Genomic DNA, 50,002 nt, shown 5'->3' on the forward strand with positions numbered 1-50,002 from the left:
CGTCTGGCTTTGAAAAAAGAATGGAGTCAGTCGTTATTTAATCTGGCTCTTTCGGCCAGTTGTTTTTTTTCTCTGATTTTTTTAAACCAAATGGCCGCCTCCGCCATCTATTTTCGCGGCTTCTCCCGAGCACAGACAACCGCCAAAAGGCTTTTCTCACCGTTTAAATTCCGCGGACACAGTTGGGAAAGCCTGTTGAATTTTTTATCGCGCCCGGCAAAAGCTTTTGCCGTAAAGGAAATTCGTTCGTTCTTTCGAGATTCCACGCAATGGCCGCAATTGTTTTTAATCTGCGCATTGATTGTTGTTTATCTGTATAATTTCTCCGTTCTGCCTTTGGATCGATCACCCATGAAAACGGTCTACCTGCAAAATGTCTTTTCTTTTTTAAATGTGGGACTGGCCGCTTTTGTGCTTTCGGCCATCGCCGCCCGTTTTGTTTTTCCGGCGGTCAGCATGGAAGGGGAAGCTTTCTGGATTATTCAGTCCGCGCCCGTTTCCATAAAAACGTTCCTCTGGATCAAATTCTTTCTTTACTACATCCCGCTGCTTATTCTGTCGGAAATCCTGATTGTCGTTTCCAACATCCTCCTGGGGGTTACGCCATTTATGATGTTTTTATCCGTCCTGACGATATTTTGTCTCGTACCCGCCATCGTCGCACTTGCCGTGGGACTGGGCGCCCGCTATCCGGACTTCAAATCGGAAAATCCGGCCCTGTCGGCAACCAGTTTCGGCGGGGTCCTTTTTATGCTGATCAGTTTTGGTTTGATTGCTCTGGTCATTATTCTGGAGGCGGGACCGGTTTATCGAATCTTTATGTCGAGAATGCACGGCCACGGCTTTTCTCTTCTGCAAATTATCTGGTTTATCCTTTCCTTCACTTTAGTACTGTTTCTTTGCGTTTTTGCAGTCTTTTACCCCATGAAACTGGGTGAAAAGAATCTGCTGAAAAGATGATTGCCGGCCAGCCTGATGAAAATCTTTCATCACCGTAATCAGGAAGGCCCGGAAATCGTCAGAAGTTGAAAATTATCTTGATTTTAGTCGCCGGATAGGCTAAACATCCCCGCATTCTGAATGACCCGTTTCATCAGATCTTTTGAGGATCTTGTTGAGATATTGAAAGGAGTTTTCATGGCAAAGTACGAATCCAAAGCTCTCAGAAATCTGGCCGTCATCGGCCACGGCGGCACAGGTAAAACCTCCCTTTGTGAATCACTCTTATTTGTTTCCGGTAAAAATGAACGGCTGGGCCGCGTAGACGATGGCTCGTCCACCATGGACTATGAACCGGAAGAACAGAAAAAGCATGTTTCCATTTCCTCTGCTGCCAATTTTGTCGAATGGGATAAGCATAAAATCAATATCGTGGATACCCCGGGCGACTCCAATTTCACCTTTGACATTAAATGTTCATTAAGCATCGTGGATAATGCAGTCGTCGTGATCGATTCCGTCGGCGGCGTGGAATTCCAGACACAAAAAGTCTGGGAGATGGCCGATGAATATTCTCTTCCTCGCATCATTTTCATCAATCGCATGGATCGTGAACGTGCGGATTTCAATAAAGTGCTGGATAGCATCAAAACAAAGCTCAAAAAGAAAACAACCCCCGTCTGCCTGCCCATCGGATCGGAAGATAAATTTCAGGGCATTGTCGATCTCCTGACCATGAAAGCTTATACTTTTACCGATAATAAAGGCATCGGCAAGGCGTCTGATATTCCGGCGGATCTGATGGATGAAGCCAACCTGATGCGCAGTTCCATGGTTGAAGACATCGCGGAAGCCGATGAAGAATTGATGAACAAGTATCTGGAAGCCGGTGAGCTTTCCACTGAAGAAATCAAATCCGGTCTGAGAAAAGGCGTCATTTCGGGAAGCATTATCCCCGTCATTTGCGGTTCGGCCGCCAAAGGCATCGGCATCACGATGCTGATGGATCTGGCAGTCGGTTCTTTCGCGTCACCCGTTGACCGTGGCCCCGTCAAAGGAACAAAACCGGGCACGAACAGCGCGGAAGAAAGAAAACCGTCGGAAGATGAAGCTTTCTCGGCCATCGTCTTCAAGACCATTGCCGATCCCTACGCGGGCCGGCTGACCTTGTTCAGGGTTTATTCCGGCAAACTTAATTCCGATACAGCCGTGTATAACTCTTCGAGAAAAATTACGGAAAAATTCGGCCATATCTTCTTTCTGGAAGGCAAAAATCAGAAACAGGCGGAAGTGCTTATTCCCGGGGATATCGCGGGCGTCGCCAAATTGAAGGAAACGGTCACCGGCGATACACTGTGCAACGAAAAATCCCCGATCGTCTTTGCCAAAGTTGCTGTTCCTCCGCCGATCATGTCTTTTGCGGTTGAACCGAAATCCAGAGGCGATGAAGACAAGATCGCCTCTTCCATTCACCGCCTGACGGAAGAAGATCCGACCATTGTCTTCTCCCGCAACGTTCAAACCAAAGAAATGATTCTCTCCGGCATGGGTCAGGTGCATATCGAAGTCAACGTAGAAAAAATGAAAAGAAAATTCGGTGTCGAAGTCAATCTGAACACACCGAAAGTTCCTTACTTTGAAACCATCAAAGGAAAAACCAACGTTCAGGGACGATACAAGAAGCAGTCCGGCGGACGCGGCCAGTTCGGTGATTGTACGATCGATATCGAACCCATGCCGCGCGGCGGAGGTTATGAATTCCTGGATAAAATCGTCGGCGGCGTTATTCCCGGGCAATACCGCCCGGCCGTAGACAAGGGCATCCAGGAAGCAGCGGCTAAAGGCGTTATCGCAGGCTATCCGGTGGTGGATTTCAGGATATCCCTTGTTTTCGGCTCCTATCATACCGTCGATTCTTCAGAAATGGCCTTTAAAATTGCCGGATCGATGGCTTTCCAGAAGGGTATTATGGAATGTCAGCCGATTCTTCTGGAACCCATTGTAAACATCGCGATTGAAGTTCCGGATGAATACATGGGCGATGTCATCGGCGATCTCAACAGCCGCCGGGGACGCGTTCTGGGCATGGATACCAACGGCACCAATCAGGTCATCAAAGGTCAGGTGCCCCTGGCGGAAATTTTGAAGTATGCCCCCGATCTGCGTTCCATGACCAGCGGCCGCGGCAACTTCACTTACACCGATTCGCATTATGAAGAAGTCCCCTCTTATATCGCGGACAAAATTATTGCTGAATCGAAAAAAGAAGCGGAAGAATAATCACAGAATGTTTAACGCCGGAATCATCACGGTGAGCGATAAAGGCTCACAGGGCAAACGGCAGGATCTAAGCGGCCCCGCAATCGCAGAAATGCTTGCGGGCGCCGCTATTCAGATTAAGAAAACCCTCATTATCCCCGACGAAGTCGATCAAATATCCAAAGCCATTATCCAATTTGCGGACATGGAACAACTGGATCTGATTTTAACCACTGGCGGGACAGGCGTCAGCCCGCGTGATTTAACGCCGGATGCCACCCTGCAAGTCATCGATAAAGAAGTGCCCGGCATGGCCGAAGCTATGCGGATCGCCAGCATGAAAATAACCCCGCATGCCATGATTTCACGGGCCGTAGCCGGCATTCGCGGCCGGTGTCTGATCATCAATCTCCCCGGCAGCCCCAAAGGCGCCAAGGAAAATCTCGCCTCGGTCTTACCGGCGCTCAAACACGCCATCGAAAAAATTAAAGGCGACGACCGCGACTGTGCCGCATCTTCATAACGTTTAATGATTCCTTTTTAACCACTGATTGTTATGTGATGTTTTTCCAGAAATCCGAGGGCATTACGCTGATGGGTGCCCGGCCAGTAAATCTTCCGGCATTTTGGACATTGATTAAAATGGCCGCAATTTTCAAAAACAAATTGCGGCACCCGATCACGAATGTTTTCCTTTTCTACAGGAATAACCGGTTCATTACATCCCAGACACCGGGTGTGCATTTTTTCTTTGCTGATTTCTAAAGACAGCTTGCTTACCACAAAAAAGAGTTGGCCACCGACACCGGTTTCCGGCAGGAGGAGTAATTGCCCGGTAAACTGCCGCTCCATCATGTCCCTTCTTCTGGTCAGGAGAATACGCGCCTGGCTTTGGGCCTGGCGCATCATCGGTCTGCCCGCTTCGTTTCCATAAATTGCCGCATCATAACCCAAAAGCCTGAGCCATCTGGCAAGCCCGGTAAGTGATGCATCAACAATAAATTTTGGATCGCCGCTCATACGGAAGGATTGGACGTTTTCGTACGGTCTTCGATGATGGGAGGTGCTTCGTGTTCTCTCAATTCCTTGCGCAAATCACGAATCGTCTTGTTTTGCTTGGCAATGGTTCGATTGAGCCGAAATCTTTCCACGACGCCTAAAAGACCGGTGATAATGACACCTGCCAGCAGGGCGACAAAAATAAGCATATATGCCGGCACGACAATGTCCTTGACGTAGTAGTATCGAATGGTTACCTGTGCGGAATTAAACTGTGAAAAAGTCACAATAAAGAAAGCAAAGAGAATGGTGAGAATTAAATAAAAAACTTTCATGGCGTTAGAACCTCCTGAGCATATTTTTTAAAGAGAGGCGCAAGGTTTGCGGCGGTTGTCGCCAGATCCTCCGGGATAACACGGACATTAGCGACGACACTTACAAAATTGGTGTCACCTTCCCAGCGCGGGATGATATGAAGATGGACATGCTCGGCAATACCCGCACCCGCCGCTTTCCCTAAATTCATGCCGGTATTAAAACCCTGCGGATTCATGGCTTCCCTCAGCACCTTAACGGATATATCCAACAAGGTGAACATTTCCATGCGTTCCGCAGAGGTCAACTCAGTAATGTCACCCAGATGCCGCTGGGGAATGATCATCAAATGACCGTTGACATAGGGATACCGGTTGAGCATCACAAAACAGGTCTCCCCTTCAAATACGATGTAGTCATTACACCTTGTTGAACATTTACAAAATACGCAACCATCCTGCTTTTCACACACGAGATACTCCATTCGCCACGGCGCAAACAATGTTTCCATATCACCGACACCTGACATTACTTATTTGCATTATTCGATCGGTATGATCCTGCCTGCTATATCCGTGCCTATTTCCAGGATACCGATGCTTCTGGATTTTGCAAACCGCTTATCAACCGCTGAACCCGGATTAAAAAAGTAAACGCCGTCGATTTTTCTGTTCACCGGATAATGCGTATGGCCGAACACAATGCAATCGAGTTTGCCCAGCCTATCTTGCAGTTTTCTTTCGATTCCTTCGGGCGATCCCCAGCCGTGAATCAGGCCGATTTTGAATCCGTTGATATCCATTAACAATTGCTCGGGCAGTTCCTGTCTCACCCGCGGGCCGTCCATATTGCCGCAAACCGCCCGGACCTCTTTAGTGCCGAAAAGATCCAGAACACATAAATCAACCAAATCTCCGGCATGAAATATCAAGTCAACATCAGAAAAATTTTCGTCAATAATTTTCTTTAAGTTCTGATCAAAACCGGAAATGTGTGTATCGGACAACACACCTATTTTGACTTTGTTTTCAAGCATCATCTTTCATGGTTTATTAGCGGTAAGATAAAAAAAATACAAGCGTTATTTACTGCAATTCCGCTGTTGCGGGACGAGCGTTAATCCGCCGCAGCTTGTCGCGAGGTGGTTAATTAAAAAGCTTTTAATTTGACTTTAGCGGCAAGCCAAGCTAAAATTAAACATATGAATAAACTGGAAGATTCTTTAAATAAAATCGCGGAAAATATCCTGTATCTGGATGAAGCGTCCTTGTCGTCGCTTTGGGAAAAATACAAGGCAAAGATGGAAAATTTTTCCTTTTCTCCCGAATGGGAAAAATCCGTGGTGATCTTTTCCATCATCAACGCCATTCGTGTGAAAAACGCCATATTCAATGAGCAACTGTTGAATAAGAAAACAGCCGAAGAACCGCCTCCTGCAAAAAGAAAATCGGAAAAACCAAATCTGCGACTGGTTAAATGATGGACAAAGACACCGCGGAAAAGCGAATCCCCGAATTACGAAAAATCATCGAATATCATAATCGGCGCTACTATCAGCAGGATGCTCCGGAAATATCCGACATCGAATACGACCACCTGATGCGGGAACTTCAGGAACTGGAAGCCCTCTATCCTGATGATGAACTGGCTGCATCTCCGACACAGCGGGTGGGCGCCGCCCCTCTCGCCAGGTTTGCCCCCTTCAGTCATCCGCAGGCCATGTTCAGTCTGGCCAACGCCTTTTCCACAGAGGAAATTCTGGATTTTGATTTGCGCATCCGGCGCCTGGCAAAAAAGGATTCGATGGATTATGTTGCCGAACCCAAACTTGACGGCCTGGCTGTCAACTTAATCTACGAAAGCGGCCTTTTCCTGCGCGGCGCAACACGCGGCGACGGCACAACCGGCGAAGACGTCACGCAGAATCTTAAAACGATTGCGGCGCTGCCTTTGAAAATGAAAAAAAGAGCCGGGCATCCTCACCCGGAATTCATCGAAATCCGCGGTGAAGTTTATATGGCAAGGCAGCCGTTTGAGAAACTCAACCGCCGCAGGGAGCAGGAAGGCGAAGACCCGTTTGCCAATCCACGCAACGCCGCCGCGGGATCGCTGCGGCAACTGGATCCGAAAATAACCGCCCGTCGTCCTTTAAGCATCTTTCTCTATGGTATCGGATCCGTCCGAGGTCTGAATTTTTCCAGCCACTGGGAAATACTGCAGACCCTTGATGAATGGGGGTTTCCCGTCAACCCGCTCATTCAACAGGCACCGGATATCTCTTCCTGTCTATCTTATTTCGAACGTATCGGGTCGCTACGCGCAGGCCTTCCCTATGACATCGACGGCGTTGTGCTGAAAGTCAATGATTTGCACACGCAGGAAATTCTGGGCAACGTGTCCCGTTCTCCGCGCTGGGCGCTGGCCTGTAAATTCCCGGCCGAACAGGCCGAGACAGTAATCAAAGACATCATCGTCCAGGTAGGCCGCATGGGAACGCTGACACCCGTGGCGGTAATGGAGCCGGTCAATGTCGGCGGCGTCATCGTCAGCCGCGCCACGCTGCATAATGAAGATGAAATTCTAAAAAAAGATATTCGCATCGGTGACACGGTTGTGATTCAAAGGGCTGGAGACGTCATTCCCGAAGTTGTTAAAGTTATTTCATCAAAAAGAACCGGCCGGGAAAAAGAATTCCGCATGCCACGCCATTGCCCGGAATGCGGATCAGAAACCGTTCGCATTGAAGGCGAGGTCGCCCACCGTTGCATCAATCTGGCCTGCCCCGCGCAAATCAAGGAACACATCCGTCATTTCGCCTCACGCGGCGCAATGGACATTGAAGGACTGGGCGAAAAAGTTTCCGCGCAGCTTTTTGACGCCAGGCTTATTCAAGATCCCGCCGACCTTTATTTTTTGAAGAAAGAACAGCTGCTGGCTCTTAACCGGCAGGCGGAAAAATCCGTCCAGAAACTGCTGGAAGCTATTGAACGATCCAAGACGCCTCCCCTGGACAGATTTATTTTTGCTCTGGGCATTCGCCATGTGGGAGAACGGACTGCCAGACTGCTTGCCTTGCATTTCGGCAGCCTGGATAGTCTAATGAATGCGGGCATTGAAGATTTAACCGATCTCAATGAAATCGGTCCGGAAATCGCTCAAAGCATTGTCGAATTCTTTGCTGAAGATCGAAACAGAAAAGTTATAGAAAAATTTCACCGGGCAGGTATGGCACCTCAAAAGAAAGAAGTGTTGACCAAAGCGCCTCTGGAAGGAAAGTTTTTCGTCTTTACCGGCTCGCTCGAAAGCATGGGCAGAAATGAAGCCAAGGCGATTGTGGAATCACTGGGCGGCATTGCCCAGGCGTCTGTAACCGGCAAAACATCGTATGTGGTTGCAGGAGGTGAACCGGGATCAAAGCTGGACAAAGCCCGGTCTCAGGGTATTGCCGTCATCACTGAAGACGAATTTCTGAAGCTCATCGGCAGGTAAACTTTCATGAAAAGCGTGCATGTCACAATCAGCGGCAGAGTCCAGGGTGTTTTCTTCCGTGCGGAAACTGAGCGCACGGCAGAAAGCCTTAACCTGACCGGCTGGGTACGCAACAGGTCCGACGGAAGCGTGGAAGCTGTGTTTGAAGGAGAGGACAAGGCTGTCTATCAAATGGTGGTCTGGTGCCACTCCGGCCCCCGATTCGCCCGTGTGGATGATGTCATCATCGAAGATGAACCCTACACCGGGAAATTTCAAAACTTCAGAGTCAGGTATTGATCCATGCCCGGCACCTTAATCGCGGACGTTATTGCGCTATTCATTCCCTCCGGCAGCTTAGTATTTAGGGGCCAGATTCAATCTGCTAAGCGATATCGAAAGTTGCCGGTGCTTATTCCACGCCCAGCTTTTCGATGCGGTACTTCAGGGAATCACTGGTAACCCCCAGCATCTCGGCGGCTCTTGTTTTGACCCCTTTTGTTTTTCGCAGTGCTTTTTCTATTATTCTTTTTTCAATTTTTTCCAGCTCGGCATTCAGATCAATACCCGTGTCGGGGATATTCAAATCAATATTTTTCTCAGTGCCATCGGCCTCGACGGACAGCACCAGATTCTCGGGTAAAATTATATTCGACGTTTCCATCGCCACGCCGCGTTCAATGATATTTTCCAGCTCGCGAATATTACCGGGGAAAGCGTATCCCATCAGCAATTCCATGGCATATGAGGAAATCATCCGCACTTCTTTGTCAAACTCGCGGGCATATTTTTCAATGAAATGTTTGGTTAAAAGGGGAATATCATCTCTTCTATCCCGAAGCGGCGGCATCTGGATGGGAATAACATTCAAACGAAAATAGAGATCTTCACGAAATTCGCCTTTTCTGACCTTTTCCTTCAGGTTCTGATTGGTGGCGGAGATAATACGCACATCCACTTTGATATCGTCTCCTCCTCCGATGCGCCGAAAAGTCTTTTCCTGCACGACTCTCAGGAGTTTAACCTGCAGCACCGGCGGCAGTTCGCCAATTTCATCCAGGAATACCGTACCCCCTTTAGCTAATTCGAACAGACCCGCCCGATCCGCATAAGCACCGGTAAAGGACCCCTTCATGTAACCAAACAGCTCACTTTCCAGCAGATTCTCCGGAATGCCGCCGCTGTTAATGGCCATAAACGGCATCCTGGAACGGGAAGAATTGGCGTGTATGGCGCGGGCGACCAGTTCCTTGCCGGTACCGCTTTCTCCCAGAATCAGAATGTTCGCCGGTGTGTCGGCCACCTTTTTAATCGTCGCGAACACCCTGGCCATTTCCCTGCTGGTTCCGATCATACCGCAAAAAGACGTCTCGATTGTTTCGCTTTTCGGAACTTGATTATCACTGACCAGACCGTTCTTTAATAAGGCCTGACGAACGATCTGCTTCAATTCTTCAATGCTGCCGCCTTTTTCCACATAATCGTAAGCGCCTTCCTTCATCGCATTGACGGCTGTTTCACCGGAAGCATAAGCGGTAATCAATATGACAACGGTTTCCGGCCGGTGATCCTTGATGGTTTTCAAAAATTCAATACCGTCGATTTTGGGCATTTTCAAATCCGTGATGACCAAATCATACGCCGTTTTGCGACACAGATTAATTGCCCTCACGGGACTGTCGGCGGAAGTGACGTCATATCCCTCTTTGGTCAACATGATTTCCATAAATTCCCGCATGCCTTGATCGTCGTCGAGAACCAGAATCTTCGCCATGGTGCTACTCCTTTTTATCAATGTTCATACTTTATTCACAGGGCAGCCACACCGTAACGGACGTGCCCAGGTTAATCTGACTTTCAATTTTTACCTTCCCGCCATAACCGTCGACAATACGGCTGACGATGGCCAACCCTAATCCCGTACCCTTTTCCTTGTTGGTAAAAAAAGGTTCAAAGACATTTTTTAAATCTTTTTCTTCAATCCCGCATCCATCATCCGTTACTTTAATTGCCGTGTAGTCTTTTCTATCTTCCAGGTTTACGGTTTTAATTTCAAGAAATAAATTGCCTGCTCCTTCCATGGCCTGCACGGCATTAAGAATCAGATTTTGAATGATTTGCCGGATTTGTTCTTTATTGGCGAAAGCTTTTTTCCGACCGGAAAATTTTTTGACTACTTTTATGCCTTCCGCCCATTCGTCAGACATTTTTAAATTTTCCAAAACTTCCTCGGCAACGTCATCAACACTTATGGTTTCTCTGGATTCGGGAACCGGGCGGGCCAGCAGAAGAAAATCCCGTACGAAGTTATCCAGCCGGTCTTTGCCCCGCATGATGATCTGCATCAACCGTCTATCCGTTTCTTCCATGTTTGCCGCCTGCCCCAGCAATTGGATGGAACCGGTAATCGATGCCAGGGGATTTCTCATTTCGTGCGCAAGACCGGCAGCCATTTCACCAATCAAAGCCAGCCTTTTACTTTTTTCAAGATTTTCCTCCATACGCTTGATTTCGGTTAAGTCCTGAAAGATCAAAATACGGCCTATCTGCACATCGTGTCTGTCTTTCAGCGGAGAAATTGAGCAACCGAGATGAACCTGCGTCCCTTCCCTGCCGGTTAAGGTTATTTCTCTTCTGCCTTTGATCCATTCATCATCATTCACGTCAAACAGAGACGCGAAGACCGGAAAAACATCTTTGATTTGACGGTTTTCTATTGACCTGAAGTGAAGGCCTGTAATCGTCTCGGCCGCCCGGTTGAACGTCTTAATCCGGCCCTGTAATGTTGTCGTCATAATGCCGGTATCCACCGATTCAATGATGCTGCGGAAAAGAAGATCCAACTGGTCAAAAGCCGACTCTCTTTCTTTCAATAAAGACCTGGTTTTCTTTTCCTGTTCAACGACAAAGCTGGCCAGAAAGGCTACAATGTAAAACGATAAAATATGAACGATGATTCTGACAAATACGTCGCTTGCTTCAACAGAATAGTCACGGCCGGTGGAAGAGAGGGTGGGAATGATCTCGAAATATTCAAGATCCAGCACAAGTCCATACGCAATGCCGCAAGCCGAGGCAAATATTAAAGCGCCCCTGCGCCCCAGGAAAATCGCGGAATAGATAATGACCAGCGTATAAAGCAGCGAATAGTTGCTGCCGATGCTGCCGGTTAGGTAGACCAGAAAAGAAATCAGGCAAATATCGACTGCCAATTGAACATAAATATTAATCTGAAAAAACTTTTCTTTTCTTAAAAGCAGTGTATAAACTATCGACAGGCAATACATCACAATAATAACAGCATAAATTAAATAGAGAAGCGACGATGAAACCGGGATAGCCGGTCTGATCGTGCCGAGAAAAAAAGTAACCAGTAAAAATATGGAGAGGACCATCACTCTGCTGAAAATCAGCAGTTTGAGTCTCTGCCAGGTTCTTTCGTCTTGCTCTATATTGTGAGACATGGCCTGTTTCCGAATAATTTTGAATTTGATCCTTATTGAGAGTTTATAATATTTTATGGTTTTTAGCTAATCTTTTGAGCTTTTTAATCAACCGGCTCGCGGCAGGCTGGTGATTAAAAGATGAATGGCTTTTTATGCAGAGACCTCTATTGTATCCCCTCATTGCTCTGATGACCGGTATGATCATCGGCGATTCCATCATTTTACCTTTTTTTCTTTTCCCGGGTGGAGCGCTGGTGGTCCTGCTTGTTTTACTGGTCTGTGTCAGAAATCAATGGAACCGATCCGCTTTTTTCCTGATCCTTATTCTGATGCTGATCATCGGTTTATTTAACGCTCAAAGACAACAATACCTGACCCAAAATGATCAGCATATTATCTACCAGACAAGCCAGGGGATATTGACGGTGGAGGGCATCGTCCTGGCAAACGATCAGATTTCCCCGTCAAACAATGCTCTGGTAGTGCGTTGCCGGAGAATCATAAAAAATAATTCCTATCTCCCTGTGACGGGGAATATTCGTCTGGTCATCCCTTCGGACCTCAGTTTTCAATACGGTGACTTTATCCGTTTTCATTCTAAAATTAAGAAAATCCAGAGTTTTCACAATCCGGGCGGGTTCGATTATGAACGTTATCTCAACCGGCAGGGTATTTATGCCGCAGGTTTTATCGCCAATGGCGCCGGCATTGTTCTGATCCGGCCCAATTCGGCAAGCGGTATCAAGCTGAAGCTGGAAACTTTTCGTTTATATTTAAAACAACTAATTTATGCCAATGCTCCGTCTCCGCAAAGAGAAATCATTGAAGCCATGACCATCGGCAATCAAAAAGCTATTCCCATGGACGTACGCGACAATTTCGCCAAAACCGGCACGTCTCACATTCTGTCCATTTCCGGGCTGCATATCGGCATGGTAGCGGCAGGCGGTTTTTTCCTGATATTTTTTCTGCTGAAATCTTCAGAATATATGATGCTCAAATTCAATATCATCAAAATGGCAACAGCCGCTGCTTTCATCCCGGTTATCGTTTACGCCCTGGTCGCCGGAATGGGAACAACCGTCCTTCGTTCAACGCTCATGACTCTGGCTTTTCTGCTGGCGTTGATCATTGGCAAACAAAGAGACCTTTACAATATTCTGTTCGGCGCGGCGTTGATCATTCTGATTCTTGCACCGGAGTCCCTTTTCGAAATTTCTTTTCAACTTTCCTTCAGCGCGGTTTTTGCCATTTTGTATATCGTTCCAAAATTCAGCAAGACAACATTTGATTTTTTGTCATCAACGCCGCATTTATTGCAAACGTTTATTCACCGTACTTATATTTTTATCCTGGTGTCCGCCGCCGCCACATTAGGCACCCTGCCCATTATTGTTTTTTATTTTAACCGCGTCTCCGCCGTGACATTAATCGCCAATCTCATTGCGGTCCCCCTGCTGGGTATGCTGGCGTTGATCCCGGCAATGGCTTTTATTCTGACGGCAATATTCTCACCCGCCATTGCAGGTTTTTGCATCAAAGCAGCATCTTTTTTTACACACTTCTCCGTCGAGATCATCAATCGGCTGGCTTCCTTATCCTGGTCGACTTTCAGCTTCACGAAACCAAACATTGCTGAAATAATTATTTTCTATGTTTTTATTTTTCTTATAATCGAGGTCATAACACCCGAAGATAAGATAAATAAAAAAGGATTCCCGGCGCGTCATCCCTTATTGATCAGGACGGCTCTCCTGATTTCGGTGGCTCTGCTTTTTACGGATGCCGTTTATCTGCTGGCGAAAGATAAATATTCCACCCATTTAAAAATAACGGCCGTTGACGTCGGCCAGGGCTCATCCACTCTTGTCCAGTTTCCCCGCGGGATCAATATGCTCATTGACGGCGGCGGATTTTCTGACAGTTCCTTTGATATGGGCAAGTCAGTTATCGCACCATTTCTTTACGCCGGACGAATCGGGAAAATTGATATTGTCGTGTCGACACATCCTCACCCTGACCATCTTCAGGGATTGATTCATATCGCTGAAAACTTTGCCGTCAAAGAAATATGGCACACCGGTGTCCACGCTGATGATGACCTTTACCTGCTATGGAAAAAAACAATTCTGGAGAAAAAAATAAGAATAAAGCAGCTTTCGGCACAATCACCGTCTGAAAATATTTCTGGTGTTCATATTCAATTTCTATGGCCTTTCCACAAACAATTTTTTAATGATTCGGAAGTATCCTACGATGACATGAATGACGCTTCATTGGTTGCAAAAATAACCTATGGGGATAGAAGCTTTCTTTTGACCGGTGACATTTCCGGGCGCGTGGAAGCAAACCTGATCGCTTCCGGGCAGAATTTAAAAAGCGATCTTTTGTTTGTGCCGCATCACGGCTCCAGACATTCCAGCTCCATGCAATTTATCAGCGCCGTTTGTCCTCACTATGCCATTGTCAGTTCAGGTAAAAACAATGTCTTTCGCCATCCGCATCCTACCGTACTCAACCGCTACCTGTCCGGTCATGTCACGGTGTACCGTACGGATCAGCAAGGCGCGATTTTCGTGCAAACCGATGGAAAATCGCTCGATATCACACCCTGGCTGAAGTAGTGCACCGGCATTCCATCAGACCTATCATTAGTCGTTGTAAATTCTTCATTTTTAAGTTATGGGGACCATATTAAAAAAAAGAATCTAATAATACTAAATTGGGGGAAGGTATATGGCCATTCAACAAACGTTAATCATTATTAAACCTGATGGGCTTGTAAAGTCACTGACGGGAAATGTTATATCCCGGTTAGCAGAGGCGAAATTGACCATCATGGGCGCAAAGGTGGTGCGTGTCAGCCGTCAACTGGCCGAAAAACATTATGAACATCTCAAGGATAAGCCTTTTTTTGAAGAATTGATCCAGTATATCGTGGGTGACGTGCACAATACTCACAGAGTTCTCGCACTGGTCTATCAGGGGGATGACGCCATTTTCAAAATTCGGGATATTGTCGGCGATACGGATCCGGAGAAAGCCAACCCCGTATCCATAAGAGGTGCCTACGGCCGAATCACGACATCGGGAGTATTTGAAAATGTTGTCCATGCATCTTCCAGCCCGGAAGATGCCGAAAAAGAGATTAAGCTCTGGTTTGAACCGGAAGAAATTGTCGAAGACATGTATCCTATAAAAGAAGTGACATTCGATCATGTTAAAAAGACGGTCTGGGCTTAATTTCAAGAGTTAATCCGGAGTGGCCTGCAAAGGCCACTCTCTTTTTTGTCTGGAATGAGTCATTTGTCGCACCTGAAGTTATTCTATCTTCCAGAACTCACCTTTCAATGCCCGTCAGAAAACTGATAAATGATACATGCCTGTCAATATGCATAATCCGGTTAGACGCCGTTAAGAAATAATCTTTTTATCCAGTTATTATTGAACAGCGGCTTGGTCTGAAAATTTACCCTGTATCGGCAATGCGGATATCATCCTGACATTTATAATATTTGATTGCGAACGTACAGGCGATATGCTAGAAAATACCGCTTTATATTAGGATATAACTATGGAAAAAATTACAGCGATCAAGGGCATTAAAGATATTCTCCCCAAGGATTCACCCATCTGGCATCAGGTTGAATTAACGGCCCGCAAAGTTTTTGAATGCTTCGGCTTTTGCGAAATTCGTGTGCCGATTATGGAAAAAACATCGTTATTCCAGCGCAGTATCGGCGAGACCACCGATATTGTCGAAAAGGAAATGTACACTTTCCGCGACCGGGACGACGAACTTTTGACCCTGCGCCCGGAAGCCACGGCGTCCGTCATCCGCGCTTACATTGAACATAACCTCCTGGGGTCCGATCCAATTACCAAGCTGTATACCATGGGTCCGATGTTTCGCCGCGAACGCCCGCAAAAAGGCCGTTTCCGGCAGTTTCATCAGATTGACGTGGAATTATTTGGAGATGATCAACCGGCATCCGATGCGGAAGTTATTTTCATGCTGATGCATTTTCTGCAGACAGCTGGTGTCGAAAAGTTATCGCTGGAAATTAACTCACTGGGCTGCAAGGCCTGTCGGCCGGTCTTTTCCCAGTCTGTGGTTGATTTTCTGAAAGGATCGGAGAATGATCTCTGCCCTGATTGTCAGAGGCGTATTTATACAAACCCGTTGCGCGTATTTGATTGTAAAGTGGAAACCTGTGGTTCGGTCATTGCCGGTGCTCCCCGTATCCTGGATTTTCTGTGTACGGAATGCTCGGATCATTTTTCGGCAGTTAAAAGTTATCTCGATGAACTGAAACTGACCTATGAAATCAATCCACGAATGGTGCGCGGCCTGGATTATTATACAAAAACAGCCTTTGAAGTGAAATCCGGCGCATTGGGCGCGCAGAATTCTCTGGCGGGCGGCGGTCGTTATGACGGCCTGGTCAGTTTTCTGGGTGGACCCGAAGTTCCGGGAATCGGCTTCGGAATCGGCATGGAGCGTCTCATCGCCTGCCTGCCGCCGGATGATAAAAAACCGTACCAAACCGATATATACATTGCCGCTTTAGGCGCGCGCGCGCAAAAAATTGCATTCGGTTTGACGCAGGAATTACGTCGCACCGGGATCTGCGCGGCAATGGATTATTCCGATAAAAGTTTGAAGAGCCAGATGAAGCGATCCGATAAATTAAACAGCGCCTACACATTGATTTTCGGAGATAAGGAAATTGATGAAAACCGCGCCGAGTTAAGAAACATGACTACCAAAAATCAACAAAGCCTGCCCCTGGACCAACTCCTTGCGGCAGTGACGAATATTATTAAAGAGAGGTAAACTTTGTGAGCCAATTTATTTCGAAAGACAAAAGGACGCATTATTGCGGAAAGGTCAGTTTAGCCGATGACGGCAAAGAAGTGATTCTTATGGGCTGGACTCAACGAAGGCGTGATCATGGCGGCGTTATTTTCGTCGATCTGCGAGATCGCGAAGGGATCGTCCAGATTGTCTTCAATCCGGAAGCAGGCGAAACCGTCCACGGCGAAGCGCATAAAATCCGCAGCGAGTATGTTCTGGCGGTCAAAGGCAAGGTGCGAAAACGTCCGGAAGGCATGGATAATCCCGCACTGGCCACAGGCAAGATTGAAGTGATTATTTCCGAGCTGGAAATATTAAACGAATCCAAGACACCGCCTTTCTCTTTCGATGAAGATGATACGTCCGAAAACGTCCGGCTCAAATACCGCTATCTGGATTTACGCCGTCCTGCGATTCAAAAAAATCTGTTCCTGCGCAGTAAGCTGGCCATTGCCACCCGGCAATACTTTAACGATAATGGATTTATCGAAGTCGAAACACCGTTCCTGGGCAAAAGCACCCCGGAAGGCGCACGCGACTATCTGGTGCCCAGCCGTGTCAACAAGGGAACCTTTTATGCCCTGCCGCAATCGCCGCAAATCTTCAAGCAGCTGTTGATGGTCTCCGGGTTTGACCGTTATTTTCAAATTGCCAAATGTTTCCGCGACGAAGACCTGCGCGCCGACCGCCAGCCGGAATTCACGCAGATCGACGTGGAGATGTCATTTATCTCCGAAGAAGACATTATGCAGATGATGGAAGGCCTGATGAAAGCCATCTTCAAGGCCTGCCTGGACAAAGATCTGACGCTTCCCCTGCCCAGAATAACTTACGCCGACGCCATCAGCCGTTACGGCAAAGACAACCCCGACGTACGTTTTGGAATGGAAATTGTGGACCTCACGTCTATCGTGAAAAATGCCGGCTTTAAGCTGTTTACGGAAGTTGCGGCAACCGGCGGCGTTATTAAGGCCATTAAAGCCGAGAAAGCATCCACGCTTTCGCGCAAAGACCTCGACGGGCTTACGGAGTTTGTCGCCATTTACGGCGCAAAGGGGCTGGCCTGGGCTAAAGTCAATGCCGCCGACTGGACATCGCCCATCTTTAAATTCCTGAAGCCTGAAGAAGTGGCGGCCATTGCCAAAGCCATGGATGCCAAAGAAGGAGACATCATCTTTTTTGTCGCAGACTCACCGAAAGTCGTTAATGATTCTTTAGGCAATCTCCGTCTGAATCTGGGCAAGAAACTGAACTTGATTGATCCCGATGCCCTGGCCTTCACCTGGATCACGGAATTTCCGTTGATGGAATACTCGGAGACGGAAAAACGATTCATGTCCACGCATCATCCTTTCACGTCACCGTTCATTGAAGATATACCGCTCATGACCACCGATCCGGGAAAAGTAAGGGCAAAAGCCTATGATCTGGTGCTCAACGGCTCGGAAATCGGCGGCGGCAGCATCCGTATCCATCGCAAGGACGTGCAGTCGCAGGTCTTCAGCGCGCTGGGGTTAAGTGAAGATGATGCAAGAATGAAATTCGGGTTTCTGCTGGATGCTCTTGAGTTCGGCGCGCCGCCTCACGGAGGACTCGCCTTCGGCCTGGACCGGCTCACCATGATCATGACCAAAGCGGAATCAATTCGCGACGTGATCGCCTTCCCGAAAACACAAAAGGCAGCGGATTTGATGTCCGACGCCCCTTCCAAGGTCAGCATTGAACAGTTGATGGAACTTTCATTGAAGATTGTCTAAGTTTCCACAGAAAGTATTTTAATAATCATCGAACAGCGTCCATTGCTCAAACGGGCGCTGTTCGTCTTTTAACGACAGTGGCGCAATTTCGCTGATAAACCGCGACGGACTGAGCGTCAGCGTGCCTGCTGACCGGGTATAGTCCAGAACGGGAGAAGAAAGGTAGAGCTGATCCTTTGCCCTGGTCACGGCCACATAAAAAAGCCTTCTTTCCTCTTCTTCTCCACCCGGCTCCTTGAGCGCCCGCTGCAGGGGTATCATGCCGTCAGCGCACCAGATCAAAAAGACATAAGACCATTCCAGACCTTTGGCCTGGTGGATCGTGCTTAAGATAACCTTGTCTTCCTGACGTTCTTCTATTTCTTCTTCCTTGGACATGTTGGTGAGTAGCGCCAGTTCGTTCAAAAAGTCATCCATCCTTTCAAACTTGGCCGCAAAATTTCCCAGTTGGATTAAGTCTTCTTCCCGCGCTGACGCATCGGAATAATTATCCTGCAGATACGTCCGGTAGTCGCCTTTGTTCAGGAGCAGATCAATGATTTTTTCAGGCACTCGATCGGGAACATCCAGCGATAACAGTACCAGCAGAGTGTCCCGGCACAGCCCGACACCGTTTTGCGCCGGCTTGGGCGCGGATTTCAAAAACGCATCGGTCAAAAAGGTTTCCAGGGGATTATCCTGTTTATTAAGCCGGCTCCATATTTTTTCAAAGGTGACCTTGCCTATTTTGGGATACATCATCAAAAGCCTTCGCCAGGCCAGTTCATCATGCGGGTTAACCAATACCCGCATATAGGATGTCACATCCTTGATATGCGCCTGCTCAAAAAAGCGGATGCCGGAACGGATGTCGAAAGGAATATCCCGCCGCACAAATTCCATCTGCACTTCCATCGAATGATAATGAGCGCGATAGAGCACGGCTATCTCGCAAAACGGCACGCCGCTGCGGGTGAGCTCCGTAATCCTTTGCGCGACGAAATCCGCCTGTTTTAAAACGTTTTGCGCGGAAACCATGACCGGCCTCATTCCTTTGCTGCGAACGGCTTTCAGGGCTTTGGGAAACTGGTTTTCATTGTTATTGATACTCAGATTGGCCAGATGCAGGATCTCCGGCGTACTGCGGTAGTTGGTCTCCAGCTTGAATATTTTACAGTCGGGATAACGCTCGGGAAACTGAATGATGTTCTCGAAATTCGCACCGCGAAAAGAATAAATGCTTTGTGAGTCGTCTCCCACCACCATCAGGTTGCGGTGGCCGGAAGCCAGCAGATCGACCATATCCGCCTGAATAATGTTGGTGTCCTGATATTCATCCACCAGCACATATTGAAATCGCTGGGAAAGCGTCTGTAGAATATCGGGGTGCTCCCGAAGCAATCGGCGGCAGTTGACTAGCAGATCATCAAAATCCATCACCGATAAATCTTTCTTCTTCTGCTCATAGAGGCAGGCAATCTGATGAATGTCCGGACTTAAATGCAAAAAGAAAGGATAGCGTGAGGCAATCACCTCTTCCAGCGTTGCTTCGGTGTTCAGCGCCAGACTGATCATCTCCGCAATAATATTATTCTTGGGGAATTTGGTCAGTTTGGTGTCGATCTTTAATTCAGCCATCGCCGATCCGATAATCTGGCGGGCATCTTCACTATCCACGATGGAGAAACTATTGTTGTAACCGAGACGAAAAGCGTAACTTCTGAGGAACCGATGGGCAATGGAATGAAACGTGCCGCCCATAATTTTTCCGGTGTAACAGTGGACAAGACTCTCCACCCGGTTGAGCATGGCATGGGCGGCTTTATTGGTAAAAGTCGCAAGCAGAATGCTTTCCGGCCGCACGCCGGATTCCAGAAGATGCGCCACCCGGTAGGTCAGTGTCCTCGTCTTTCCGCTTCCTGCCCCGGCAAGGACAAGCAGCGGCCCGCCTTGTTCTGTGACAACGCGGTACTGTTCGGGGTTCAGCTCTTTTTCATAGTCAATCATTTAATGCCTGATGATTCAGACTTTCAGGGATTTTTTAATTTCCGCAATTGTGTCGGAGGCAATAAGCGACAGAAAATTTTTCAGCAAACCTTCTTTTTCATAATATCCGATAAGCGGCGCCGTCTTCTGATTATATATCTCCAGACGATTGGTTATGGCCTCCTCCGTTTCATCGGCTCGCTGAATGGTCTGGTGATTACACAGCTTGCAGGCGCCGTCTTCTTGCGGCGGATTGTTTCTGATATTGTAAATCGCCTGACAGGCCGGATTGCAGCAGGTTCTGCGCGTGGTCAGCCGCTCCAGAATAACATCGCGCGGCACTTCCAGATTGGCGACAAAATCCATCTTGATATTGAGTTTGGCCAGCAATTTCTTCAGTTCTTCCGCCTGTGGAATCGTCCGCGGAAAACCATCCAGAATAAATCCCTTCCGGCAATCCGGTTCCTGCAGCCTTGCTTCCATAATGTCCATAATCAGAGAATCAGGCACGAGATCTCCCCGATCCATGTATTCTTTTGCTTTCTTCCCAAGGGCATTCCCTTCCTTGACGGCAGATCGCAAAATGTCGCCGGTGGATATCTGTACGGATCCGTCAAATTCTTCAAGCAACTTGGCTATCGTGCCCTTGCCGGCTCCCGGTGCGCCTAATAATATTATTCTCATTTTTTCCCTCGCAAAGCTGAATATCGAATGTTGTAAGCTGCGGCGCTTATAATGCAAAATAGATATACGGTCAAGTTAATTAAGGTTTTTGAAATACTTACCTCGATAACTTAATTTCAAATACTTTAGGCCAGTATTTCCCCGTTACAAAAATACGGTCTTCTTTTGCGTCATACGCAATACCGTTGATTACATCGACCCGGGCATTCATGGGAAGGTAAGAACGGAGGGCCGATAAATCAATCCAGCCGTTTACCCTGCCGTTTTTCGGTGAAATCCGGACTATCAAATCTTCCATATATATGTTGGCCCAGATTTCGCCTTTGATAAACTCCAATTCATTGAGTTTGCCCACCTCGGCATTACCGTCACGGACCTGGATTTTCCGAACCACTTTAAACGAATCCGGATCATGAAACGTGATGTTCGATGAACCATTGCTCATCAGCAAATATTTGCCGTCGGAGGTTAATCCCCAACCTTCTCCGTGATATTTTATTTTTCTGATTTCCCGGAAAGACCTTGCATCATAAATCAAAACGGTTTCATTCTGCCATGTCAGTTGATAAATTTTATTTTTGAATAAAACAATCCCCTCGCAAAAATACTCGGGAGGAATTCTGATCTCCTGCAATATTTTCCCGGTTATCACCTCTTTCCGGACAAGCGTTGATTTGTCGTTAAGTCCGGTTGATTCATAAAAATATCCCTGATAAAAAAACAATCCCTGCGTGAAGGCGCCGGTATCGTGGGGATATGCGTTCTTAACTTCGACAGATGCAATCGGAACTCTGGTTTTCAATACGGTTGAAAGTTGCATCGATTGCGACAGATTGTTTCCGGCAAAAACCGGGCATGACGGAAATACAGATAGTGCAATGAAAAAAGCGATGACTGTCCACCTGAATATCTCTCTATCTTTACCGGACCTTTCACGCCATTCTTTTCGGATCATACAATTGTTTACCTTAGTGCTGTTTGTCTTTATCGTCCTATACAATAAATATATTTGATAATAAAGGATTTGCTATCCAGGACCATTTCTTGTAAAAATGCAGTTATGAAGTTCAGTTCTGAAGATTTTTTTAAAATTTGCAATGGCATTCCTTTTCTGGCCTGCCTGTCACATAAGGAACTGTCTGAAATTGAATCTGTCGTTATCGTTAAGAAATTTCTTAAAAATCAAGTTATTTTGCTGGAAGAAGATGAACCCTCTTATTTTTATTTTATTATTTCCGGCAAAGTCAAAGTCATCCGATATAATGAAGCGGGTAAAGAGTTAATGCTGGCCATCCATAAAAGATACGATTACTTCGGCGAGATGGCCATATTGGACGGCAAAACGGCTCCGGCAACCATTATTGCGATGGATAGCTGCACAATCGGCTTTATCACCAGAAGCAATTTCATCAAACTCATTATGAGCAATGAAAAATGCCTTCAGAAACTCATTGATCTCCTTTGCTCCCGCCTTCGGGAAGCATGGACCATGTTGAACGTCTTTGGTTTTGCAGATGCCGGCGACAAAGTTCGCGCGGCTTTAAAAATATTCAGTCAAAAATTTGGAACCGTCGGAAAAAACGGTACAATGATCAATATCAAGCTCACCCATAAAGATCTGGCTAACTTCGCGGCAGTTTCCAGAGAAACAGCCAGCCGGATCATCAGTACCATGATGAAAAACGGCGAAATTGAACTGATTGACCACAAATATTTCATTTTAAAACAATCATTTTTCAATAAAGAATCGCTTTTGTGATCTGTATCACAGATTCCATTTCCATTTTCCCGATAATATATTCACCAATAAAATTAGTCTAAATGGCAAAGGTTAATCCTTTGGATACGGGTTATTATCGTTTTCCGTCTGAATCGTTTAAGCGTTTATCTTAACAGAAAAGGAGTAAAATTATGGAAAGCTTATTTCAAGGTACGATGTCGATACCTCTTTATCAAATCGTGTCTTTACTGATTATCATGACTGTTACGGCACTTTTCGGTTTTTTAAAGATGGGTTTGTTTTTAAGCTATATTTTTGTTTTTTATTGGGGTAATATGCTAAATATACGCTCGATATTTGGAAGCACCGATCCGAACGACACTATTTTATCTTTTGCCTTCGTTGGATTCGGATTAATCATCTTCCTGCTGGCAATGTTGGGATTCGTATTAAACAAAGAATAACGTGAAACATATGTATTGCGAATACTGGAATTTACATAAGGCACCTTTTGATAATGTACCTGATCCTTCCATGTACGCTGATTGTCACGTATCCATGAAGAAAGTCATTTCCGAAACAATTTCAGCAGTTAAAGGCGCTAATGAGGCTTTTGCGGTAATTATCGGCGCAGCGGGTTCAGGGAAAACTCTATCGCTGAGAATGATCATCGACTCCCTCGAACCGGAAAAATACAAAAGTGTAACCATTAAAAATCCGGGAATTGCGTTTGCCGAGCTCCTGAAAGAAATTATTGGTCAGATAACCGATAAAACCTGCGAAGAAAACGAAAAAACCGTCTTACTGGAAATTTTTAATCATCTTTTATTCACCGCTCATGATCACGGGCAAAAAATTGTGATTTTTATTGATGAGGCAAATGCCCTATCGCAGGCAAATCTGGAAAACCTTCGTCTTTTAACAAACATACAGGATGATCAAAGGAATCTCTTCACAATTGTCCTGGCCGGTCAAATGGATTTGGCCGAACGGCTGGAACATCCCAAACGCATTAACCTTTTTCAACGTATAAGCACTTACGGCCGGATTGATAAGCTTCCATCGGAAGAAGCCGTTAAAGCGTACATTACAACAAGGCTCAAACTTGCCGGTGCACAAAACGACATTTTCACTGATGATTCTATCCCTGTTATATGGGAACAATCGGAACATGGCGTTCCGCGTCTTGTCAATAAGATATGTAAATTGTCCTTGAAAGCCGCCGAAGATTATGGATTTGATTATATTACATCTAATACCGTAACACTAATCTCAGAAAGATTGCATAAGCTCGGTGAAACGGCTATCCAGCAGCGCAAACCCCGCATCCGGCCGCTTAATGCCGAAGATTCGTTCATTGTGGCGGCTGAAAATGAACCGGAAGAAGCCGTTATTACCGAAGTGGCTGCTGATAAAGACATACAAAATGAGACTGCAAAATCAGCCGTTCAAGCAACTTCTGAACTGAAACAGAAAGAAATCTCTTCTGTGCCTGAGATTCCGATTTCCTCAATTCCTGTAATAGAATCTCCACAGGAAGATTCTTCATTTAAAGATGAAAAACATCTGAGAACTGAAAATGAAAATTATGACGAAGTCATGATTGGCGAGTATAAAATACAACTGGCAATACCCAAAGATATTTTAAGACAGGTAAAATTATTTAATCGTGCGAGCGCCAATAAGTCGGCAGGATTCTGGGCAGCTAAAATAATAAAAAATAATCCACAGTTGACCAGCTCACCACTTGCCGATCCTGTGTATATCTGGAATGAGATCAAAGATAACATATTAAAGAAAATCGCCGTCTAGAATAAAAACCCGATGGAGTGGCATGAATCAATCAGATAGAGATTTTATTGAAAAAAAAAGACCTAAAAAGCAGCGCGATGTTCATATCAAGGATTATGAACTTGTCATATTACATTACCAAAACCTGATTAAAAAAGGCAAGAACGCAACAGATGCCTATGTAAATATGGGGTTCATTTATCTGGATAAGGAGGATTATGAAGAAGCCTTAAAATGCTTCCTTAAAATACTTGAACTGGAACCTCAAAACCCGGAAGCATTCAATAACGTCGGTTATGTCTATGAAAAAATGAATATGTTCGATTTCGCGAAACAATCCTATGAAAAAGCGTTAGGATTAAATACTCAGGATCCGGAAGCAGTTATTAATATCGGTCATATTCTGGAACTGCAGGGAAACTACAAGGAAGCAGTTGAGCAATATTTAAAAGCGATTGAAATGAATCGGCAAAATGATTCCGCCCGCTTTTGTCTGGCCGTTTTATACGACCACCAGGATATGCATGAGGAAGCGATTGATCAATATTCAGAAATTATTCGACTTAACCCCGGACATCTCAAGGCCATGTATAATATGGGTAGACTCTACTTTCAGCTGGGAAACTATTCTGCCGCTTTAAAGCAATTTCAAAATGTTCTGAAGCTGGATCATGACAACGCCGATGTCTGGAACAGCGTGGGCTTGATTCATGAGGCAAACAATGATTACCCGGCTGCAATAGACTCCTATCGTAAATCTCTTGCCCTGAACCCTTTTCATGAAGATACAAACTTCAATCTGGCCAATCTGCAATATCTGACCTATCAGGACTCACCCAATCAGGTAAAGATTGCCGATATCATGCGCAGGTTGCAGTTTGTACTTTCACTGAATCCCCGCAATCAAAAAGTGGATAAGCTTTTGTCCAAAATTCAAAAGAAGATTTAATCGATAAGCGTTTATCAAGGATTGCTTCAAGGAAGCATTTGCTTTTTCGGCAGCGCATCGGCTGAACGTAAATAAACAGGAGCACATCCTGCCAAATCAAGCAAATCATTGCGGCGGTATTTTTCAATCGCCAGAGTTCCCACAGCTGAAGCACATACAAATTGCTGTTCCGCGGGGGCTAGTTTATTTTTGTTGGCTGAAAGGGAACCAACCACGCCGGCATATTTAATCGCACCGTCGCCCACATAGATCACCTGCTCTTCATAGGGATCAAGAATGCTTTGTGGATCAAGAGCTCTTGCTGCTTCCAGCTGATTCAAAATACCGTCCTGACCATACTGGTAGTATGCAAGATAAACCTGTCCGCGACCCGCATCCATCATCGAACCGATTATTTTTTCTTTTTCGTCCACATTGAGCGCCAGTGCGGCAAGGGTTGAAACACCCGCCGCCGGTTTGCCTGTTGCCATCATCAAAGCCTTGAGGGTACTGACGCCAATGCGCAAGCCGGTAAACGACCCCGGCCCCAATGTGCAGGCAAATAAATCAATTTCAGGCAACTTAATACCCGTCAGCCGGCAGGCCTCGTCGATGGACGGAAGAAGCACTTCTGAGTGGTTCAGTCCTTTATTGATAAGTGTATCATATAAAACTGTTTCATCCCGCAGCAGGGATACCGAGGCTGTTTTTGAAGAAGTATCGAAAGCTAATGTCAACATATTACTTAAATAATTTCAAAACATCGTTGATCGGTTTAATATTGAGCCGTTCAATATCAATCATGATGACAAAAAGCATCAGCATCAGCAAAGCGACAAAACCGATTTGTTGAGATATTTCTTTAACCTTCAGAGGAATTTCTCTGCGCGTGACCATCTCGATGAGATAAAAGAATATATGTCCTCCATCCAGAACAGGAATAGGAAATAAATTGATGACGCCCAAATTAATTGAAAGAATCGCCATAAAAAGAATAAACGGGATGATGCCTTCCTTAACCTGATTCCCCGCCACCTGAGCTATGAAAATAGGTCCGCCGAGCGTCCGGGGCGAAATAACCCCTTCAATCATTTTTACAACGGAAATAACCGTCAGCTTGCTTATTTCCCACGTCTTGCTGCATGAAGAAACGATGGCCATCAAAGGATTTTTCCTTTCAATGACCGTCTTGCCCGCCGGCGAAACACCAATCAGGTAGGTTGATTCTTCCTCGCCGAAAATATTCTTTGCTTTGGATAATTTCGGTTTTACGGTCACCGTCTTCTCCTCATTGCCGCGCGCCACAACTATCCGAACATCCTTACCCTTAGAGTCTGTTATGATTGGTTTTATTTCATCCCAATACGTTATCTTCTTGCCATCCATCATTATAATTTTATCACCGGTTGCAATGCCTGCCTGCTCAGCAGCGGATTCCGGCGACATCTGGCCGATGACGGGGAGGAGATTGGGCAGTCCATACATGTAAACAATAAAGAAAATGACAATGGCAAGCAGGAAGTTAAAAACAGGCCCTGCCAGCACAATGAGTAAGCGCTTCCAGGTCGGTTGTTTAAAAAAAGATCTTTCTTCATCTTCCGGTGATAATTCTTCCGTGCCGGACTCACCCAGCAATTTGACAAATCCGCCCAGGGGAATCCAGGACAGGACATACTCTGTTTCACCGATTTTTTTCCCGACAATTTTGGGCCCGAATCCCAGAGAGAATTTTAAAACCCCCACTCCACCAATGCGTGCAGCCAGAAAATGACCGAATTCATGAACAAAAATCAGAATACCCAGTAAAACGATAAATGAAATTAAGGTAACCAAACTATTATCCTTTCTTTAACTTTTTAATAACGTTTTGGGTCTGTATTCTGGCCTCGCGATCAACTCCCAGAATGTCTTCCAGACATGGATTGTTCATTGCCTGATGCTTATTCAACACTTTTTCTATTACTTTCGGCAGATCATTAAAGCAAATTTTATTTTCAAGAAACGCGGCAACAGCAACTTCATTGGCGGCGTTTAAAACCACAGGCGCAGTTCCCCCCGAACGCCCCGCTTCATAAGCCAGCCCAAGACAGGGAAACTTTTTCATATCCGGCTGATGAAACTCTAATGGGCCTGTTTTCGCCAGATTTAATATCGGCAGGTCATTGGTCAAACGATCCGGATAACCTAAAGCATAAGCAATCGGTATTCTCATGTCGGCAATGCCCAGTTGCGCTAAAACTGATCCATCAAGAAGTTCAATCAGCGAATGCACCACACTTTGCGGATGAATTAAAACATCAATATGAGCAATGTCCACATTAAACAACCATTTTGCTTCAATAACTTCCAGTCCTTTATTCATCATGGAGGCTGAATCAATCGTGATTTTGCGACCCATTTTCCAGCGCGGATGTTTAAGCGCCTGCTGAAGTGTCACTTTCTTCAGATCATCCTTCGATAAACCGAAAAAAGGACCGCCGGAAGCCGTGAGAATAATCTTTTTTAAATTTTGCGGCATCTGTCCTGCCAAACATTGAAATATCGCACTGTGCTCACTATCCACGGGAAGAATGTTGATCTTTTTTTGTCTGGCTTTCTTCGTAACAACAGCCCCTGCCACCACCATAGTTTCTTTGTTGGCCAGGGCAATGTCTTTCCCCGCTTCTATCGCCGCCAGTGTAGGCTTCAGCCCCGCCGCACCGGAAATGGCTGAAATTACGATATCGGAAGACGGATAAGAAGCAATTTCTTCAGCACCTGTTTCATCATAGAGAACTGAAATATTATTCTTCGGTCCCAGGATTTCGCACAATCGCCGGGCATCGGGTTTGGATTGAACCGCAACCATTTTGGGATGAAATTTTAAAATCTGTCGGGCCAGAAGCCGGACGTTCCGTCCAGCGGCAAGCGCCACAACCTTAAATTTTTCAGGGTTCTCAGCAATAACATCCAGTGTACTGACGCCGATGGAACCTGTTGATCCTAATAATGTTATCTTTTTCATCAGCCAATCACAAAAATGCGGTAATAATAGACAAAGGGAGCCAAAAACATCAGACTGTCCAGTCGGTCCATGAGCCCCCCGTGCCCGGGTAACAACGAACTGGCGTCCTTTCTGCCGTAATTTCTTTTGATGGCGGATTCGCAAAGGTCTCCCAGCTGCCCGATAATACTGCCCACAAAACCGAGAATCACGAAATGGACCGGAGAGATTTCTCGAAATAAAAAATAACCGAATAGAGTAGCAGCTATGGTGCCGCCTATCATAAGTCCTATGGTACCTTCAATGGTCTTACCGGGACTGACCAGTGGAATCAGCTTCCTTTTACCCAACGATTTGCCCACGTACATCGCTACAGTATCGCCGACAATTCCAATCACCAGAACCAGCAAAATCCAATATATGCCGCTATTGTTGTCCAGTTTGCGAAGTAAAATAAAGTGCGATGTCAGTAACGGAATATAGAGCATTCCGAAAATCACTTTAGCCACGGAGGATACATCAAAGCTGGTTTCGTCGACCTTCCACAGAAAGACAATAAAAACGACCAGAACTGCAAAGACCAGCAGGGCAACCAGCAATTGAGCATTGCCGATGAACATAAATCCCGGAATGAGAATGGCGAAGATCAGACTTTCAATTTTTTCCTTCAGAAAACCGGAACCGAAGACAATGCCGTTATATTCCCAGACGGCGACGATAATAAGCAGAGTAACCACAGCAGTCAATAATTCTAAAGGGCCTAAAAAGATGATCAGGAGTATTGCCACCGCTAAAACAATGCCAGTCAGCCATCTTTGCAGATTAGAGTTTTTTATTGCCATCTTCTACCCTTTTTGTGAAAAACTATTTGTTGCTGATTTGCTCACTTGTTAATCCGAAACGCCTCTCGCGGCGCTGGTAAACAGCAATCGCCTTCAACAAATCCTCCTTCTTAAAATCAGGCCATAAGACATCCGTAAAATAAAGTTCAGTATATGCCAGCTGCCAGAGAAGAAAATTACTGATGCGATACTCGCCGCTGGTTCGAATTAGCAGATCGGGATCCGGAATGTTATGGGTGTATAAATAACGTCCCATCATATCCTTATCGATATCTTCGATCTTAAGCTTTCCATCCCGGCTGTCTGCTATCATTTTTTGTGCTGCAATAACAATCTCATCACGGCCGCCGTAGCTTAATGCCAGATTCAATACCATATTCCGGTTTTGTCCGGTAAGCTTTTTCACTTCCAGAAGTTTTTCTCTCACAGGAGGATAGAGCCGGTCAATATCTCCGATGGTCGTAAGCCTGATTTCCTGTTTTTGAAGGGTTGGTGCTTCCTTGTCCAAATAGTCTGCAAGCAATAACATCAGGGCGTTAACTTCCTCGCTGGGCCTGCCCCAGTTTTCAGAGGAGAACGCAAATAATGTCAGGTATTGAATTCCCAATTCGCGACATGCCGTTACTGTGGCCCTGACAGCCTGGGCCCCTTTTTTATGGCCTCGAATCCGCCCCATGGCATGCTGTTTTGCCCATCGCCCATTGCCGTCCATAATAATGGCTATGTGCCGGGGCAAGTGGTTTTGATCAATCTTAAACATTATGATTCAATAGATCCTCAAAAACAAATGGGGAGCTTTTGACTCCCCATTGAAAATATTTTCTGCGCTTGCGCTTAAATCTCCATAATTTCTTTTTCTTTTGCCGACAGAATCTTATCTGTTTTTTCGATATAACGGTCCGTTAATTTCTGAACTTCATCCTGAGCACCGTGCAGTTCATCCTCAGACATTTTATTATTCTTCTTTAAATCTTTTAACGCTTCATTGGCATCGCGACGTTCGTTGCGCAGCTTAACCTTGCCTTCTTCAGCCATTTTTTTAACAACCTTCACCAGCTCTTTGCGCCGCTCTTCCGTTAATTGAGGAATGGACAGGCGAATCACCTTGCCGTCAGTGGAAGGCATTAAACCTAAATCAGACTTCTGAATCGCTTTTTCAATTGCGCCGATGGCCGTTGCATCCCAGGGCGCAATCACGATGAGGCGGCTTTCCGGAACAGAAAGAGTGGCTACCTGAGCCATCGGGGTTGGTGTTCCATAATAATCAACCTTGATACCATCCAGCAGTGAAACAGATGCCCGACCGGTTCTTACTCTGCTGAATGATTTCTCCAGAGAAGATATCGTTTTTTCCATCTCATCTTTTAACTTTGAAAAAATCTGCTCTTTCATCATCATTCTCCTACGTAAGTTCCAATTTTTTTGCCACAAATAGCGCCCCGGATGTTTCCCTTCTTCTGCAAATTAAAAACGATTATGGGTAATGAGTTATCTTTGCATAAGGTAATCGCTGTTGAATCCATTACTTTAAGATTTTTTGTTAATACATCGATATAACTTATCTTTTTAAACATAACAGCAGACTTATTCTTCACCGGATCCGCATCATAAACACCATCAACCTTTGTAGCTTTCATGATGACGTCCGCACGAATTTCCATTGCTCTCAATGATGCGGCTGTATCCGTGGAAAAATAGGGATTTCCCGTTCCGCCGGCGAATATGACAATCCTACCCTTTTCCAGATGGCGAACTGCTTTGCGCTGAATATAAGGTTCCGCAATTTCTCTCATTTCAATGGAAGATTGAACACGCGTCGGCAGACCGCGCATCTCCAAAGCGCTTTGGAGAGCGAGACTGTTGATGACGGTTGCCAGCATCCCCATGTAATCGGCGGTAGTTCTGTCCATACCCTTGGCGCTGGCTTCGATGCCCCGAAAAATATTTCCGCCTCCGATGACAATGCCGATCTGGATTTTCAAATCAGCCAGAGACTTTATTTCAGCGGCAATATAATTCGCCACATCCGGATCGACACCGGTGGATTGCTTGCCTAACAGGGCTTCCCCGCTGAGCTTCAAAAGAATTCTTTTATAAGCGGCTTTCTTTTTTTCGCTCATTATTGCTTAGTTTCCTCGCCAAGCTGGAAACGGGCGAAACGGCGAATAACGATGTTTTCACCTGTCTTAGCAATCATATTGCTGATCAGTGTTCCGACCGTGATGTCTTGATTTTTGACAAATTTCTGTTCGGTCAGGCAAACGTCTTCATAATATTTTTTAAGTTTTCCCTCGATTATTTTATCCCAAATCTTTTCCGGCTTCTTTTCTTCGCGTAACTGACTGCGATAAATTTCTTTCTCGCGGTTGAGAATGTCCTCGGCAATTTCTTCCGGACGCACACAAAGTGGATTCGATGCGGCGACATGCATGGCAATATCTCTGGCCATGGCCTGAAAATCATCGGTTTTGGCCACAAAATCCGTTTCACAATTGATTTCCACCATCACACCGATTTTACCACCCATGTGAATATATGAAGCTACGGTTCCATCTTTGGCCGCTTTGGATGACCGTTTGGTTGCAGCAGAAAGTCCCTTTTTTCTTAAAAAATCAATCGCTTTTTCAAAATCGCCATCCACCGCCGCAAGCGCTTCTTTGCAATCCATCATGCCGGCGCCGGTTTTCGTTCTTAATTCTTTTACCATCGTTGAAGTGATTTCCAATTTCTTATCCTCCTAGAATTCTATTCCTAAAACACCATTGTACGCGTTTTGCGCGCTCATTATTTCTCTGTTGGGGCAGAACCATTTTCCATCTCGACGCTTTCGGGAATATCCGCTTCGGCGTCTTTATTGATGACAACAGCTGCTCCCGCTTCCTTGTTGGATTCAGCAGCCAGTTTCTCTTCGAATCGTTTTTTGCCTTCTAAAACAGCATCCGCAAATTTCGAGGCAAACAATTTTATAGCCCGAATGGCATCGTCATTTCCCGGAATGATATAGTCGATATCCGTCGGATCGCAGTTGGTATCAACAATGGCGACCAGAGGAACTCTCAATTTTTTCGCTTCTTTGACGGTGATGTGTTCCCGGTTGGGATCGACAATGAAAACAGCCGCCGGATGGGATTTCATGTTTTTAATGCCGCCTAAAACATTTTCCAGTTTATCCATCTCTTTTTGCAGTTTGGTAATTTCTTTTTTGGGAAACGCCTTAATGGAATCGTCATTGAACATCTTGTTCAAGCTGTTTAAACGATCAACACTCTTTTTAACGGTGACGAAATTGGTTAACATGCCACCCAGCCAACGCTGATTGACATAAGGCATGCCGCAGCGCGACGCCTCTTCACGGATTGCTTCCTGCGACTGTTTCTTGGTTCCGACAAAAAGAATTTCTTTCCCCTGACTGACCGTATCTACCACAAAATTATAGGCCGACTGGAACATACCGACGGTTTGCTGAAGATCAATAATGTAGATGTTGTTGCGCGCCCCGAAGATGTAGGGCTTCATTTTAGGGTTCCATTTGTTGGTTTGATGTCCGAAATGAACACCGGCTTCGAGTAACAGTTTCATTGAAATTGCTGACATATTTTCTTCTCCTTTGTTTTTTTCCGCCACCCCCGTCAACTTGTGCGGCACACTTAATTTCTAAGCAACATGCCGTCAATCAGAGGATGTGTGAAATTTTGCGGCAATTACCACAAATAATCGAATTGTTCAAGCTCAAATAACATTTTTAGCAATAAAATTAATATATTTATTCATTTTCTCAGGTTGAGTAATCCGCGTTGATTTTGACATAATCGTATGAAAGATCCGATGCATAAACGCAATAGGACTTATCACCGCCCCCCAAACCGACGCGGATCTCAATTTTGTCGCCTTGAAAGACTTCTTTCAATTTGGCAAGAGGGATGTTGGCAGGTGTATCTTGTGAGAATACAGTCATGTTCCCGATCGATAAACTGATTTTTTCTTTTTCCAGCGGTATTCCCGAAGATCCAACGGCGGCAATAATTCTGCCCCAATTGGGATCTTCACCAAAAAAAGCGGTTTTAACTAGATTGGAATTGGCAACCGAATACGCAACCCGTCTCGCATCGGATTTAGATTTGGCACCATCAACCAGAATCGTTATAAATTTTGTCGCACCTTCGCCATCTTTCACTACGGCCTGCGACAGTTCCGCCAGGACATCCGTCAGCATCTCCCGGAATCTTTGAAGCCTGGCCTGAGCCCGCTCCAGCGGGTTGTTTCCCGCCAGACCATTGGCCAGAATAATGGCCGTATCATTGGTGCTCATACAACCATCCACGCTGATGGCGTTAAAGGTGGAATCAATCACCTGATGAAATACTGTATTGAGCGCTTTAGCGTCAATCAACGCGTCGGTCATCACGTAAGTCAACAGCGTTGCCATGTTCGGTTCAATCATACCGGCGCCTTTGGCAATCCCGCAGATCGTAATATCTTTTGCGCCGACAATACCTTTGCGAATAGCTATTTTGGGATACTTATCCGTTGTCATCATGGCGGCTTCGGCATCTTCAATACCAAATTCATTGAGTCCCTTGACCAGTTTACCGATACCTGTTTCGATTTTTTTAACGGGAAGCCTTTTACCGATTACACCCGTTGAACAAACCAGCAGATGCTCTTCGGATATCTTTAATTGCCTGGCCGCTGCTGAAGAAACGGCCAGCGCGTCCGCCATCCCTTCTTTTCCGGTAGCTGCGTTGGCACAGCCGCTGTTCGTAATGATCGCCTGCGCGATTCCTCTTTTGACCCTTTCAGTATCAATTAACACCGGAGCGGCTTTGAAGGTATTTTTTGTAAACAGCGCGGCAACCTTTGCCGGAACTGTGGAATAGATCAGCCCCAGATCCTTTTGGTCGCCGCCCTTAATGCCGACAGAAACTCCGTTTGCTAAAAAACCGGGAACACTTATTTTACTCGTCGATTTCGCCATTCCTGCTACTCCTCTTAAAGGCTAAGCACCGCAACATTTTTTATATTTTTTACCGCTGCCGCAAGGACAAGGATCGTTCCGGCCAACCTTTTCATTCTCACGCTTGATGGTTTGATTTGCCGGCGTGTCTTCGCCGCGGCTCATAATGTAATCCTGTTTCTGCTTCTGTCTTATTTCTTCGACTTCTTCCTCCCTTTGAATTCTAACGATACAAAGTTTTTCCAGAGTATCCATTTTAATACGGCTGATCATTTCCATGAACATGGCATATCCTTCGCGCTGATACTCTCTTACCGGGTCCTTTTGACCGTAACCGCGCAATCCGATGCCTTCCCTTAAATGATCCATGGACAGCAAATGTTCTTTCCAATGGGTGTCAATAGCCTGCAACATGATAACTTTCATGAGATAGGGCATGAGTTCCGGACCGAATTCTTTTTCTCGGTCCCGCAAATATTTTTGAACATTCCGGATAATGAAGTCGCGGACAGCATCCACGGAAGTCATCTCTTTTGCATTGACGATGTCTAATCGTAAGTTGAATTGTTTAAATATCGCATCTTCAAGAGGCTTGAGATCCCAATCCTGGGGATGGCTTTTTTCACCGATAAATTCATTTAATAAATCGCCGGTTATTTCTTCAACCATCTCTTCAACATCTGACCATAAGTTATCGCCACGTAACACTTTTTTACGCTGTTCATAGATGACTTTTCTCTGGTTATTCATCACGTCATCATAGTCGAGCAGATGTTTACGAATATCGAAGTTCTGGCCCTCCACCCTTTTCTGAGCGTTTTCAATCGCTTTGGAGATGTATTTATGTTCAATAGGCTGTCCTTCTTCAAGACCGACCGTATCCATCACCGAGGATATTCTTTCAGCTCCGAAGACCCGCAGCAAATCGTCTTCCAGGGAAAGATAGAAACGCGAAGAGCCGTTATCCCCCTGACGGCCTGCTCTCCCTCTCAGCTGGTTGTCAATCCGGCGGCTTTCGTGCCTTTCTGTTCCCAGAATATGCAGCCCGCCCAGTTCGGCGACATTTTCACCAAGCTTGATATCCGTGCCGCGGCCGGCCATGTTTGTAGAAATTGTAACCTGTCCCGGCTGCCCAGCCTGGGCAACGATTTCCGCTTCTCTTTCATGATTCTTAGCATTCAGCACATGATGCTTCACTCCAGCGCGGGTAAGATGCTTACCCAGAAGCTCAGACTTCTCAATGGAAATGGTGCCAATCAGCACGGGTCGTTTGGCTTTGTGCAATGCCTTCACTTCTTCAATGACGGCTGCGATTTTTTCCTGTTCCGTTTTATAAATTAAGTCATTATGATCCTGGCGGATCATCGGCATGTTGGTCGGCATAACCAGAACGTCCAGATTATAAATTTTCTTGAATTCAGCGGCTTCCGTATCGGCCGTACCGGTCATTCCCGCCAGTTTTTTATACATCCTGAAATAATTCTGGAATGTAATGGACGCCATGGTCTGATTTTCTTTTTCAATCTTAACCTTTTCTTTTGCTTCCAGCGCCTGATGCAGGCCGTCACTGTATCGCCTGCCCGGCATGACTCGTCCGGTAAACTCATCGACGATAATCACTTCACCATCTTTGACCAGATAATCCACGTCGCGTCTGAATAATGTGTGAGCCCGCAGAGCCTGATTTACATGATGCACAATTTCAATATTGCGCGGCTCGTACAAATTCTGAACATTTAAATATTTTTCAACGTTAGACACGCCTTCTTCAGTTAAAACAACTGTTTTGCTCTTCTCTTCAATCGTATAATCCACATCTTTCTTTAAGCGCGGAATGATCTGATTGATCTTATAATATTTTTCCGTCGATTCTTCCGATGCACCGGAAATAATAAGCGGCGTTCGGGCTTCATCAATTAAGATACTATCGACTTCATCGACGATCGCGAAATTGAATTCCCGCTGAACATATTCTTCGAGGCTGAATTTCATGTTATCGCGAAGATAATCAAACCCAAACTCGTTGTTGGTGCCGTAAGTAATATCCTTCCCATAGGCATTGCGGCGTTCGTCGTCGTCCATGCCGTGTATAATAACGCCCACGGTCAATCCGAGGAAATGATAAATAGGACTCATCCATTCCGCGTCGCGGCGGGCCAGATAATCATTAACTGTTACGACATGGCATCCTTTGCCTTCCAGAGCATTCAGATACAGCGGCATCGTTGCGGCCAGCGTTTTGCCTTCCCCTGTTTTCATTTCCGCAATTTTGCCTTCATGCAAAGCAATTCCGCCGATAACCTGCACATCAAAAGGCCGCATCATCAGCGTTCTGCGCGACGCTTCTCTGGCTACCGCAAACGCTTCCGTCAGGATATCGTCAAGCGTTAATCCGTTTTTAAGCTTTTCCCTGAAATAGAGTGTCTTGTTCTTTAATTCGGCGTCACTAAGTGACATCAGTTCGGTTTCAAAACCGTTAACTTCGTTCAGCAGTATGGATAATCGTTTTAATTCACGATCATTTTTTGTTCCCACTATCTTTTTGAGAATTGCATCCAGCATCTTTCACCTTCAAAAAAAAACCGGTTTTTACCGGCGGATTTTAACACATTTAATCATTTAAAAAAAACAACAATCTATTGGGGAAATAATTTACCCGGATATTTAAACGCTTCAGTTACCCGCCCGGGACCGACGTTTAAGAATATTAATGCAGATCCGTTGATTATTTCAAGTATTTTCTTGGATTGACCGGAACATTATTCACATAGACACCGTAATGGAGATGCGTTCCGGTACTCCGACCGGTATCGCCGACATAGCCCAGCACGTCACCCCTTTTAATCCGGAGACCTTGTTTTGCAGCTATCTTTGATAAATGCGCATAACTGGAGGAAACACCGTGCCCATGATCAATTCTCACAATGTGGCCATCATCGGAACGATAGGCAGCCTCAATAACAAGTCCATCAGCCGGAGCGGTGACTTCTTTTCCCATTCTTGTTGCAATGTCCAGACCTTTATGAAACTCGGTTCCCTTCCCGAAAGGATTGTCCCGCAAGCCAAATTCTGAGGTAACCCACCCTCTGACCGGCCACAGAGAAGGCGTAGCAGCCAGAAGAGATTTTTGTTCCCGAAGAAATTTTAAAAGTTCATTAAAGCTTAACTCTCTTTCGTTGGCATCATCATTTAACTGACTGATGCTGTTACGCATGCCGGAAATAAGTTTTTCACGATCCTGATCAATCAACTCTTTTAATCTGATCTGCTCGTTGTTCGAGCCTCCGATACCCAATGGAATTTTTTTATCCCGTCCGACCTGATTTATTGCCAATATTCGTATTTTTTTATCGAATTGTTTAAATTCTTCCATCCGATCGGCAAATTGATCGACCTTTAAGGCTAAATCATTGATCTCCTTTGATTGCTGGGCTGTCTGTTGTCTGAGGCGCGAGAGTTCTGCCCGATCTCTTTTAATGCTGGCGTAATCGTAAATAACATAAGAGGTTAAGAGGACAGCCAGAATGGAACCAACGAAAAGTCCTCGCACCAAATTACTCGAAAGAGAAATCTTTGTCACTGCGCTCTTTCTACGGGGAATAATCATCAGTGTAAAGAAATTATCAGACATCTTCCTCCTCAGGAACCGAAGCTAAAAAAACAAATGTCAGGCCACAAAGTTTCCGATACCTAACATAGAGGAAAATCAAAGTCAAGCATAAGTAGCGGGGTCTCTCATCGCCAATCAACCATTATTTATTAATGAATTTAATATATTATCTTATCAGCGCCCCCTGACTTATATGGCGCAGGGAGAATGCCTGCCCGGCAGCAAATCCATTTTATGCTTTCGTTTGACAAAAAGGTCAAGGTTCAGATCAGCTTTCATTTCTTCCAGCCTCACAATCCTTATCCCCATCGCCAAGCTGTTCTTCAAAAGTCTCCTGAACTTTTCTTCAAAAATTCCACCCTCCACTTCGGCATGAACCGGAAGAACATGATGGCTTGCATCGTTCATTAAACCGCCGATGATGGATACGTCTTTTTGAGGATCAAGCTCTTCAAAACACGGCAGATCGGATGGTATTTCCGGAATATTGAGTTCTTCGTGAATAAAAGGCGTCTTTGCCCGCGTGCAGCTGAGGTATTCAAAATGATAGTTTTGAAGAGTTTTTAAAACGCGATCATCAATCAGCCAGGATGGCGCTCCAAACGCGGTGGGTTTTTTTCCTGTCAACTTTTCAAACCCGCTTATCCCCGATTCAAACCAGCGCTCAATCCATTGTTCTGATTTTTTAGGCAGTTCATCCTGCCAGCGGCGGTGATCCCAGGCATGAAACTGCACCTCATGGCCTTCATGGATGATTTGATGAACGATATCCGGGAAGGACAATGCAATCATCGGCGCAGGCAACAGCGTGCCGTACAAAGCGGTTTTCCATCCATAAAGACTGGCGGCTTTTGTTCGCAGCATTTTTTTCAGGAAAAGCGGATTTTTAATAAGCTGTAGCGCGGCGCGCCCCGAGTTATCAGGTCCGATGCTTAAGAAAAAAGTCCCCTTGACGTGGAAATCTTTTAATACCTGCAAAAGACGGGGAACGCCATTTTTCATACCCCAATAGGTATCTACATCAATTTTTAGCCCGAGCATTCCCATAAGATATTCCGTTTGAAGCAGCGAAAAAGGCCCTGCTTTTATTTTTCTTCCAAAAACGAATTAAGCGTCAGCCGCATGGATTCCTTCAAGTCGACTTTCGGTTCCCATTGAAGAAGATTTCTGGCCTTCTCGATGCTTGGCTTGCGTGTATAAATATCCTGATAACCTTTTCCGTAGAAAGTGTCGGCGGGGACTTCAACAATATCGGAATAGGTCGAATCATTTTTATGGTCGGGATGCTCTTTGAATAATTGTTTGAGAATATCCGCCAGTTCCTTTACCGAACACTCATTGTAGGGATTGCCGATATTGATGATTTGATTTTTACAGACATCATTTTTGTTTTCCAGAATTTTCATGAGTGCTGCAATACCGTCATCTACATAAGTAAAGCAGCGTTTCTGCTGACCGCCGTCGACCAGATTAATCGGTCGCTTCAGGAGTAATTCGGCGATAAATTGGGTGACGACGCGGGAACTTCCTTCTTTGGCCGTATCCAGAGAATCCAGTTTGGGTCCGATCCAGTTGAACGGTCGAAAAAGCGTGAATTCAAGATGGCCCCGCGTGCCGTATCCGTAAATAACACGATCCAGCAATTGCTTGCAGCAGGAGTAAATCCAGCGTTCTTTGGCAATGGGTCCCACCACCAGATAGCTTTCGTCTTCCTTGAATTCCGGATCGGTGCAAGCCCCATAGACTTCCGACGTGGAGGGAAATACAACACGCTTATGATACTTTACGCATTGTTTGATAATGTTGATATTCATTTCAAAATCCAGGTTGTAAACGCCGATCGGATCTTCCACATAAGCTTTCGGCGTGGCGATAGCCACCAAAGGCATGATCACATCACATTTTTTGATATGATATTCGATCCACTCCTTGTTGATGGAAATATCGCCTTCCAGGAAATTGAAACGCGGATTATTCAGCGCAGCGCCAATCCGCTCCGTGCCCAAATCCATTCCGAATACCTGCCAATCGGGCCTTTCGGCCAGTATTCTGTTAACCAGATGGTGTCCGATAAAACCGTTTACGCCCAGTATTAATATCTTCATTTAAGTTTAATCACCTTTCTCGTTTTAAAGTATTCACAAATCTGCGATTCAATCATTCTTTTTCCGGATATTTCAACATCCAAAAGCCTTATAGCATCAATGCCTGTTTTCACAAGAACATCCTGTCCTGATATTTCAACATCGCCCGGCTCGTTTCCAAAGGATAATGCCGCGGGCTCCGCCCGCCAGACAATAATCTTTTCATCATTTTCCAGCAGGGAAAACGCCCCCGGGTAAGGGTTTGTCACCGCGCGGATCAGATTGTAAATCTCGACCGCTGATTTCGTCCAGTCGATGCGGCCGTCCTCCGGACGCCTGCCGCCGTAATAACTTCCCCGTGTCAAATCCTGTTTGCGGCTCGGGATTTGACCGGTTTTAATCACCGGCAGCAAATTATTCAAAAGCTGTCCTGCCGCCGCACAGAGTTTATCATACAGCGTCCGTGCGGTATCCTGAAAATCGATGTTGACTTCCTGCTGCCCGACGATATCACCGGCATCAGGCTTGTCAACCATGAAATGGAGCGTTACCCCCGTCTGATGCTCACCTTTAACCAGCACCCAGTTTACCGGACACCTCCCACGGTATGCAGGAAGGAGCGATCCATGAAGATTCATGGCACCCAGACGTGGAATATCGAGAATGGCCCGGCCGATCATTTTCCGGTAATATACAGAAAAAATGACGTCCGGTTTCAGGGATGCTATTTTATCTACCCACTCCGGCGAATTGATACTTTCCGTAGTATAACAGGGAATATCATGTTTCAGCGCCCAGTCCTTCACGGAACCGAACCAGCAGTTTTCCTGAGGATCGTCTTCATGGGTAAAAATAGCGGCAATTTCAAAATCATGCTGAAACAGGGCATCAAGTCCCGCAATTCCCATATTGTGATAGGCTAAAACAACTGCTTTCATGCGTCCTCTTTGGCCTGATAAATATTTTCAATGACAAATTCAGGTCTCTTACGGACTTCGCGGTAAATTCTGCCGATATATTCTCCGATGACACCCAGAGCAAAAAACTGCAAACCGACAAAGACAAACAAAATAGCAAATAGCGTAAAGATACCTTCAGCCGCCCAGCGGGCGCCGTAAACCAGACGGGCTACAGCCAGTACGGCACCAAAGCACACCCCCAGCAAGGACATGAAAATGCCGCCGTACATAATCAATTTCATCGGCAAATCCGAAAAAGACGCCACTAAATCGAACTGGAGGTTAATAAGCTTTCTCAAAGGATAATTGGATTTACCGCCGAACCGCTCCTCATGGGCCACTTCAATTTCCGTCACGCGTTTGGCAAAAACAGTCGCCAATGCCGGAATAAAAGTCGCCTGTTCATGGCAGGCGATCATCCGTTCAACCACGGGACGGCTATAGGCCCGCAACATGCATCCCCAGTCCCGCATACTGACACGGGTTATTTTTCTCGCGACCATATTGACAATTTTTGACGGGAATATTCTCAGGAAAGAATCCTTGCGCCCCTTTCTGATGGTGCCGACAACATCATAGCTCCCCTGCTCCATCACGGAAACCAGGTTCGGTATCTCTTCCGGAGGATTCTGCAAATCCGCATCCATCGTTACAATGATATCGCCGCGCACCACAGAAAATCCCGCCATAATGGCCGCATGCTGTCCATAATTCCTGGTCAGTTCCACAACCCTCACAAAAGGATTCGACGCATATTCCTTCAGAAGCGCAAGCGAATTGTCACGGCTTCCGTCGTCAATCAGGATAATCTCGAAGCTTTTTCCCAGATTCTTCATAACAGGCATCAGTCTGCCCATCAAGGCCGCCAGATTTGCCTCTTCGTTATAAACCGGTATAACAATCGAAATCTGAACCTTAGACATTTTTCAAAATCTCCTTTATTGCCGCGCAAACATATCGGACATCATCTTCCGTCATATCCGGAAATAAAGGCAAAGATATTATTTTATCCGCCGCCCGGCTTGTTTCGGGAAGCGACTCGGCCCTTACACCGTATCTTGTCTTCACGTAGGACAACTCATGCGCCGGAGTAAAGTGCAGGCCGTAGCCGATATTATAATCCGCCAGCTTCTGCATAAACGCATCCCGGGAAAAATCTTTTATTTTAATGATGAACAAATGCCAGGCATGGATATGATCGTACGGCGGCGCTTCCGGCAAATCCAGTCCGTTTAATCCCTGCAGGCCCTCAAGATAAAGCCGGGCTAATGCTTGACGGCGCGCATTAAATTCCTGCCATCGTTCTAGCTGCGCCAACCCGAGCGCTGCCAGCAGATCCGGCATATTATACTTGTAGCCCGGTTCCATAATGTCATAGGAGGGATCACCGCCTTTGCCATACCTTTTCCAAGCGTCTCTTTCTATTCCATGAAATCTCATCAGACGCAATTTTTTTTCTAAATCAGCATCACTGAGCGTAATCATCCCACCCTCGCCGGTTGTTATGTTTTTGATCGGATGAAAAGAAAAGATAGCGGCATGGCCGAAACCGCCGGCATGAATTCCCTTATAATAAGTCCCCACCGCATGAGCCGCGTCTTCGACAACCGTCAAATCGTGTTTGCGGGCAAGATGATTGATTTTATCCATATCCGCAGGAGCCCCGGCAAAATGAACCGGAATAATCGCTTTCGTTTTTGCTGATATTTTTTCTTCAATCAAATCACAATTGATATTGAGCGTATCGTATTCAACATCGACAAATACGGGTTTTGCCTGACGCAACGCTATCATATTGACGGTTGAGGCAAACGTCATGGACGGTGTGATGACTTCATCGCCCTGCTGCAGATTGAGAGCCGCCAGCATTAAATGCATACCGGCCGTAGCCGAGTTCAGTGTGACAGCCTGTTTGGCCCCGGTCAGCCCGCAGAACTTATCTTCAAATTCCTTACAAAGAGCGCCGGTGGTGATCCAGCCTGATTTCAGGCAGGCCACAACGCGGTTAATCTCAGAGTCACCAATGGACGGGCGGCTGAAAGGTAAAAAATCCTTCCGAATATTCATGGATCACTCATCCTTTAAAATTAATTTCTTATCCGTAAAATGTAAAACTCGCCATTTTCCCAGAGAATATCAACCTTCCAGGGCTTAGCCTGCAGTTCTTTGAGCAGGTTCGGACGCTGCGCAAGGCAGTAGATTTCTTTTTCCTGCTCGATTTTTTCATAGAAATCATGAACCGACAAGAAATATTTCTTTCTTTCCTCTGACGGCATTTTTGCAATGCCGTCACTCAACTCGCCAAAGTCTTCTATAATGGGCGTTCGAATCTTATTATAAAAATCAATCCCGTAATAATTAACCCGATACTGATAAAAGAGCTGACCCGGCGGAACATGTCTGGCAATTTCATCTCTGATGACCTGCGTACTGCGATAGGGTGAAAGAAAATCATTGAGCAGAAAAATGATGCTCGCCAAAAGTAAACAACAGAGCAGATAGACCGTTAAAAACCAGCCGCGGCGGTACTTGCGGGCAATCCAATCCGGAAGAAAAATCATCAGGACCACCGCTGACAGCGCCGGTATCATATAAAGCCACCAATAACCCGACGTCATAATGACCAGTCCCCGGTCAGGATCAGCATACCGCTTCAATACGGGCACCCCGAAAAGAGCGATCATGATGATCAGCGACTGAGTGAAAACCATCAGGCGATAGAATATCTTTTTATTGCCGGATGGCTCCGGCAATTCTTCTTCATAGTTGCGGAACAGGCCGCCGGCAAAAAGAGCCACCGGCATGAAAACGGGAATAATATAAGTTATAAGTTTTGAAGACGAAACGGAATAAAAGATAAAAATAAATAAAAACCACACGACTAATAATTTATTTTCATCCTTGCGATACAGCCACTCCGGAATTGCCTTGCGACGCCACGCCCGAATCAAGTACACGGACCAGGGAATCGTTCCGGCAATAATAATCGGCAAAAAGTAATAAAAGGGTTCCGTCTTGCCGTGCATTTGCGTTGTGAAGCGCAGGAAGTGCTCGCGCACGAAGAAAAACCAGAGGAAGTCCGCATTCTCTTTTTGCGCCAGATAAAGCCACGGACAAGCAACGGCCAGAAAGATCAGGATTCCCACAGGCGAAATCAGCTGCAATATTTGCCGCCACCTCCCGGCCCAGACGAGCCAGATCACCAATACGGCAAATGGAAAAACAACGCCGATAATCCCCTTTGTTAAAAAAGCCAGAGCGCAGGTAAAATAAAAAAAGTAGTACAGATATGGTTTCTTTTCCGAAGTTAAAGACAGGTAGCCCAGCCAGATGGACAGACATAAAAAGAAGGTTAAAGGCACATCCAGTATATTGAGCCGCCCCAGGATGAAAGGCAGGACGGATATGGTAAAAACAGCCGCCGCGTAAAGGCCGGCTTTTTCATCGCGAAAATGTCGCCCGATGAAAAAAGTCAGCAGGATACAGCCCCAGGCGCAAAGTCCCGTAAATAATCGCGCCGAAAAATCGTTTTCGCCCAGCATTCGAAAAGATAATGCCGTCATCCAATAAGCCAGCGGCGGTTTTTCCAGGTAAATGGTATTTTTGATGTGAGGCGTAACATAGTTGCCTGTTTGATTCATCGCGCTGGGAATTAAACTGTAGCGTGCTTCATCAGGTTCCATCAGCGGCATGACGCCCAGAAGCGCGATGTAAAGGATGAAAGGAATAATATAAAGAACGACGGCCTTTTTCATGATGTGTTCAATTCCCTTTTTCAATACGCAAGTTCTTTAAAATGAGACAGGAATATAGGCAAAATGCATTCAACTGTCAACAAAACAATACACGCCGGCCGGTAAAAACCTATTTCCTGAAGCCGTCATGTTTTGCTTGTGCAAAATCATCGATACATGCTAGTTTTTAAAAAATTTTTGATGACGATATGAATAAAATTATCAACCGTTACATATTTCGGGAAATCGCTTTCCCGTTTATCATTATCCTCTTTGTCTTGACATTTGTCCTGCTGATGGGGAAAATTCTTCAGATTATGGATCTGATGGTCAATAAAGGGATCAATGTTCTGGACATCGGCCATCTGATCCTCCTGATCATGCCCAGTTTTATGCTGTTTACGATTCCCATCGCGCTTTTAGTCTCCATTCTCGTCGCGATGGGCAGATTTTCCGCAGACAACGAAATTACGGCTCTCAAGTCGTCAGGCGTCAGTTTAATCCAGATGTATTTTCCCGTGGCCATTACCTCTTTGCTGGCTTTCGTTTGCGCCATTATCATTGGAAATCTTTTTGTGCCTCAGTCTAATTTTGCCACCAAGAAACTTCTTTTCGAACTGGCCTCACAAAACGCCAGCATTGGAATCAAGGAAAAGGTATTTAACGCGGATTTTAAAGACCTTCTTTTGTACGCCGATAAAATTCCGGCGGACGGCGGATACATGAAGGGCGTCATCATCTCGGACAACCGCGTTATCGGCGAACAAAATACGATCCTGGCTGATAAAGCTTTCCTGGTTGCCGATTCGAAATTGATGATCGTTAAGCTGCGGATGGAGAATGGCTCGATTCATACCGTAACGCCCGATTTCAAAAACTACCGGAAAGTTGATTTTAAAATCTACGACATCAACCTTGATCTATCCACAACGCTGTCTACTTTCACCGATGAAAAAAAGTCGAGCACGGACATGACCATGACGGAGCTCCTGGAACGGATGAAAAAGCCGGGACTGGATGATGCGACCATTCGTGAACTGGCTATCGAAGTGCACAAAAAATTTTCCATTCCTTTATCCTGTATTTTCTTCGGATTGCTGGCCCTGCCTTTGGGCATCACCAGCCACCGTGCCGTTAAATCCCGCGGTTTTGCAGTTGGCGTTATGATTGTCGCCGGTTATTACCTTTTACGTATCGGCGGCGAAGCGCTGGTGGAAACCGGCCGGCTCTCTCCAGTCATTGGCGTCTGGACACCGAACGTTATTTTTGCCTTGCTGGGTATTTATCTTTTTTATATGGCCAATCGAGAGATTTCTCTTGTCCACATCGCCTACGATCATTTTTGGCGCAACAAGTTGAAAAGTTGAGGACAAACCTTTGAAGCTGCTTGACAAATATATTCTCAGAGAATTTTTCAGATTTTTCCTCATAACCTGTATCACTTTCATCACACTTTATCTGATTATTGATTTTTTTGAAAAATTTCGGATGTTTATGAGCAACAAAGCAACGGCTGTGCAAATGGCGTCTTATTTTTTATATTCTATTCCTTTCATCATTTCGATGACCCTGCCGGTGGCAATTCTGCTGGCGACGCTGCTGACTTATAGCTTCTTATCCAAGTTCAGTGAAATCACGGCCATGAAAGCCAACGGCATCAGCCTTTACCGCATCGCTCTTCCCGTTTTAGCCGTGACGGCGATTGTATCCGTTTTTTTATTCTTTTTTACTGAACTGGCTACGCCGGCCTCCATCCAGAAGACCGAACATATTATCAAAGTTGATGTGCAGAAGCAGAAGACTCTGGGAGTTTTCAAACAAAATGAAATCTGGTACCGGGGCCATAACGCTATTTACAATTTTAAAATGTTTGACGTGGACAAGAATATTTTACGCGGCATTACTATCAATCAGTTGAATCCCGATTTCACGCTGAATACACGCATTGATGCCGAAAGAGCGGAATGGAAAAATAATCAATGGGTGTTCTTTAATCTTCTGATCGCTACTTTTAATCAAACCAATGTGCCATCCCTGCAATGGGCTAAAGAGAAAGTCATTGCTATCCCGGAACAACCGAACGATTTTAAAATTATTCAGAAGGACGCGGAAAGGATGGGTTATTTTGAGTTAAAGCGATATGTGAACAAAATACGGGCGGAAGGATATGATGTGTCCGGATACCTTGTCGATTTGAACGGGAAAATTGCCTTTCCGTTCGTTTGCCTGATCCTTGTTTTTATCGGCATGCCCTTTTCCGTTCGTTCGGAACGAAGCGGCGGCCTCATGCAGAGCTTGGCTATGGGCATATTTATAGGATTTTCTTACTGGATTGTCCATGCATTCAGCATGTCGCTGGGAAGGTCGGGAGCCCTGCCCGCTTTTGTGGCAGCCTGGGCTTCCAACATCCTTTTTGGCGGCCTGGCTGCGTATCTGTTCTATCGCATGAGAACTTGATGGCTCATATCAGGGCATCCCCGGAAGCGGGGATGTCCTGATATGAATAAGAAAATATTTAGTATCTGTAATATTCCGGCTTATATGGACCATCCACCGGCACGCCCAGATATTCGGCCTGCTTTTTCGTCAGCCTGGAAACTTTGGCATCCAGTCTGCCCAGGTGCAGCAGGGCAACTTCTTCGTCCAGCTTCTTGGGCAAGGTATAAACGCCAACCTCATATTTTTTAGTGGCTAATTCAATCTGCGCCAGTGTCTGATTGGTGAAACTGTTGCTCATGACAAAGCTCGGATGACCGGTCGCACAACCTAGATTGACCAGACGCCCCTCAGCCAGAATGAGAATCGAACGCCCTGATTTCAACGTCCACTTATCCACCTGCGGTTTGATGTTCTCTTTACGGCAGACCTTGCTTGTCTCGAGATAATGCATATCGATTTCGCTGTCGAAATGACCGATGTTGCAGACGATAGCTTCATCCTTCATCATTTCCATGTGCTTGCCTGTAATGACGTCGCAGCAGCCGGTTGCCGTCACGAATATATCCGCCATTGGCGCAACCTCTTCAAGCGTTTTCACTTCATAACCTTCCATCGCCGCCTGCAGAGCGCAGATGGGATCAATTTCCGTCACCACGACGCGGGCGCCGAATCCCCGCATGGACTGTGCGCTGCCCTTTCCGACATCGCCGTAACCGCAGACCACAACCATTTTACCGGCCATCATAACATCCGTCGCCCTTTTGATACCGTCCGCCAGCGATTCACGGCAGCCGTATAAATTATCAAATTTTGATTTTGTGACGGAGTCGTTTACGTTGATGGCCGGAAATAAGAGTTCGCCTGACGCCTGCATCTGATAGAGGCGATGGACGCCGGTGGTTGTTTCTTCCGACACGCCCCGGATTCCGGCGGCAACTTTCTGCCATCGTTTGGGATTCTTTTTATACGCTTGTTCCAGACGTGAAACAATGATTGCAAATTCCTTGTTGTCGATCTTTTGTTTGAGCAATTGAGGGTTTTTTTCTATTTTAACGCCATGGTGAATAAACAAGGTTGCATCGCCGCCGTCATCCACAATCAAATCAGGTCCGGAACCGTCCGGCCAGGTTAAGGCCTGTTCCGTACACCACCAGTATTCCTCCAGGGTCTCGCCTTTCCACGCGAATACTTTCGCCGATCCGGCTTTCGCGATGGCTGCCGCCGCGTGATCCTGTGTGGAAAAAATATTGCAGGACGCCCAGCGGAGATCAGCACCCAATTCCTTCAGCGTCTCAATCAGCATGGCCGTTTGAATCGTCATATGCAGACTGCCCATGATTTTCAAACCCTTCAGAGGTTTCCTGCGTCCGTATTTCTTGCGCACCGCCATCAGACCGGGCATTTCATTTTCCGCCAGATCCATCTCTTTTCTCCCCCAGGCAGCCAGAGATAAATCCGCAACTTTATATTTCAGATTTTTATCGATTTCCTGAAAAGCCATATATCCTCCATCCCCTTAAAACTTGTTTATTTATTACCGGGTACCGATAGCATACCTCAAAGTTGAGCTCAACAACTTTATGATTAATTTCCGGAAAATAAAAAAGCACCCCCTTCTTAAGAAGCAGTGAGTGCTTTTATTCTGATTTGATTAAATTTATTTGGAAACCTTTTTGATTTTGTTTTTAGCATTCACCATAACGCATTTGGGTTTCCAGTTCCGGCATTCGGCGTCTTCAACCATTACGAAAGTGGCAATAATAATCAGATCTCCCTTTGCCACCATGCGTGCCGCCGCGCCGTTTAAGCAAATCGTTCCCGAATTACGTTTCCCTTTAATAATGTACGTGGAAAACCGGGCGCCATTATCAATATCGTAAATTTCCACTTTTTCATACTGTGCCATATTGGCTTCTTCCAGAAGTTTTTCATCAATGGAAATGCTGCCCTCATAATGTAAATCCGCGTCCGTTACAGTTGCACGATGGATTTTTGATTTCATCATAAATCTTTGCATGGCTGTTGGTGTTCTCCTGTCGTTATAATCTATTACGCTTTAAGCTCTTCACCCAAAACGGAATTGTCGATCAATCTGGTTTTTCCCACTTTTACGGCTAAGGCCATAACGACCTCCCCTTTGATTTCATTCACGTCCTCCAGAGTGGCCGTATCGCATATTTTTATGTAATCGATGTCGGTAAAATCAGCGCTTTTAATGAGTTTTTCCGCCTGACTGATCATCACCGCCGCATTTCGTTCGCCGCCGGCATACAGCTTTTGCGCCAGTTTCAACGCACCGACAAGCGAAAGCGCCGATGACCGTTCCTCCTGACTCAGGTAAACGTTACGCGAACTCATTGCCAGGCCGTCCGGCTCTCTGAACGTGGGTAAACCGATGATTTCCAGATCCATGTTCAAATCGGCAACCATTCTTTTGATCGCCGCCAGCTGCTGAAAATCCTTCCTGCCAAAAATGGCGCTGTGCGGTTTAACAATATTAAATAATTTGCAGCAGATCGTCGTGACACCGCGAAAATGCCCCGGGCGGGACATGCCGCACAGATTTTTTGTTACCTGCTCCACATCGACATAGGTTTGATAGGCGTTGGGATACATTTCCTGATTCGACGGGAAAAATATAACATCAACGCCGACGCTCTGCGCCATTTGGACATCCCGATCAAAATCCCGCGGGTATTTGGAAAAATCTTCTTTGGGTCCGAACTGGGTAGGATTGACATAGATACTGACAACAACATGATCCGCCGTTTTGCGGGCTTCCCTCATCAGCGACAGATGCCCCTCATGAAAATAGCCCATGGTCGGAACAAAAGATATTTTCTGACCGGAAAGCCTTAAACTTTCGCAGTGAGACTGCATTTCTTTGATGGATTCTGTGACTCTCATTTTTTCCATAAAAAAAGCCTCCTGTCGCAAGACGAGAGGCTTAAGGTTCTTTTTAAGTTTTCCTTCCGTCCCAGTCCTTTCGGATCCAAGCGTGGGACGAATCTACCAGCAGCCGTCAACTTTGTCAAGAAAAAAGTCCCCTCAAGATTTCCGCCTTGAGGGGACCCATTATATAGACAGATCATGTTTTTTGCGTAGCGGCTATAACTCCTTCATTCTTTGCTTCGCTTCCTGATAGAGTCTCATGACACAGATGAAGATCGCCAGAAAGAACAAACCGAACATGAAGTTTGGCGCGGTGCCCAGATACGCATCAAGCTTGTACCCCAGCCAGAGGAACAGGAAGGAGGCAATCACCATC

General features: G+C 45.8%; 47 protein-coding genes (1 of these 47 only partly in view). 16 read left to right on the forward strand and 31 right to left on the reverse strand.

Going from position 1 to position 50,002, the window contains the following annotated elements:
• The 3 genes from CVU71_04110 to CVU71_04120 all read left to right on the forward strand — a co-directional run.
• Positions 1–960, forward strand: the 3' portion of a protein-coding gene (locus CVU71_04110; protein PKN20969.1) for a hypothetical protein. It extends 738 nt beyond the left edge of the window; the window shows 960 of its 1,698 coding nt (coding positions 739–1,698); its start codon lies off the left edge, out of view; it ends in the stop codon at positions 958–960.
• Positions 961–1,137: 177 nt separating this feature from the next.
• Positions 1,138–3,219, forward strand: coding sequence for an elongation factor G (gene fusA / locus CVU71_04115; GenBank protein ID PKN21060.1), 2,082 nt, complete (start codon positions 1,138–1,140; stop codon positions 3,217–3,219).
• A 7-nt stretch (positions 3,220–3,226) separates the two neighbouring features.
• A complete protein-coding gene (locus CVU71_04120) occupies positions 3,227–3,721 on the forward strand; it encodes a molybdenum cofactor biosynthesis protein (GenBank protein PKN20970.1) in 495 nt (164 codons plus the stop codon).
• A 17-nt stretch (positions 3,722–3,738) separates the two neighbouring features.
• Here CVU71_04120 and CVU71_04125 read toward each other — a convergent pair whose 3' ends face one another.
• The 4 genes from CVU71_04125 to CVU71_04140 are packed head-to-tail and all read right to left on the reverse strand — an operon-like array spanning position 3,739 to position 5,551.
• The gene (locus tag CVU71_04125) at positions 3,739–4,218 is read right to left on the reverse strand and encodes a hypothetical protein (GenBank protein PKN20971.1); all 480 of its coding nucleotides are present in this window, start codon (positions 4,216–4,218) and stop codon (positions 3,739–3,741) included.
• Entirely contained in the window at positions 4,215–4,532 is a 318-nt protein-coding gene (locus CVU71_04130; protein ID PKN20972.1) for a hypothetical protein, read from the reverse strand. Before CVU71_04130 ends, CVU71_04125 begins: the two co-directional genes overlap by 4 nt.
• Positions 4,529–5,023, reverse strand: a complete 495-nt coding sequence (locus CVU71_04135; GenBank protein ID PKN20973.1) for an HIT family hydrolase — start codon at positions 5,021–5,023, stop codon at positions 4,529–4,531. The genes CVU71_04130 and CVU71_04135 overlap by 4 nt, the downstream gene beginning before the upstream one ends.
• 30 nt (positions 5,024–5,053) lie before the next feature.
• Positions 5,054–5,551 (reverse strand): hypothetical protein, encoded by a 498-nt coding sequence (locus CVU71_04140; protein ID PKN20974.1) that lies wholly within the window; start codon positions 5,549–5,551, stop codon positions 5,054–5,056.
• Between the two features lie 162 nt (positions 5,552–5,713).
• On the opposite strand from CVU71_04140, the gene CVU71_04145 reads away from it, so the two are divergent.
• The 3 genes from CVU71_04145 to CVU71_04155 are packed head-to-tail and all read left to right on the forward strand — an operon-like array spanning position 5,714 to position 8,280.
• Positions 5,714–5,992 carry a hypothetical protein gene (locus CVU71_04145; GenBank protein PKN20975.1) on the forward strand — a complete coding sequence of 93 codons (279 nt, stop codon included), beginning with the start codon at positions 5,714–5,716 and terminating at the stop codon, positions 5,990–5,992.
• Positions 5,992–8,001, forward strand: coding sequence for a DNA ligase (NAD(+)) LigA (locus CVU71_04150; protein ID PKN21061.1), 2,010 nt, complete (start codon positions 5,992–5,994; stop codon positions 7,999–8,001). Before CVU71_04145 ends, CVU71_04150 begins: the two co-directional genes overlap by 1 nt.
• Before the next feature lie 6 nt (positions 8,002–8,007).
• A complete protein-coding gene (locus CVU71_04155) occupies positions 8,008–8,280 on the forward strand; it encodes an acylphosphatase (GenBank protein ID PKN20976.1) in 273 nt (90 codons plus the stop codon).
• Positions 8,281–8,392: 112 nt separating this feature from the next.
• On the opposite strand, the gene CVU71_04160 is transcribed toward CVU71_04155, so the two are convergent.
• Together CVU71_04160 and CVU71_04165 are read right to left on the reverse strand one after the other, a co-directional pair.
• Complete coding sequence (locus CVU71_04160; GenBank protein PKN20977.1) at positions 8,393–9,754, reverse strand: Fis family transcriptional regulator; 1,362 nt, start codon at positions 9,752–9,754, stop codon at positions 8,393–8,395.
• A gap of 31 nt (positions 9,755–9,785) precedes the next feature.
• Positions 9,786–11,444 (reverse strand): hypothetical protein, encoded by a 1,659-nt coding sequence (locus CVU71_04165; GenBank protein PKN20978.1) that lies wholly within the window; start codon positions 11,442–11,444, stop codon positions 9,786–9,788.
• A gap of 134 nt (positions 11,445–11,578) precedes the next feature.
• Between CVU71_04165 and CVU71_04170 the strand changes: the two genes are divergently transcribed.
• The 4 genes from CVU71_04170 to CVU71_04185 all read left to right on the forward strand — a co-directional run bounded on the left by CVU71_04170 (position 11,579) and on the right by CVU71_04185 (position 18,041).
• On the forward strand, positions 11,579–14,050 hold the full coding sequence (locus CVU71_04170) for a DNA internalization-related competence protein ComEC/Rec2 (GenBank protein PKN20979.1): 2,472 nt from the start codon (positions 11,579–11,581) through the stop codon (positions 14,048–14,050).
• Between the two features lie 112 nt (positions 14,051–14,162).
• Positions 14,163–14,669 (forward strand): nucleoside-diphosphate kinase, encoded by a 507-nt coding sequence (locus tag CVU71_04175; GenBank protein PKN20980.1) that lies wholly within the window; start codon positions 14,163–14,165, stop codon positions 14,667–14,669.
• 331 nt (positions 14,670–15,000) lie between these two features.
• Complete coding sequence (locus CVU71_04180; protein PKN20981.1) at positions 15,001–16,263, forward strand: histidine--tRNA ligase; 1,263 nt, start codon at positions 15,001–15,003, stop codon at positions 16,261–16,263.
• A 5-nt stretch (positions 16,264–16,268) separates the two neighbouring features.
• The gene (locus tag CVU71_04185) at positions 16,269–18,041 is read left to right on the forward strand and encodes an aspartate--tRNA ligase (protein PKN20982.1); all 1,773 of its coding nucleotides are present in this window, start codon (positions 16,269–16,271) and stop codon (positions 18,039–18,041) included.
• Between the two features lie 18 nt (positions 18,042–18,059).
• Here CVU71_04185 and CVU71_04190 read toward each other — a convergent pair whose 3' ends face one another.
• From CVU71_04190 to CVU71_04200, 3 genes are all read right to left on the reverse strand, one after another.
• On the reverse strand, positions 18,060–20,027 hold the full coding sequence (locus CVU71_04190; GenBank protein PKN20983.1) for an ATP-dependent DNA helicase: 1,968 nt from the start codon (positions 20,025–20,027) through the stop codon (positions 18,060–18,062).
• Between the two features lie 15 nt (positions 20,028–20,042).
• On the reverse strand, positions 20,043–20,690 hold the full coding sequence (locus tag CVU71_04195; GenBank protein ID PKN20984.1) for an adenylate kinase: 648 nt from the start codon (positions 20,688–20,690) through the stop codon (positions 20,043–20,045).
• A gap of 97 nt (positions 20,691–20,787) precedes the next feature.
• Positions 20,788–21,645, reverse strand: a complete 858-nt coding sequence (locus CVU71_04200) for a glutamine cyclotransferase (GenBank protein PKN20985.1) — start codon at positions 21,643–21,645, stop codon at positions 20,788–20,790.
• 105 nt (positions 21,646–21,750) lie between these two features.
• Between CVU71_04200 and CVU71_04205 the strand changes: the two genes are divergently transcribed.
• From CVU71_04205 to CVU71_04220, 4 genes are all read left to right on the forward strand, one after another.
• A complete protein-coding gene (locus CVU71_04205) occupies positions 21,751–22,449 on the forward strand; it encodes a Crp/Fnr family transcriptional regulator (protein ID PKN20986.1) in 699 nt (232 codons plus the stop codon).
• Between the two features lie 152 nt (positions 22,450–22,601).
• Positions 22,602–22,874 carry a hypothetical protein gene (locus tag CVU71_04210; GenBank protein ID PKN20987.1) on the forward strand — a complete coding sequence of 91 codons (273 nt, stop codon included), beginning with the start codon at positions 22,602–22,604 and terminating at the stop codon, positions 22,872–22,874.
• Between the two features lie 10 nt (positions 22,875–22,884).
• Positions 22,885–24,222, forward strand: a complete 1,338-nt coding sequence (locus CVU71_04215; GenBank protein PKN20988.1) for a hypothetical protein — start codon at positions 22,885–22,887, stop codon at positions 24,220–24,222.
• A gap of 22 nt (positions 24,223–24,244) precedes the next feature.
• The gene (locus CVU71_04220; protein ID PKN20989.1) at positions 24,245–25,150 is read left to right on the forward strand and encodes a hypothetical protein; all 906 of its coding nucleotides are present in this window, start codon (positions 24,245–24,247) and stop codon (positions 25,148–25,150) included.
• A 26-nt stretch (positions 25,151–25,176) separates the two neighbouring features.
• Here CVU71_04220 and tsaB read toward each other — a convergent pair whose 3' ends face one another.
• The 18 genes from tsaB to CVU71_04310 all read right to left on the reverse strand — a co-directional run bounded on the left by tsaB (position 25,177) and on the right by CVU71_04310 (position 44,340).
• Positions 25,177–25,869: a tRNA (adenosine(37)-N6)-threonylcarbamoyltransferase complex dimerization subunit type 1 TsaB gene (tsaB, locus tag CVU71_04225; GenBank protein PKN20990.1), complete on the reverse strand. Its 693-nt coding sequence runs from the start codon at positions 25,867–25,869 to the stop codon at positions 25,177–25,179.
• A 1-nt stretch (position 25,870) separates the two neighbouring features.
• Positions 25,871–26,962 carry an RIP metalloprotease RseP gene (locus CVU71_04230; GenBank protein PKN20991.1) on the reverse strand — a complete coding sequence of 364 codons (1,092 nt, stop codon included), beginning with the start codon at positions 26,960–26,962 and terminating at the stop codon, positions 25,871–25,873.
• A gap of 4 nt (positions 26,963–26,966) precedes the next feature.
• On the reverse strand, positions 26,967–28,133 hold the full coding sequence (locus tag CVU71_04235; protein PKN20992.1) for a 1-deoxy-D-xylulose-5-phosphate reductoisomerase: 1,167 nt from the start codon (positions 28,131–28,133) through the stop codon (positions 26,967–26,969).
• Positions 28,133–28,954, reverse strand: a complete 822-nt coding sequence (locus CVU71_04240) for a hypothetical protein (protein PKN20993.1) — start codon at positions 28,952–28,954, stop codon at positions 28,133–28,135. Before CVU71_04240 ends, CVU71_04235 begins: the two co-directional genes overlap by 1 nt.
• Before the next feature lie 22 nt (positions 28,955–28,976).
• Entirely contained in the window at positions 28,977–29,714 is a 738-nt protein-coding gene (locus CVU71_04245) for a hypothetical protein (GenBank protein ID PKN20994.1), read from the reverse strand.
• A 74-nt stretch (positions 29,715–29,788) separates the two neighbouring features.
• A complete protein-coding gene (locus tag CVU71_04250) occupies positions 29,789–30,346 on the reverse strand; it encodes a ribosome recycling factor (GenBank protein PKN20995.1) in 558 nt (185 codons plus the stop codon).
• A gap of 2 nt (positions 30,347–30,348) precedes the next feature.
• Positions 30,349–31,074: a UMP kinase gene (locus CVU71_04255; protein PKN20996.1), complete on the reverse strand. Its 726-nt coding sequence runs from the start codon at positions 31,072–31,074 to the stop codon at positions 30,349–30,351.
• Positions 31,074–31,679, reverse strand: coding sequence for an elongation factor Ts (gene tsf / locus CVU71_04260; protein ID PKN20997.1), 606 nt, complete (start codon positions 31,677–31,679; stop codon positions 31,074–31,076). The genes CVU71_04255 and tsf overlap by 1 nt, the downstream gene beginning before the upstream one ends.
• A 59-nt stretch (positions 31,680–31,738) precedes the next feature.
• Entirely contained in the window at positions 31,739–32,548 is an 810-nt protein-coding gene (rpsB, locus tag CVU71_04265) for a 30S ribosomal protein S2 (protein ID PKN20998.1), read from the reverse strand.
• A 181-nt stretch (positions 32,549–32,729) separates the two neighbouring features.
• The gene (locus CVU71_04270; GenBank protein PKN20999.1) at positions 32,730–33,929 is read right to left on the reverse strand and encodes an ornithine acetyltransferase; all 1,200 of its coding nucleotides are present in this window, start codon (positions 33,927–33,929) and stop codon (positions 32,730–32,732) included.
• 21 nt (positions 33,930–33,950) lie between these two features.
• Entirely contained in the window at positions 33,951–36,470 is a 2,520-nt protein-coding gene (locus CVU71_04275) for a preprotein translocase subunit SecA (protein PKN21000.1), read from the reverse strand.
• Positions 36,471–36,633: 163 nt separating this feature from the next.
• Complete coding sequence (locus CVU71_04280) at positions 36,634–37,539, reverse strand: peptidase M24 (GenBank protein ID PKN21001.1); 906 nt, start codon at positions 37,537–37,539, stop codon at positions 36,634–36,636.
• Positions 37,540–37,707: 168 nt separating this feature from the next.
• Positions 37,708–38,565 (reverse strand): hypothetical protein, encoded by an 858-nt coding sequence (locus CVU71_04285; GenBank protein PKN21002.1) that lies wholly within the window; start codon positions 38,563–38,565, stop codon positions 37,708–37,710.
• 38 nt (positions 38,566–38,603) lie between these two features.
• Entirely contained in the window at positions 38,604–39,623 is a 1,020-nt protein-coding gene (locus tag CVU71_04290; protein PKN21003.1) for a bifunctional UDP-4-keto-pentose/UDP-xylose synthase, read from the reverse strand.
• Complete coding sequence (locus tag CVU71_04295) at positions 39,620–40,540, reverse strand: formyltransferase (protein PKN21004.1); 921 nt, start codon at positions 40,538–40,540, stop codon at positions 39,620–39,622. Before CVU71_04295 ends, CVU71_04290 begins: the two co-directional genes overlap by 4 nt.
• Positions 40,537–41,484, reverse strand: a complete 948-nt coding sequence (locus CVU71_04300) for a glycosyltransferase (GenBank protein PKN21005.1) — start codon at positions 41,482–41,484, stop codon at positions 40,537–40,539. The genes CVU71_04295 and CVU71_04300 overlap by 4 nt, the downstream gene beginning before the upstream one ends.
• The gene (locus CVU71_04305; GenBank protein ID PKN21062.1) at positions 41,477–42,622 is read right to left on the reverse strand and encodes a UDP-4-amino-4,6-dideoxy-N-acetyl-beta-L-altrosamine transaminase; all 1,146 of its coding nucleotides are present in this window, start codon (positions 42,620–42,622) and stop codon (positions 41,477–41,479) included. Before CVU71_04305 ends, CVU71_04300 begins: the two co-directional genes overlap by 8 nt.
• 26 nt (positions 42,623–42,648) lie before the next feature.
• Positions 42,649–44,340, reverse strand: coding sequence for a hypothetical protein (locus CVU71_04310; protein ID PKN21006.1), 1,692 nt, complete (start codon positions 44,338–44,340; stop codon positions 42,649–42,651).
• 164 nt (positions 44,341–44,504) lie between these two features.
• Here CVU71_04310 and lptF point away from each other — a divergent pair, with 164 nt between their 5' ends.
• On the forward strand, positions 44,505–45,662 hold the full coding sequence (lptF, locus tag CVU71_04315) for an LPS export ABC transporter permease LptF (protein PKN21007.1): 1,158 nt from the start codon (positions 44,505–44,507) through the stop codon (positions 45,660–45,662).
• A gap of 10 nt (positions 45,663–45,672) precedes the next feature.
• Entirely contained in the window at positions 45,673–46,752 is a 1,080-nt protein-coding gene (gene lptG, locus CVU71_04320; GenBank protein ID PKN21008.1) for an LPS export ABC transporter permease LptG, read from the forward strand.
• Positions 46,753–46,810: 58 nt separating this feature from the next.
• On the opposite strand, the gene CVU71_04325 is transcribed toward lptG, so the two are convergent.
• The 4 genes from CVU71_04325 to CVU71_04340 all read right to left on the reverse strand — a co-directional run.
• The gene (locus CVU71_04325; GenBank protein PKN21009.1) at positions 46,811–48,235 is read right to left on the reverse strand and encodes an adenosylhomocysteinase; all 1,425 of its coding nucleotides are present in this window, start codon (positions 48,233–48,235) and stop codon (positions 46,811–46,813) included.
• Between the two features lie 156 nt (positions 48,236–48,391).
• Positions 48,392–48,751, reverse strand: a complete 360-nt coding sequence (locus CVU71_04330; protein ID PKN21010.1) for an aspartate 1-decarboxylase — start codon at positions 48,749–48,751, stop codon at positions 48,392–48,394.
• 32 nt (positions 48,752–48,783) lie between these two features.
• On the reverse strand, positions 48,784–49,641 hold the full coding sequence (locus tag CVU71_04335; protein PKN21063.1) for a pantoate--beta-alanine ligase: 858 nt from the start codon (positions 49,639–49,641) through the stop codon (positions 48,784–48,786).
• Positions 49,642–49,842: 201 nt separating this feature from the next.
• Positions 49,843–50,002 (reverse strand): hypothetical protein (locus CVU71_04340; GenBank protein PKN21011.1); only part of this gene is annotated, 160 nt, incomplete at its 5' end.

The organism is Deltaproteobacteria bacterium HGW-Deltaproteobacteria-6 (assembly GCA_002840435.1).
In the GTDB taxonomy this organism is placed as follows: Bacteria; Desulfobacterota; Syntrophia; order Syntrophales; family Smithellaceae; genus UBA8904.

What these genes read in the sequence shown, in the direction of transcription:
- CVU71_04205 (PKN20986.1), top strand. Translation starts at nt 21,751, where the DNA reads ATGAAGTTCAGTTCTGAAGATTTTTTTAAAATTTGCAATGGCATTCCT.
- CVU71_04125 (PKN20971.1), bottom strand. Translation starts at nt 4,218, where the DNA reads ATGAGCGGCGATCCAAAATTTATTGTTGATGCATCACTTACCGGGCTT.
- CVU71_04180 (PKN20981.1), top strand. Translation starts at nt 15,001, where the DNA reads ATGGAAAAAATTACAGCGATCAAGGGCATTAAAGATATTCTCCCCAAG.
- CVU71_04155 (PKN20976.1), top strand. Translation starts at nt 8,008, where the DNA reads ATGAAAAGCGTGCATGTCACAATCAGCGGCAGAGTCCAGGGTGTTTTC.
- CVU71_04250 (PKN20995.1), bottom strand. Translation starts at nt 30,346, where the DNA reads ATGAAAGAGCAGATTTTTTCAAAGTTAAAAGATGAGATGGAAAAAACG.
- fusA (PKN21060.1), top strand. Translation starts at nt 1,138, where the DNA reads ATGGCAAAGTACGAATCCAAAGCTCTCAGAAATCTGGCCGTCATCGGC.
- CVU71_04240 (PKN20993.1), bottom strand. Translation starts at nt 28,954, where the DNA reads ATGGCAATAAAAAACTCTAATCTGCAAAGATGGCTGACTGGCATTGTT.
- CVU71_04255 (PKN20996.1), bottom strand. Translation starts at nt 31,074, where the DNA reads ATGAGCGAAAAAAAGAAAGCCGCTTATAAAAGAATTCTTTTGAAGCTC.
- CVU71_04325 (PKN21009.1), bottom strand. Translation starts at nt 48,235, where the DNA reads ATGGCTTTTCAGGAAATCGATAAAAATCTGAAATATAAAGTTGCGGAT.
- CVU71_04160 (PKN20977.1), bottom strand. Translation starts at nt 9,754, where the DNA reads ATGGCGAAGATTCTGGTTCTCGACGACGATCAAGGCATGCGGGAATTT.
- lptF (PKN21007.1), top strand. Translation starts at nt 44,505, where the DNA reads ATGAATAAAATTATCAACCGTTACATATTTCGGGAAATCGCTTTCCCG.
- CVU71_04150 (PKN21061.1), top strand. Translation starts at nt 5,992, where the DNA reads ATGGACAAAGACACCGCGGAAAAGCGAATCCCCGAATTACGAAAAATC.
- CVU71_04285 (PKN21002.1), bottom strand. Translation starts at nt 38,565, where the DNA reads ATGGGAATGCTCGGGCTAAAAATTGATGTAGATACCTATTGGGGTATG.
- tsaB (PKN20990.1), bottom strand. Translation starts at nt 25,869, where the DNA reads ATGTTGACATTAGCTTTCGATACTTCTTCAAAAACAGCCTCGGTATCC.
- CVU71_04135 (PKN20973.1), bottom strand. Translation starts at nt 5,023, where the DNA reads ATGGAAACATTGTTTGCGCCGTGGCGAATGGAGTATCTCGTGTGTGAA.
- CVU71_04130 (PKN20972.1), bottom strand. Translation starts at nt 4,532, where the DNA reads ATGAAAGTTTTTTATTTAATTCTCACCATTCTCTTTGCTTTCTTTATT.
- CVU71_04245 (PKN20994.1), bottom strand. Translation starts at nt 29,714, where the DNA reads ATGTTTAAGATTGATCAAAACCACTTGCCCCGGCACATAGCCATTATT.
- CVU71_04200 (PKN20985.1), bottom strand. Translation starts at nt 21,645, where the DNA reads ATGATCCGAAAAGAATGGCGTGAAAGGTCCGGTAAAGATAGAGAGATA.
- CVU71_04165 (PKN20978.1), bottom strand. Translation starts at nt 11,444, where the DNA reads ATGTCTCACAATATAGAGCAAGACGAAAGAACCTGGCAGAGACTCAAA.
- CVU71_04175 (PKN20980.1), top strand. Translation starts at nt 14,163, where the DNA reads ATGGCCATTCAACAAACGTTAATCATTATTAAACCTGATGGGCTTGTA.
- CVU71_04170 (PKN20979.1), top strand. Translation starts at nt 11,579, where the DNA reads ATGCAGAGACCTCTATTGTATCCCCTCATTGCTCTGATGACCGGTATG.
- CVU71_04145 (PKN20975.1), top strand. Translation starts at nt 5,714, where the DNA reads ATGAATAAACTGGAAGATTCTTTAAATAAAATCGCGGAAAATATCCTG.
- CVU71_04235 (PKN20992.1), bottom strand. Translation starts at nt 28,133, where the DNA reads ATGAAAAAGATAACATTATTAGGATCAACAGGTTCCATCGGCGTCAGT.
- CVU71_04300 (PKN21005.1), bottom strand. Translation starts at nt 41,484, where the DNA reads ATGTCTAAGGTTCAGATTTCGATTGTTATACCGGTTTATAACGAAGAG.
- CVU71_04275 (PKN21000.1), bottom strand. Translation starts at nt 36,470, where the DNA reads ATGCTGGATGCAATTCTCAAAAAGATAGTGGGAACAAAAAATGATCGT.
- CVU71_04295 (PKN21004.1), bottom strand. Translation starts at nt 40,540, where the DNA reads ATGAAAGCAGTTGTTTTAGCCTATCACAATATGGGAATTGCGGGACTT.
- CVU71_04190 (PKN20983.1), bottom strand. Translation starts at nt 20,027, where the DNA reads ATGATTGACTATGAAAAAGAGCTGAACCCCGAACAGTACCGCGTTGTC.
- CVU71_04330 (PKN21010.1), bottom strand. Translation starts at nt 48,751, where the DNA reads ATGCAAAGATTTATGATGAAATCAAAAATCCATCGTGCAACTGTAACG.
- CVU71_04140 (PKN20974.1), bottom strand. Translation starts at nt 5,551, where the DNA reads ATGATGCTTGAAAACAAAGTCAAAATAGGTGTGTTGTCCGATACACAC.
- CVU71_04195 (PKN20984.1), bottom strand. Translation starts at nt 20,690, where the DNA reads ATGAGAATAATATTATTAGGCGCACCGGGAGCCGGCAAGGGCACGATA.
- rpsB (PKN20998.1), bottom strand. Translation starts at nt 32,548, where the DNA reads ATGTCAGCAATTTCAATGAAACTGTTACTCGAAGCCGGTGTTCATTTC.
- CVU71_04280 (PKN21001.1), bottom strand. Translation starts at nt 37,539, where the DNA reads ATGTCTGATAATTTCTTTACACTGATGATTATTCCCCGTAGAAAGAGC.
- CVU71_04210 (PKN20987.1), top strand. Translation starts at nt 22,602, where the DNA reads ATGGAAAGCTTATTTCAAGGTACGATGTCGATACCTCTTTATCAAATC.
- CVU71_04335 (PKN21063.1), bottom strand. Translation starts at nt 49,641, where the DNA reads ATGAGAGTCACAGAATCCATCAAAGAAATGCAGTCTCACTGCGAAAGT.
- CVU71_04215 (PKN20988.1), top strand. Translation starts at nt 22,885, where the DNA reads ATGTATTGCGAATACTGGAATTTACATAAGGCACCTTTTGATAATGTA.
- CVU71_04220 (PKN20989.1), top strand. Translation starts at nt 24,245, where the DNA reads ATGAATCAATCAGATAGAGATTTTATTGAAAAAAAAAGACCTAAAAAG.
- CVU71_04290 (PKN21003.1), bottom strand. Translation starts at nt 39,623, where the DNA reads ATGAAGATATTAATACTGGGCGTAAACGGTTTTATCGGACACCATCTG.
- CVU71_04270 (PKN20999.1), bottom strand. Translation starts at nt 33,929, where the DNA reads ATGGCGAAATCGACGAGTAAAATAAGTGTTCCCGGTTTTTTAGCAAAC.
- CVU71_04120 (PKN20970.1), top strand. Translation starts at nt 3,227, where the DNA reads ATGTTTAACGCCGGAATCATCACGGTGAGCGATAAAGGCTCACAGGGC.